The following is a 57,671-nucleotide window of genomic DNA, read 5'->3' on the forward strand; positions in this document are numbered from 1 at the left end:
CACATAGGGGGAAAGTCCGGTAAATTTTAAAATACTTTGTCCGGCCGGCACCTGCCCTTCGCCGGAGCGGAATATCTGGGCTCCGGACCGAAAGATGGTCACGGACCGGATCTCTGAATCCAGTTCCGCCAGGGGCATATTGGCCCAAAGCGTACCGGAGAGCAGTAGGACCATGAGGCTCAAAAGAATGTTTTTCATATTGGTTTTTTTACCGAATAGATGCAGAAACGGCAAAGAATGCATACCAAAAAGCTAATTTTTTATGCAGGCACATTGGTCTCCACGGGCGAAAGCCACAACAGCTACTAAGCTAACTCACTTAAAGTCAACTCATTATTCAAATCTTCTACTTATTAAGAAAATAGGCAAGTTTGTAGAGGTCCAGCATCCAGAGCGGAGGTCGGGAGAAGGCCAGAATACCCGCTCGCAGTACCGGTCGGAACAAGCCCCCCAGTAAACGGACCGGCAACAACAGTCCCCTGGACCTCAACTGATCGATAAATCGCAATAAGCGGGTATCGATATCGGGATTGCGGGGCAGGATTTCCTTCAGATTGTCCAGGGCATCCTCCACCTTGTGTAAAAAGACGGGGCGTTCTTCCAGTCCGATATGCTCCAGCGGATTGTCGATATGGATGATCTTCTGTCCCTTTTTTTGCAGCTCCATGGCGTACAAAGTGTCTTCGTAACCGTAGCGGCGAATGGTTTCGTCGAAACGAACGGCCAAAGCAATGGTACGCGGAATCAGGAAATTGTTGGTCATAAAGGTGCGATAGGGATACAGTCTGCGGGTTGCTGCCGGCAGGGCTTCCCGCTGTTTCCCGTAGTACCAGTGCAGGAAATGTGCCGGATCGGATGGTGTTTTTTGTTGATAACAACGCCCTCCGTAAATGACCTTGGAAGGTTCGAGTACCTGGATGTAGGTGCGGAGATAATCGGAGCGGACGATCTTGGAATCACCGTCCATGAATAAAAGATAAGGCTGGACCGCCAAGGAGATCAGCTGGTTGCGGATACGGGAACGCCCGATGTTTTCTTCCAGCTCCCGGTAAGTTACCCCTTCCAGGGTACTCAGGGAACGGTTTTGATCGCGAAAAGCAGGCTCAGAGCAATCATCCAGGCAAATGATCTCAAACGGATGTTGCAAGTCCAGACACTGACGCTGCAGGGATCCTACCAGCTCAACGACAGTGGTATTATAGACAGGGATGAGAATGCTGATCATTCATAGAATTATATGGGCGGCAAGATAAACATTATTGCCAAAGTCTGGCATTCTCGGTGGAAGACTTATTTTTGTGCAACTTTTTGGGCTCGCAATAAATTTGTGAACAACTTACTTTCAATTAAAACTGAAAGTTCTATAATTTGTTACTTATTAAAACACGGAACCAGATCCCCCCTGAAAAGCGGGGACATTTCGTGCTAAAAATGATAAATAAACATGGAAACAGCCAGAACCATCCAGTCCATACTGCAGGATAAATCGCTGGATCAGGACCTGCAGATGATCGCCGGGAAAGTATTTGCGGGACAACGGATCAGTGAAGCGGAAGGGATAACCCTTTTCGAAAAAGGATCGCTGTCCTACCTGGGGGCTTTGGCCAATTTCATTCGCGAAAAGCGCCACGGAGACCGGACCTACTTCAACCGGAATTTCCACATCGAGCCCACTAATGTCTGTCTCTATACCTGCACCTTCTGTTCGTACTCCCGGCTGATCAAGCAGAGGTCGGACGGATGGGAATACAGTCTGGAAGAGATCATGGATATTGTGCGGGCTTACGACGGGAAACCCGTGACGGAAGTGCACATAGTTGGCGGCGTATTGCCGCAATACGATGTGCCCTTTTACGAAGAATTGTTCCAAACGATCAAAGCCCACCGTCCGGATCTGCACGTAAAGGCGCTGACGCCGGTGGAGTTCCATTACATTTTCAAAAAGGCGAAGATCAGCTACGAGGAAGGAATGGCACGCATGCAGGCGGCCGGTCTGGATTCCATGCCCGGTGGCGGTGCGGAGATCTTTCACCCCGAAATTCGCGACCAGATCGCCGGTGGTAAATGTACCGGAGAACAATGGTTGCGCATCCATGAGATCTGGCACGAACTGGGCGGACGCTCCAACGCCACCATGCTTTACGGTCATATCGAATCCTTCGCCCATCGGGTAGATCACCTGGAACAATTGCGGAAACTCCAGGACAAAACCGGCGGTTTCCAAACCTTCATTCCACTGAAATTCCGGAATAAGGACAATCAGATGTCCCATATCGAAGAGAGCACCGTCATCGAAGACCTGCGGAATTACGCCATCAGTCGCATCTATCTCGACAACTTTGACCACATCAAAGCCTACTGGCCGATGATCGGACGAAGTACGGCCCAGTTGTCCCTCGCATTTGGGGTAAACGACATTGACGGTACGATCGACGATACCACCAAGATCTATTCCATGGCCGGTTCGGAAGAGCAAACCCCGGCCCTGAGCACCGAAGAACTCGTTAATCTGATCCGCAGGGTCGGCCGTCAGCCGATCGAAAGAGATACCCTGTACGGTGTGATCCAGGACTACACCGATCACCAGTTTGCCGCAGACACCCAATTTAAAGGATACGTTTCCCTGCCGGTGGTGAATAAGTAGTTCCCCGCCCGGCATGACCACTAAATCGAGCATATTGAGCACCAAAACAATCTACATAGTCCGACACGGAGAAACCGAATTCAACCGTAAAGGGATCATTCAGGGCAGTGGCGTGAACTCCGAACTCAACGAAACCGGTCGCCAACAGGCCCGGGCCTTTTACGAGCACTACCGCCATATTCCCTTCGAAGCGGTACTGACCTCCAGACTCCAGCGTACGCACCAGACCGTCCGGCATTTTATCGATGCCGGTTTACCCTGGGAGCAGTTTGAGGAGATCAACGAAATGAACTGGGGTATCCACGAAGGCAAAGAGAGTACCCCGGAAATGGTGGAAGAATACCGGTCTATCAAGGAAAGGTGGAGTGCGGGAGAATACGACGCAAGGATCCGCGAAGGGGAGAGTGCAGCCGAACTGGCCGCGCGCCTACAGCGGTTTAAGGAACACCTGCGGCAGCGACCGGAATCCTGTCTGCTGGTCTGTTCCCACGGCCGGGCCATGAGCGCGCTGATGTCCGTACTCCGCGAGGAAGAACTGAAATTAATGAATCGCTACATTCACGCCAATACCGGTCTTTGGAAAACCGAATACCAGCAGGGAGTATTTCAATTCCTGGTAGAGAACGATACGGCGCATCTGGAAGTGACCACGATATGAAAAAAATGACCATCACGGCTGTCAGTTACCTGAATACCAAGCCATTGCTCTATGGCTTGTTACAGAGTCCGATTGCCAATAGTATAGATCTGAGCCTGGATATTCCCTCCATGTGTGCGCAGAAACTCCTGACCGGAGAAGCGGACCTGGGACTGGTGCCGGTTGCGGTGATCCCCGATATTCCCAACGCCCGGATCATTTCCGACTACTGTATCGGCACCAACCGCTACGTAAAGACGGTGGGCATCTACGCCGACCAGCCGATCGAGACCCTGACGGACCTTTACCTCGATCATCACTCCCGCACCTCCGTTGCCCTCAGTAAAGTATTGCTGCGGGATCACTGGAAACTGAGCCCCCGGCTTTTGCCGGCCTCCGACGGCTACATTGATAAGATCGGCGGTAGCGTTGGTGGGGTGGTCATTGGCGATCGCACGATCGGCCTCGAAGAACGGTTTGCCTATTTTTACGATCTCGGTAACGCCTGGTACGAATTTAAGCAGCTGCCCTTCGTCTTTGCCGCCTGGGTCAGTAACCGGAAAATTCCCGATGCTTTTCTGCAGCCTTTCAATGAAGCCCTGAAAACCGGCGTGGAAGCCATTCCCCAACTGATGTATCTGCTCAATACCCCCAATGATCATTTCGACCTGGAGCAGTACTTTACCAAAAATATCAATTACGAGCTGGATGCCCCCAAAAAACAGGCGCTGGAAGTATTTCTGGGGATGCTGACCGGCAAACCGGTCCGGCATCAGGAACTGGTGGGCCTTTAAAGAACATGGATCATTTCCATCTGTAGGAAGTGATCCATGTAACCAAAACATTTGCTAAGTAATAAGGCAAAGTTAAGGCCTAAGTGTAATACAGGTTTCACGAGAATATCACAAAAGTATCACAATGAGGATGGAGTTTTCCCCAAGTGAAATATCTTTGTGTGAAAAACATGCGTCGTCCCCTCCACCTGATCGCCGCGTTGCAGTTTTTACCTTGTTTGCTGCTCGCCCAGCTTACCGTACTCGTTAATTCCGTTTCTCCCAATACGCCTTACGATGCGGCCGTCTATCTGGCCGGCAACTTCAATGACTGGAACGCCGGCCATCCCGACTACCGTTTGGAAAGCAATGAGTTAGGGATACTCGAACTTCATTTCCGGCCGGACCCCGGCACCCTGGCCTTCAAATTCACCCGGGGCAGCTGGGAAACGGCAGAAGGTACCGCCGAGGGTACTTTTCGCCCCAATCGCACCTACGAATATACCGGCGGACCGGATACCCTCGAAATCAATATCGAGGGTTGGGAAGGCCAGAACCAGGGCGGCAACAACGGTACCGCTGCGGTAAATGTCTCCGTGATCAGTGAGGAATTCTATATGCCGCAACTGGATCGCCACCGCCGGATCTGGATCTACCTTCCTCCCGATTATGCCATTTCCACCCGGCGGTATCCCGTCCTCTATATGCACGACGGCCAGAATCTTTTCGATCGAAGTACCAGTTTCAGCGGTGAGTGGGAAATTGACGAACACCTCAACCGGCTGTTTAACGATGGGGATCCGGGCGTCATCGTCGTCGGCATCGATAACGGCGGTGAGCACCGGATCGAAGAATATACGCCCTGGCCCAACCCGGAATACGGTGGCGGCCGCGGTGCGCTTTACGCCAAATTCATCGTGGAAACCCTCAAACCCTATATCGACAATCAGTACCGGACCCGGCCCGACCAGGAGACGACGGCCATCATGGGATCATCGCTCGGGGGACTGATCTCGCTTTATACCGCCATCGAACACCAGGATGTATTCGGCCGGGTGGGCGTGTTTTCGCCTTCCCTCTGGTTTTCGCCGGAAGCCTATACCCACATCAGCGAAAAAGAAAAACAGTACGATATTCGTTTCTACCTCCTGGGAAGCAAACCGGAAAGCACCAGCATGGCTCCCGACCTGATCGCCCTCTACAACAACTTGCTTAACGCCGGATTTCAGCCGGACGAGTTCTCCCTCCACATAACGGAGGACGGAGAACATAGCGAGTGGTACTGGGCGCGGGAGTTTACCCGGGCCTATCAGTGGCTATTCGCCGAAGAAACTCCCAGTTCAACGGATGAGGCAAAAATACCGCGGGTGACCCTCAGCCCCAATCCCGCAAACCGGGAAATCCGACTTTCGGGTACCCAGTTGCTGGCAGCGCCCAATATCCAGATCTTTTCCGTAGATGGTAAACCCGTACTGCCGCCAACTATTCTGCAGGGAGAGGCTTTTAACAGCTCTTTTTTGAAACCAGGCACCTATCTATTCATCATCCGGGACGGTCAACAGATCGTGAATACCCAGAAAATGGTGATCAGTAAGTAATTTCATTGTCTAGCAATACCGCATTATGTATCGATACCTGACGACGATTATTTTCCTTATATTTTTTTCCGGCGGACTTCGTGCCCAGGTCAACGAAGCGCGGAATTCCGGTTCGGCACTGTTGCTCAACTTCAGTTACGGCCTGCACCTTCCCGGAGCAGACTTACAGGAACGGTTCGGCCTGAATTTTAGTCCGGGCGTGGAAGTCTCCTACATCACCGATCAAAAGAACTGGATCCTGAGTTTGCAAAGTAGTTTCCAGTTTGGCTCGGAAGTCAAGAACGATGTCCTGGCCGGCCTGCGGACCGCTGAAGGGTTCATCATCGCCAACGATCGGGCGGTAGCGGATATCCAGCTGCGGGAAAGGGGATTTTATCTGGGACTGGGCATTGGGAAACTAATCGGCCTGTCGCCCAAAAATTACCGCTCCGGTATCCGGCTGGATCTCGGTGTCGGTCTGCTGCAACATCAGATCCGGATCCAGGATGACCCCGTTCGCACCGTAGCCGCACTGACCGGCGATTACCGCAAGGGGTACGACCGCCTGAGCAACGGCCCGGCACTCCGGCAGTTCATCGGCTACCAGGTACTTAGTCTGGACAAACGGGCTAATTTTTTTGCGGGTGTAGAACTGATCCAGGGTTTTACCCGGAGTCGCCGGGATTACGACTTCGCCTCCCAGCAACAGGATCTCAGCCAAAGATTGGATCTGCTGTATGGATTTCGCCTGGGGCTAACGCTGCCGTTTTACGTGGGGCAGAGCCCGGATGGGATTTATTATTGATGGTCGACGGTGGATGGTTGACGGTCGATAGTCGACGGTGGACGGTCGATGGTTGACGGTTGATGGTGGACGGCAAAAAAATCAAGAATCAAACGAACACCCATCTTTTAAAAGGTGCAGCGCACCGCCCTATCTCCAGACCTGTCGTTAACCGAATGTAGATGGTCAACGGTGACGGTGAATGGTCAACGGTCGGTGGTGGACGGTCGACGGTGGACGGTGGACGGTCGGTGGTTGACGGTTGATGGTGGATGGTGGATGATGGAAATAGAAGGAAACAAACGTACGTCCAAAATTCAACAGGTGCAGCGCACCGTCCTATCACCATCCCATATTTGTTAACGGAAAACCATTCAAACAAGAACGGTAAGGGAATCAAGGACAAGGTGGTAACCAGAAGAAGTTGGGAAATAATCCATTCTCCCAACTTCATCTGGTTGCATCTAATTCGATTTTACCACCCGCAATACATACCGTTGGTTAGTATCGTGCAGCAGCAGTACTGCCGAGTAGATACCGGCCGGCAGGCCATGCGCATCCACCAGCAGTTCGTGGGGGCCGCTGCTGCGGTTCTGGCGCGGCATAGGGGAAGCCACTACCTTACCCAAAGCATCGAAGAGCTGCAGGCTGACGGCTTCTTCTTCCGGTAGATTAAACTGGAAGGTAAAAGACTCGCGGAATGGGTTCGGGAACCCTTTGAGGGTCACGCTTTCCCGGACTGCGGCCGGAGCCACTTCTTCCGTTTCAAAAGCGTCGGGCAGAGTGCCTGCGTTGGGCGCTTTTGCGGGCGTCTCCTCTTCGTTTTTCGCCAATTGGGCTTCCACCACTTCCGGAGCACAAAAGGCATCCGTACCGATGGTGACCGTCGCACCGGCGGGTATATGCACTCCGGGCATCAGTTTCACGCCATTACAGGAGTGGATCTCCGCCACCGCATCATTGGCAAAATTGAAGGTAGAAGCGACAACGATGGTATCCGGATAAATGAAATTCTCCGAAGGGAGATGTGCATTCTGGACGGTGTAATCGTGCAATTCCATATATTCCATATCGGGATTGGCGTAGAAGATGCCCATCTGAGTCACCGTGTTCCGGATATCATCGGGATCTACATAGTCAAAATTGCCGACCGTACCGTCGAAGGTAGGCATCTTGTTCTCATTAAAGGTAACGGAATGCCCGCCTTCGGTCCACAATTGCCACAGATAATCTACCATGGCGTGGTGCAGGAAAAAAGCCGGATCGTGGGGCGAGAAGAACATATCCTGCATCTCCCCTCCTACCCAACCGTGGGGCGGATCGTGTAGATTCGTTTCCAGTTCAAAGCGGAAATTGCCGTAGTTGAGAAAGGAAGATGAAGTAAGGAGGTTGTTTTTCTGATTCAGGGTAGGTAATACTCCACCCAGTCCCCTTCCGAGACCCTCGGTAGCATTGTATTTCCCGATCAGACTGCCGGTCCAGCCCAGTGCGGCTAATTGGTCGCTGTTCCACATGGGACTGAGTGCACTGCGGCTATTGACGCCCGATGGATCAAATTCCCCGGTCCAGTCCCAGTAGGGCATGGATAATTTGGGATTAATGGCTTGCAGCTCTTTTTCGAATTCAGCAGTAAACTGGCGGTGCCAGGGAAGGAAAAGTGCTACCCGGTGAATGGGGGAATCTGCGTCCGGGCCGTTGAAGTTGTTCCCGTTGATCCCGTCCTGGTCCGGATCGGCGTGAACATCTGCATAATAATCCACAACACCCATTGAATAAAGCACATCCAGGGCTTCGATAAATGCTAACCTTTCGTATTCGGTTAACTGGGTATAATGTTTTCTAATACTTTGGCCTTCTACACTACTTATTTCGAAAAATGCGAAGAACAATAATAACAGGATGCCAAGCCTGTTACCAGAGTTAGGTCGTTTCATAATTCAGCATAACTATTACATGAGACTATATACAATGCCAAATGTACAAAACGACAACAACTGATAATAGTTAAAATTCAAAATCTGATGAACTTTTCATATAAAAAAAGTCCAACATTTAAAATTTGGGGCAAAGAATGGTATCATCTTCGTATTCACCCAGATAGGCAATGGAAAGTTCGAAGGCTCCCTGGTTGCGCCCGCCGGCGTTCAGGGATTTGAGATTGGCGTCGTAACTCAGGCCGACCAGGAAGTTATTGATCTCGATGCCGGTCATGAGGATTACCGCATCCATAAACGGAGAATTGGTCTCATCCTGCGTTCCCCGCACCCAGGAGCCCAAATGCAGGGCCGTACCGTTGGACTGATTGATGAGGAAGCGCAAATTGGCGCCGGCATTAGCGGCCATGTGCGGTCCCTGACTGTAATACAAAGCTCGCGGAGAGAACTGTACATTTTCACCCAGCGGAATAACCACGTTCAGGTGGGCCGCATATTTACGGAACAGTTTATTGTCATCGACCCGGTCCGGGTCCTCTTCATCGTAAAAGAAACTCACGGAAGGTTCCATGATATGGTGCATGGCCACACCGGCATAAAAGCCGACACTGCGTGCCGGAGCGTAGGTATAGTTCAGGCCGACGCTGTAGTCACCGTAGGCAAAATTATTCTCGGGCAGTACCTCTCCGGTAGGATTGGAATAGCCATTGGAACCGTTGAACTGATCCTGAAAGTCAACTCCGGCGTAATTGATGTTGCGCTGACTGATCCCGGCCTGTAATCCCAGACTCAGGAACTGATCATTGCTTTTACTCAAACTCTTGTGGAACGCGCCGGAGATAATGATCTGGTTGTTGGAGAAACCCGTCACACTTACCTTATCGTTGTAAAACAATACGCCGCCACCCACGGCATCCTTATAGCGGTTGCCCCGTTTTTTCATATTGAAACGAAAGTCGGCCGCAGCGGAATAAGTGACAAAAGGATTATCCAGAATACCCTTCCACTGATCCCGGTAGATCAGCGAAAAGCGGTAGGTCCCTTCAAAACTACCCGTGAGGGCCGGATTGAGGGTCATGGGAGAAGCATAGAACTGTGTAAAATGCTGATCCTGAGCCTGTAAGGCAAAAGCAGACAACAAAAGCGCACAAATGCAGGTAATCGTATATCTCATGGGCGTTACTTCAAAGAAGTGCAAAGGTAGTGTAAGTTGAGTAAAAAGCGAATGAATAACTTTACTCCAATCAACGGACTGTTTAGGATTATTATTATATTGGACCATCAAAACGGCTGGATAGATGCAATTCGGAATTTGTCCTTTGAGTACAGTCGCCATTCGCAACAGTGCCTCCCACAAAAGCGAGATGATCTCTCAGCTCCTTTTCGGTGAAATGGTGGAAGTTCTGGAACAGAAAGGCCGGCAGTGGACCCGGGTCCGATGCCAGGAGGACAATTTTGTGGGCTGGGTCGCTACTCAGCAGCTGGAAGAGATCACTCCCAGCGAATTTGAATCCTACCAAAAGCAATATGCCTTTGTTCTGGACCTGGTTCATCCTGCACAAAAAGATGATGCCTTTATCCCGTTGAGCCTGGGCGCGCGTCTGCCCAATTTTGACGGCATGCGCTTTAATATTGGCTCCCACTCCTACTCCTTTACCGGACAGGCCGTATTTCCGGAAGACATTACCGCTCAACCGCAATTGATCCTGAAGATAGCCCGCCGTTACCTGCACGCACCTTTGCTGTGGGGAGGCAGATCACCCTTCGGACTGGATAGTGCCGGTCTGGTACAGGTGGTTTACCGGCTGGCGGGTAAACAACTGCCGCGGGAAGCCTTCCAACAGGTCCTGCAGGGAGAATCCGTGGATTTCGTAGAACAGGCCCAGGCCGGAGACCTGGCATTTTTTGAAAATCAGGCGGGTCGTATTTCCCATACCGGCATTCTTTTTCCCGAGAATCAGATCCTCCACGTTTACGGTAAGGCCCGCATGGACCGGGTGGATCACTACGGGATCTACAATCAGGATCTGAAACGCTATACGCACCGGCTGCGCATTGTCAAGCGCGTGCTGCCGTTAATCTCTTCTTCCACTCCGGCCGCTAATCTAAGGATGGAGTCTATCGAACAACAGATGGAGTTATTCTAAGGTAAATCTATTTTTCGGATCTGATCGTCAGTACTTCCTGCTGCTTTTTTTTCAACCAGTTGAGGGCCTGGATGTATTCCTGATCGCTTAATAGTTGCGCTACTATTTCCCGCTGGAAATCTACAGCTCCGTAAGCAGTTGCCAGGGTTCGGCACTTTTGCACAAAGCGGAGGAAGGAGATCTTGTTCGTCTGGGACAACATCTTTTCGCGCTGCAGCCATTTCTCAAACGTATCCAGAAAATTGAAAAGTAAGAACTGGTAGGAATCATCCATCAGGTACAGATCAAAAAGCACCTGCGCCTGCAGCGACCGGGTGATCAATTGGAAATAAAGGATTTTAAACGTATAGCCTTGCAAAATAGTCAGGCACTCCTCCAGATCTTTTCGCCAGTAGGCCGTATGCGCGCGCGCCCAGTGCTGACTGTCCTCCCTTCCTTTTTCACTCAGTTTTCCCGAATAATCATCGATAAATCGCTCCGTATACGCAAAGTCCCCTTTGGTATTGCTGATCATCACGATCTGGGTGTAGGTGGATCGCGATAGTTTTCCCCGATTCAGTAACACACCGGTCGCTAAGCCCAATTGGTAGAGCGGCAGCAGGTCTACGATATCTAGATGGCCGGATTTGACCAGTCGGATACTGTCATTGAGCAGAGACAGCAAATGGATCTTTTGCTCTTTTGCGTTCAATTGAGGCAGTTGTTGCACTACCTGCGGATGCAGTTCCTGATAGACCGTCCAGAGGTCCTTGCCTAAATAAGTAAACCGAAGCCGATACAAAGCTATGGACGGATGGCATATTCCCTGCACCAGAGCTTCCCAGTTACTGATGGCTGATGTTATCTCGTAGGATTCATCTCTTAATACCTGCTGCCGGGACATCTTCTCGTTGAGAATAGCCGCTTTTTCCAGGGCGTAGAGCAAATCCAATTCTCCCTCCATCGCATGGATCGTCGGATTCCCCGCCTGCATACGCGTCTGGGAATCGGAGGAGTGATAGATCTGTCGGTACCAGTTGTACAGGCTCAGGTGATCTTTCCATTCCTTTGTTGGGTGTTCCTCCAGATCCGTGATCTCACGTTTTGCAATTTTAGTAAACCAATCGTCCAGGCCACGTTCCTGAAATTCGTCGGCCAGCAGGTTTTGGGCCGCTTCCGAGTCCATATCAAACCTTTGGGCCACGAGGAAGCGCTCGGCGGCCCGGTAGCCCTCCGACAGTAAGTTGTTGAGCCGGCGATCGCTGAATTTTCCTTCCGGCAGGATCTGCCGAAACAGTTGCGCTTTGGTCAGTTTACGGTCAGGCAAAAAATCGGGGTAATACTTTTTGAACTGTTGGAATAGCCGGATCAGATTTTTATTGGAGTTGCACCACGGCGAATGCAGCCATTGCTCAAAGGCCCGGATCTCTTCCGGAGGGAAGGTTTTGATTAGCCGAACGAATTTGCTGGCAAATAGCCGGGACATGGGATCGCTCTGTTTAAAAGATTAAAGGTAACGGTTAACCAAAAAACATTGGAACTAGGAGCTAAATTCGGGTAATTCGAGCTCGATTGCTCAATTGTTATATTGCTAAATACTATTAATTTTTGACCTACCTACCTTCAATTTCGCTTCGCCGGGACAAGTTCTCCGAGGTCAGGTCAAAATTCGGCATAGTCATTTTTGCGAAATATAGTTACTATAAATCTGCCGAAATTTAGCACTATTCAGCAGTATAGCCATTCAACAATATAGTCATTTCCCCCGTACACGGAATAATGCTAGCGCCTCCTTTGTTGGCTGTAATAATGAAACGATTCTCGCTCAATAGAATCTTTTCGAACCAAAAAGCATCCGGGCTTACCTTCACCAATTGGTTCTGTAGGGCAAATACCACCAGGCCGGCTACATTACGGCAACCCTGCTTTTGCAATAAATTATTGCGGTGCCCTTCGACCGTACGGGGACTAATGTTAAGCTTTTTTGCAATTTCGGGTGAAGTGTATTCTTCGCAGATCAGTTGGACTATTTCCTGTTCCCGGGTGGTGATGTCCAGGCCGGGTTCCAGATGGGCTTTAGGCTTGGTTTTTTGGATCATATTATCCCGGATCACCTCCATCACGTGGTGGTCGTAACTGAATCCTTTCCCTTTTACTTCCCGAATCGTCCGGACGACGTCTTCGGGTACGGCGTTTTTCGGCAGGTAGGCACCGGCACCCAGCTCTATCATATTGATAATGAAAGCCCGGCTGAAATAGGTGGATAAAACGATGACCCTCAACTCCGGATATTGATCACGCAGTACCCTAGCCACTTCGATGCCGTTTAAGCGCGGCATTTTTTGATATGTACAGATCAATACATTAATAGCCAGCAATAAATAGCTACAATTGGATACTCAATTATAAAAAACAAGTATGTCTAGGTTAAGTATCAATTTAAAATTATTTTTTGCTGACTGGTATCACAAAGGGTTGGGCATGGTCTCGTGAAATCATAATAATTATCCCCTCCATCTTTTTCAATACCTCCAATTCCCCTAATTACAATTTTAGGAGTCCAATTATTACTTTCTAGTTCTTCCAAACCAAGATAAAAAACCACTTTTTCTGATGACTCTCTCCAAGCACCATCTAATGAGACCACCGGAATTGAAAAACTAAAAAGAAGATTGTTTTGCAGCCAATTTTGCCCTAGTTTTCTCCATCTATGTATCCATTGAAGTGCGTCCGAAGGGGAAAGTGCGTTTTTAGGTAGAATTGAGTTTTTTTTGTTTTTTCGATTTTCTGGTGCACTAACGGTAGAAGGATGGGCAACAACTAAAGCTGCAAATTCTTTTTCCGATATTTCTCCGTCATTGTCATATACCGGATAGATATATGCCTTTGGGCGATTTTGATCTAAAGCTAATTCGAATTGAATGCTTGTGGCTTTCTTTTTCAGTAAAATCGATACTTCTTCTACTGTTAATTCAAAAGCGTCAATACGATTACCTATACTATAACGATGACTGTTTTCTCGCCAAAATTGAGTTTCGCGAAGTACCTGATCCTTTACTAAGGAATTTTCCTCAAAGGCCATTTCATTAATTTCAGTTGTACAAGCTACTATTAGTAAAATGGGAAATCCAGTCAGCAAAAGGACTTTTCTAAGCATTTTTTTGAATTTAGTTAAAAGATATTCTTATTGATAATTGTCGTAGTACTTGCAAATTTGCTTAAATAAATAGTGGAACCTATCCGTAGAGCAATAGAATGTAAAGTAAAAGAACCCAAATAATCTAGAAAAGACAATTTTAGAGTATTACCACAAAAAAAAGTTCAATTTACTTCCAAACTCGAAATTAATTTACTGACTTTCAGTTTTTTATCACTTATAGTCTACCACAAAATTTTAAGCAGTAATGTGCGGAGATGTTACATTCTAAATACCAAAATCGTTTTATAATACAATTCAATTGAATCATATTTCGAGTAGCAAATCACCTGTAAGTGGAGTTTACGATTAATAAACAGTAATTTTTTACAAACCCATCGCAGCTTTGCCGTGAATATAGAATAACTCAGCAAGTGGGATAAACAATACGTTTACATCAAGGATCAGGCGGTCCCGGTAAGCCGCGGTCGGCGGAAGCAGGTGATGGCGGTACTGGGAAAAATAGTCGATCGGGCGTAAACAAATTACCATTGAGAATATATTCGTTACCATTCAGAACATTTCAAACAAAAAATTCGCTGCCCACTTGATTATTGGGGATAATTTAGGACGGAGGGGAACGGGATAACGAAATGGTCACTAACGATGATAAATGCAGCAATTAGTCATAATTGGCAGGAAGAGAAAATGTATAGGGACTGTTAATAAAGTTGTCTAAAGTTTCCTTACTGGGCTCCAAAACGCGGCTTTTGCCACCACTCTGCGCCTATTTTTAACTCCGTAGCTCTGCTATGCAGTGAAAAATAGCCTTCAATTGGCGGCAAAATCCAGGTTTTTCACCGGCATCAGAAAATTTTAGACAATTTCAATAATTGAGTAGAGGGTAGTTGCATACCCTCTGCTTTTTTCTACCTCGTTTGCGGTTACCTCCCTCTACAAAAGCCAAACCACGAAGCAGTATAGCGTGAGGAATCCAGGGGTAATATCGGTAATGACCGGTCCCTCTGTCCTCACTTTTCCACCTTGGAGTAAAACTAAACTTCAGAAACGGAGCATGCCGAAAATCCATAAAAGAGTAGGCTCACCGAAGCGTTTGGGGATTTCCCCAAACCGCATCGGTCAGTATAGACGGACGTTGCGAGCTAGGACGGAATAGTCCCAAGGATCTGATTGATGAAATTTTGGACAACCGGTTTTCGCAGTTTTGCAGTCAATATCGATCAGCTTAGCGATTGGAATCAACATTATGTTTACGTAGAAGACCAGGCAATTCCGGTGAGCCGCAATCGACGAAAACAGGTGATGACTGTTCTGGAGCGTTAGCCGGTCAACCAGGATATTTTAGTGACTGATCTTCATTACTATTAAGTCTCCTCCCGAGTAATGGAATGCGGCCTCAAAAGTTAGCTTTTGAGGCCGCATTTTTTATATGATATCCTCCAAGCATCTGCATGTTCTTGCTTTAAAATCAGACCAACGGGTAATTCTACATGTTTTAATCAAGCCGTATTTCCACGCTTACCTGGCGACCTTTCCTGCCCTAAATTTGCATTAAATAATTAATTAATAATGAGCAGCTTACAACCTTAATCAGTTTATCATCGGCTTCTAATTACCTCACTGTGATCGATCCAAAGCTTTGCAAGTACAGTGGGTGATTTTAGCGCATGATCAAGCAAATGGTCAGGTTATCCCTGCTGCTATTTTCTTAACTTTCTTAAACTATATTTGCAATGGCAAATTACTATTCTTTCAGTCAGGACGCGGTAGAAGCGGCCATCAATGCGGCAAAAAGTACCCACGAAGGAACCGAACTCGATGCAACGAAAAATGGATTCGACATTAAAAAAGGCGGACATCTTGCCGCCCTCGCAGAATGTATTTCCGTCAAGGTCGAAGATCATAAGATCTGTATTGAATTGCCCTTAGGCCTGGGATCTCACTGCATTTCTATCCCGCTCACCGTTCCGAATGGTACCGCAGCCCAGGCTTGTCTGACTATCTGTACGACCTGGGGAATTCCCACCGGAGTAAAAGTTGAAGTCAAAGTTGCCGGCGTCACAGTAATTAGTCAATCCTTCGGGAAATGCTAAGTTGAACCGCTCTGGTTCAACCATAGAGTGCAATATCCGAAGACTGGAACCAGCCTTTAAAATGGGACCAAAGATCAGAATTCATGGGTAACACCTATTCCCTCGAATAGTTAGCCTATCTGTCCTCCCATTCAAAAAATTGCATTCGTTAAGGCAAGCGTAGATCTACGTTTGCCTTTTTGTTTTCAAATACCTGGCTAGATAATATCTCCCTAAACGTGCGCCACACCCGCCTCACTCAGATCCGTCACCAGACCGGTGGAAAAATCGTATACCCAGGGATGCAGACGGATCTTACGGCCGGCTTTAACGGCCTTCCGGTACACGGAACTCAATTTGAGATTTTCGACCTGGGCGAGGACGTTCAGTTCCACCAGGCGGTTCAGGCGGTCGTGCTCATCGGTGATCGCGTCCAACTCGGCCCGGTGGCGGTGGATCACATCCTTAATGTTGGCCAGCCAGTTGTCGATCAGTCCGATCGCCTGGTCTTCCAGAGCGGCCTGAATCCCCCCACAACCGTAGTGGCCGTAAACGATAATGTCATCCACCTTCAATACTTCGACGGCATATTGGAGAACGGACAAAAAATTAAGATCGGAATGGGCGACTAAATTCGCGATATTCCGGTGTACGAAGATCTCTCCCAGATCACCTCCCAGCACCACGGCGGGAGATACGCGGCTATCCGAACAGCCCAATAATAAGGCGGCGGGCTTCTGGCCCGCCGTCAGCTTATCGAAATAGCGTGGATGTTTATGTTGCTTTTCTGCGGCCCATTCCCGATTGTGCTGCAGGAACTGGGCGATCACTTTTTCCATGCTTTCAGATTACAATTGATGGTCAATGGCTTGTTTGATCACGTAAGACAGGGCATTGGCGGACTGCATACCCGATTTACGCCACTTGGCTTCTCCTTCCTGGAACAAAATGAAGGTAGGTACGCCCCGGATCCCCATTTTGCCGGCAATGGCCGGATTTTTATCCACGTCGATCTTTACGATCGAGGCCCCTTCGCCAATCTCCGAAGCCACCTGCTTCAGAATGGGACTCATGGCCTTACAGGGCCCACACCATTCGGCGGAGAAATCTACCAGCACCGGTTTTTCCCCATTGATCAGGTCGCTGAATGATACTTTCTTTTCCATTTGTTATTCTCTTTAGGTGATAATGATCTAATTCGGTCCGAATGTGGAAATGGCTAAACATTCGAAGCATCCGGCAACAGGAAATATTCTACCGCCGTCACGCTACCGCCATTGTACACTTCCTGGAAACCGTGGGACTGGAGAAACTTGGTCGCCATTCCGCTCCGGTTGCCACTACGGCAGTACAGTACGATCGGCCCTTTCAGTTCCCGCAGTTCGTCCATTTTTTTGGGGATCGTCTGTAATGGGATATTGACCGCTCCCTGCACGTGGTGGGTAGCGAATTCAAAAGGCTCTCTAACGTCGATCAAAGTCGTATTGGGTTGTTTTACTATACTTTGTAAATCCATTGGTTTTTAAGTTTATCGGCAGAGATCCTGTTTTCCATTTCGACCGGATGACTGCCGTACAGTTTAATTATATTGACAGTACAAAAGTATAGCGGATCTAGCTCGCAGTCTGTAATTTGGATCACAGAGCGGGATTTATTACCAGAAGCGGGTGGAAAACCGGACGAGGCACTTACTGGGAGTGGGATTTTTTAAAAGCACCCGGGGTCATACCGAACCGCTTTTTAAACAGGCTGAAAAAGGTAGAGCGGGAAGAGAAGCCCGCCTCCTCGGCAATAGCCAAATTGGTCAGGTGTTGCTTTTCCGGGTCCAGGAGCAGGTTTCGGACCTCTTCCAGGCGGTAGGTATTGATATAGGCATAAAAGCTGGTCTCCAGTCCGGTATTCAGTAATTCGGAAAGATCTTTTTCTTTCATCCCCAGCAGATCGGCCAGTCCCTGCAGATTGAGATCAGGATTGAGGTAGGGCTTTTCCTCTTCCATTAACCGGTGTAGACGATCTTTGAGTACATCCATTTCGGATTGGTCCAGCCGCAGCTCTTTGGTAACTGCCGGCGGAAAAAGAATCTCCTTGTGGGAGATGATCATAAAGGTACCGGCGAGCGAAAAGATAGCGGTATACAGCCAGATCCAGTGGTATTCCAGACTGGTTGACATCCCGTTGTACAAAAAGAAATTGGCCAGCAACAGGATCGCCCACAGTACGATGAAGATGAAATGGGCGCCCAGCAAACCGTACAACCACTTGCGCTGCGGACCGGGCCCTTCCGTTTTTCGCGGCACCAGTATCCCCGTGTTCCAGCCGTAATAAGTGCCGGAAAATAAAAACACCAGCTGCTCAGACCAGGCCGGATAGTGATCAAAACCATTATAGAGGGCACTGTATCTCCAGGAAGGTTCCCCGATGAACAGCACAAGATTGACCAATATCACCAGGGCCGCCGGCAGGAAATGCAATGCCTCCCGCCGGCCAAAGGAACCTTTGCGCTCCCCGTACTGCCGGCCGTACAGCCAGAGCGCCGGACCGGCCGCCAGTAAAAAGGTGCCGGGAAAGAAAAACCAGCGGGGAGGAAATCGCATGGAATGCCCCGTACCGGCCAACTGGCTCTTGAAAGCGTACAGAATATAGACCAGAAAAAAAGTCATGAAAAGCAATACCTGCGGATCCTGCCGGTAGCGCCATCCGGTAAAGAGGCACAGAAAGATCGCCAGAAAATAGGCCGGATAGAACAGTTTGTGGTAGTAGAGGATAAAAAACCCTTCGCTGCGCAGGCTCCATTCGATCACCGGGACTTTCGGATAGTCGTCGGCAATGAGCGGCATATCACAGTAGGAGCATTGCCCCGGATGGTCGAACACTTCACCGTGCCCACTACACGCACAGGGCGGGCAAACGTAGGTGGAAGCCGTCGATTGCGTCTGCTGATTTTTCCAGCGGATAACGGACGGACTGATGCTCAGGACCAGCAGCCAGAACAGCGTAAAAATGATTCCCGGGTGATTCATGATGCGAAGTACAGCGATTAGGCTTTGATTTGCCAATAAAATTACTGAAAAAGGTCCATCTGGAAGCATCTGTACTTTTCCGTAGCCCGTATTTCGGGCCCTTCCGGCAATTAAGCGCAGCTTTGAATGATCATTACTATCGATAACCTTTTAATCACCTGACTGTAATTTTAACAAATATGAGATCATTTAAAATCGCTTTGTGGGCACTACTGCTGCCCTGCTTACTACCGGCCCAGCAAACGCCGGAGATCAAGGATATTGCCCTGTTCCTACACGACCGGGTTGAGATCCTGGATTTCGCCGGCCCCATGGAAGTTTTTATCGCCGCCGGCTTCAATGTGTATACCGTATCCGAGACCAAAGCCCCCATCAAAGCCATGGGCGAACTGACCATACTCCCGGATTACGATCTGAATGACTGCCCCGTTCCGGATATCGTGGCTTTCTTCGGAGGTGGAGGCGCTTCGCGGGTTGCCCAGAGAGCAGCAGTACAGGCCTGGATGGCCAAAGTCTTCCCCCAGACCGATCTGCAGTTCTCCGTCTGCACCGGCGCATTTTTCCTCGGAGAAATGGGGCTCCTGGACGGCCAGACGGCTACTACCTTTCACAGTGCCATCCCTTCCCTGCGGGAAAAATTCCCGAAAGCTGAAGTCCGCGATGATGTACGCTTTGTGGACAACGGCCGGGTGATCACTACGGCCGGTATTTCGGCCGGTATTGATGGTGCCCTGCATCTGGTGGCCAAACTGAAGGGGATGGAAACCGCTGTCTCTGTAGCCGAGAATATGGAATACACCGGCTGGGAACCGGAAAAAGGACTCGTTCTCCCCTCCCCCGCCATTCAGGCGATCCGGGAAAAAGGACTGAAAGCAGGCCTGAAAAAAGCCGGTCCGGACGCATTGTTGTTTTCCGGCGAACTGATGGATCTCGGCCGGGAGTACGCCAACGCCCAACAGCTCGATAAAGCCTTGGAGATCTTCGGTTTTGCGCTGGAAAATATGTCCCTGCCGTACGAGGACTGCGAAACGATCCGGGAAGCGATGCTCGCCGCCGGACAGGAAGCGCCTCCCTCCCGGAAAGTGCTTTTGGAAAAATTTGACCAGGGAGCGTATGCGGACGTGGCGGAGACCATTCAGGAAACCAAAAAACAGTATCCCAACTGGTCCTTCTTCTCCGAGCGGTGGACCAACGGCTATGGCTACCACCTGATGGCCGAAGGACAGCTCGAAAAGGCCATCGAATTATTTAAGCTCAACGTCCTGGCCTATCCGCAATCCTTCAATACCTATGATAGTCTAGGAGAAGCTTATATGAAGGCCGAACAGTGGGATCTGGCGGTGAAGCACTACAAACGATCACTGGAACTCAATCCCGATAACGGAAACGGGCGGGAGATGCTGGAAAAAATAGAACTGCAAAGACCCCGGAAACAGATTGAAGAATAACAGACTGGTTGATCATTCGGAAGTACGGCTTTTTTAGGCCGCTCTTCCGGATGATCAGGGTTTCCGGATAAAATAACGATTGAATATACTGACCGAGCGCCGCAAGGTATATACCAGTCCCAGACAAAGCAGGATGGGAATACTGAACGCAACCGCCTGGATCTCCAGTACATCCAGGGTTCGGCTAACGTCATCCTGCCAGTAGAGGCGACCTACGATCTTAACCAGTACGAAAGATAGGCTGAGGGCGATGATGAAGGCCAGACCGGTCAGTGGATGGACCTTGGCCCGGATCCGGTTGACGGAAACGGTTTGTTTTCGCTGGCAGTGAGGACAAACACCCGAATATTCCGGCCCGATCTTCCGTTCCAGCATTGAACGGTCGGTTTCCCGGTAAGGAACCAGGTTGACCTTCTGACAGGTAGGGCAAAAGAAAAATAACTGGATCATTTCGGTGACTTTTCGTTTTGAAGGTCCCGATCTTAGGTTGTTTTCTATCTGTTGTAGATGGCTCTCCGACTGGAAGTCGAAGTCACGTTAACGGCCGGCGGCCAAAAGGTACAATACGGCCATCCGTACCGCTACACCGTTTTCCACCTGTTGTAAAATGATGGAATGTTCGGAATCCGCCACATCGCTGGTGATCTCCACCCCGCGATTGATCGGGCCCGGGTGCATGATCACGATCTGTTTGTCCAGTTCATCGAGTAATTTGCGGTTGATCCCGAAATATTGGGAATACTCCCGGAGTGAAGGAAAGTATTTCAGATCCTGTCGCTCCAGCTGGATCCGCAGGATATTAGCCACATCGCACCATTTCAGGGCCTCGCGAACATTGTGCTCTACGATCACCCCTAAGGATTGAATGTGTTTGGGGATCAGGGTGGGCGGTCCGCAGACCATCACCTCCGCACCGAGTTTCTGCAGGCAGAAAATATTGCTCAGCGCTACCCGGGAATGCAGAATATCTCCGAAAATAGCGATCTTCTTTCCGGCCAGATCACCCAGCTTTTCCCGCATAGAGAATGCATCGAGCAAAGCCTGGGTAGGGTGTTCGTGGGTACCGTCACCGGCATTGATGATATTGGCATCGATGTGCTGGGAAAGAAAATGATGAGCACCGGGGGCCGGGTGTCGCATCACCACCATATCCACTTTCATGGACAGGATGTTATTGACGGTATCCAGCAAAGTCTCCCCTTTTTTCACCGAAGAACTGGAAGCCGAAAAATTGACCACATCGGCGGAAAGCCGTTTTTCGGCCAGTTCAAAGGAAATACGGGTCCGGGTAGAATTCTCGAAGAAAAGATTGGCCACCGTGATATCCCGCAGGGAAGGGACTTTTTTCACCGGCCGGTTGATCACTTCCTTGAAGTCGTCGGCAGTGGTAAAGATCAATTGGATATCTTCCGGAGTCAGGTACTTGATCCCCAGGAGATGCTTGGTACTCAATTGCTGGATGGTAGCCATTAATTTATTGCTGTCATGTTAGAAACTACTCAAAATTCTCACTGGCGGGCAATAAAGAATTAATCTTATTCTTTATCCGCCAGTATCAGTATCCGGTCTTCTCCGTCCACTTCGGCCCATTCTACCCGCACGTAAGCATCATCCAGCGAATCTACCGTGACGCCGATATAATCCGACTGAATGGGCAGATGCCGGTTGAAGCGGCGGTCCACCAGGGCCACCAGTTCTACCTGTTCCGGTCGGCCGTAGTGATTGAGGGCCGTCAGGGCAGCCTGCACCGTCCGGCCGGTATACAGCACATCATCGAGCAGGATAACGTTTTTTCCGTCGACGATGAAGTTCATTTCCGTACGGTTGGCCCGCAGCGGTTTGTCGCGAGTGCGGAAATCATCCCGGTAAAAGGTGATGTCCATTTTCCCGTACAGGAGTTTCTTCCCCCCCAGTATTTCCGACAGACGCGTTACCAGGCGATCACCCAGTGCCACACCGCCCTCCTGGATACCGACAAAACAGGTATTATCAAACTCATCGTGCGCCTCGATCAACTGGTGACAAAGGCGCTCGATGGTCAGGGCGAATGGCTCCGCCGCGAGAATGGTCCTGCTTGCGTCCATCTGAATTAATTTTTTTTCATCTTGGACCAGGTATCCCGCAGGTTAACCGTGGAATTGAAAACCAGGTGGTCCTCCGTTGAATCCGGGTCCAGACAAAAATAACCTTTTCGCAAAAACTGATAGGTTGTTCCGGGCTCCGCGTGGGGCAAAGCCGGTTCTACCTTCGCGGTAATTTTCTTCAGAGAATCTTCATTGAAGAACTCCAGGAAATCCTTATCCTCGTGGGACGTCGGCGTAGGATCGGTGAACAGGCGGTCGTACATTCTTACTTCCACCTCTTTGGCGTGTTCGGCCGAAACCCAGTGGATGGTACCTTTTACTTTCAGGCCCGAAGTATCGCTTCCGCTCCGGCTTTCCGGAAAGTAGGTACAGTGCAGTTCGGTGATCTTGCCGCTCTCATCTTTCACCACATCGTTGCATTCGATGATATAGGCTCCCTTCAGGCGCACCATCCGGTCCGGTCCCAAACGGTAGAACTTCTTCGGCGGCGGCGGGTTTTCCATGAAATCATCGCGCTCGATATAGATCTCCCGGGAGAAGGGTACCATGCGGTTGCCGGCGCTCTCGTCTTCCGGATTGTTCTCTACTTCCATTTCCTCTACCTGTCCTTCCGGGTAGTTGGTGATCACTACCTTGACCGGATCCAGCACCGCCATCACGCGGTCTGCGGTTTTATTCAGTTCCTGCCGTACGCAGTATTCCAGCAGACCGATCTCGATCAGGTTCTCGCGCTTGGCAATACCCGCCCGGCGACAAAACTCCCGAATGGCCGCAGCCGGATAGCCCCGGCGACGCATGCCCGCAATGGTCGGCATCCGCGGATCATCCCAGCCGGTTACGAAACCTTCCTCTACCAGTCGTTTCAGCTTGCGCTTACTGGTGATCATGTATTCCACGTTCATGCGCGCAAACTCGATCTGACGCGAAGGAAAGATCTCCAGTTTCTCGATGAACCAGTCGTACAACGGCCGGTGGTGGCGGAATTCCAGTGAACACAGCGAATGGGTAATGCCTTCGATGGAATCACTCTGCCCGTGGGCAAAGTCGTACATCGGATAAATACACCACTCCCCGCCGGTGCGGTGATGGTCTTCGTGTTTGATCCGGTACAGGATGGGATCGCGCATGTGCATATTCGGTGAAGCCATGTCGATCTTCGCCCGCAGTACGCGGCTGCCGTCGGGATAATCCCCGTTTTTCATACCTTCCAGCAGTTCGAGGTTTTCCTCAATACTGCGGTTGCGGTACGGGCTTTCCGTACCCGGCACGGAAATATCGCCCTTCATTTCAGCAATCTCTTCCGGAGTGGAATCATCCACGTAGGCCAGTCCTTTTTTTACCAGATCTACGGCGTACTCGTAGAGTTTCCCGAAATAGTCCGAGGCGTACAGTTCACCGTTCTCCCATTGGAATCCCAGCCATTGAATATCCTGCTTGATATTTTCAACGAAATGGGTGTCCTCGGTAGTTGGGTTGGTATCATCGAGACGAAGGTTGGTCTTGCCACCGTATTTCTGGGCAATCTCGAAGTTCAACACGATCGCCTTGGCGTGGCCAATATGCAGATAGCCATTGGGTTCCGGTGGGAACCGCGTATACACCAGGCCTCCGTGTTTACCGTTCTTAATATCTTCCTCGATGATCTCCTCGATAAAATTAAGGGATTCTCTTTCTGTACTCATATGCTTGTTTTAAGGAGTGGGGAATGGTATGCGTTAATAATGCCTAGCTATACCAAACGTGATTCTTCCCCAAACGTTCCTTTATACTTAAATTCGTAATGTTTATTCGGTTGAGACCTGGCAAATTTTTCAAATCTACCAGGTCCTGTATTTTTGACCACTGACCGCTGAAACGATCACATCCGCTCCGGCATCTCGATACCCAGCAGGTCCATTCCCGTACGCAGCGTATTGCTGACCGCCATGCTCAACTTGAGCCGGAAAGCCCGCGCCGCTTCCGATTCGGCACTCAGGATGGAGTGCTCGTGGTAGAACTTATGGTAGGCCTTGGCCATATCGTAGCAAAAAGCGGCAATATGGGAAGGGTCCATTTCATTCGCAGCGGTCTGGATCAGTTGCGGAAATCCGAACAACAACTGGGTCAGCTCCCGCTCTTCATCGTTCAGCCCGGTGTAGGACGAGGCCGCAACCAGATCAAACTGCCCGGCATTCCGGATCACCGACTGGATACGCACGTAGGCATTCTGGATGTAGGGTCCGGTTTGCCCCCGCAGATCAACGGATTCTTTCGGATCGAATACCATCCGTTTTTTCGGATGCACCTTGATGATGAAGAATTTCAGCGCCGCCAGAGCGATCTTCCGGATAATGTCCTGCCGCTGGTCTTCACTCAGATCGGCCGTAGTATCCCGCTCGGCGGAATTAAGCCGGGCTTCCTCGATCACTTCTGCCACCAGATCATCCGCATCTACTACCGTACCTTCCCGGGATTTCATCCGCCCACTGGGCAGGTCGACCATACCGTAGGACAGGTGATAGAGTCCGTCGGCATAGGGCTCTTCCAGCCGTTTGAGGATCTCAAACAGTACCTGGAAGTGGTAGTTCTGCTCATCGGCCACTACGTAGATCATTTTTTCTACGCCGAAATCCTCGTACCGCTGGTGGGCAGTACCCAGATCCTGGGTAACGTAGAGCGAAGTACCGTCACTCCGCAGGATCGTTTTGTGGTCCAGTTTGGCGTCTTCCAGATCGGCCCAGACCGAACCGTCCTCCTTCTTGTAGAAGGTACCGGAATCCATGCCTTTATCGACCAACTGCTTACCCAGCAGATAGGTCTGCGACTCGTAATACAGCCGGTCAAAGGTGACACCCAGTTTTTCGTAGGTCTCGTTAAAACCATCGTATACCCACTGGTTCATACGCTCCCAGAGGGTCCGGGTTGCAGGATCGTTGGCCTCCCATTTCCGGAGCATTTCTTTGGCCGCACCGCCCAGTTCGCTGTACTGGTTGAAATATTTATCCTTATAAGCTTTAAAGAAAGCGGCTTTGGACAGCTCTTCCTTCTTTTCGGCCTCGTATACTTTTTCGGCCGCCGCCGTTTCCTGCCAGGCTTCGTATTCGGCGCGGAATTCCTTTTCGAACCGCACGTAGTAATCCCCTACGAAATGATCGGATTTGGTGTCCGTGGATCCGGGAGTGGCTCCGTCGGCAAACCGTTGCCAGGCCAGCATGCTTTTGCAGATGGCGATACCCCGGTCGTTGACGATCTGTACCCGCACCACATCATATCCCACCGCATCGAGGATCTTGTAGGCGGACCATCCCAGCAGGATGTTCCGGATGTGCCCGAGGTGCAGCGGTTTATTGGTATTCGGGGAAGAGAATTCCACCATAACCTTCCGGCCGTTCCGGGGCTGCAAACCGTAATTGGTCTGCTCGTAAATATCGTCCACCAGCTGTGCCCAGTAAGTGTCCGCTACCACCAGGTTCAGAAAACCTTTGATGACGTTGAAGGACTCCAGCTCGGGTACTTCCTGTACCAGATACGCGCCGAGTTCCTCTCCGATCATTTCCGGTTTTTTCTTCGCTGCGCGGGTGAACGGGAAGACCACTACCGTGTAATTGCCCTCAAATTCCTTACGTGTAGGACTCACTACTGCCTGTTCCGGCGCTACGTCGGCGCCATAAAGCGTTTTTACTCCTTTGATTACCTGGTCCTGAATGACCTCAACAATATTCATACAACGAGTCCTTTGTCTGGATTTAAAGTTTTACAATAACAATATCTACACTATTGCCGTAAAATTAGTTCGCCAAAGGTAGGGTTTTCGTGGGAAAAGACCAGCGATGTCCCAAACATTTGCCGCTTTTGGGGAATTCCGCAAACGCCATCCGCGGAACACACTTTTCCTCCGGGGCTTTCTCAAACGAAAAGGGCAGACAATGGCATATCTCCCCTTTGGCTATCAATTTTGTACGAGTACCCGGACTAAAAATTAAAATCCAGCAGAACTTTCCACTGATCGCCCTGCTTTTCCCAAATGATCACGTAGTGACCGATACCGCCGCTGTTGTATTCTCCCAGCTCAAAGACGAGTTCCTTTTGCACTTTCATGACGGACTTGGCGGTCAACTGGATCTGCCAGTTGGGTTGCGACATATAACTGTATCTCTCACTGATGGCCTCCGTTCCCCGGTAATGCTGTCCCTGATTGACATAAAAGCCATCAGCGGCGTAGGAGCGGCTCACCAATCTTTCGTGATCGTGGGCATTGGAACGTTCCATCCAAAGCTCCCGCGCCCGGTCGATCTCCCGGATCTGAACTTCCTGCTGCTCAAATAGCGGTTGCGCTACTTCCAGTTCGCGGAGCCATTTGCCTTCCGTTAGTTTCCAGGCTATGACGTAAGCGTAAATGGTCGGGTCCTTCTCGGAAAACTTGTAGTATCCCATCTCAAAGTAGTGACTGTCATCGTGCCGAACCACCGCCTGGGTGCGTTGTTCCACCAGTTTACCCAGACCGGGTTGCCAGTTGTCCCACTGGGTTGCCACTTTATCCGCATCCTGGAAAAAGTTGCGCCCCCACAGGAGACCGGCTGATTCCCAGTAATAGGCAGCTAATGCTTCGGCGTCTCCGTCGTTCAGACTGCTGCGCCAGGCTGCTTTTTGCTGTTCGATCGCCTCCGGCAACGGCGGGCCTTCCGGCTTATTGGCCGCGGATGGAAAACTCTGGGTAGTGGTACAGGCATACAAGCAAGACAAGCCCAAGAGGGCCATAAACATTGTAATTTTCATCATAATCGGGTTTAGGGATGCAGTATTGGCATCTCTGGTTTATAATAGTGGGTTGAGATCCCGGCATTGCCCAAAATCTCTTAGAGACTGTTTTAAACCTCTGCTGCCGGTGAAAAACCCGGATTTTGCCGTCAATCGAAGGCTATTTTTCACTGCATAGCCTATGCTACGGAGTTAAAAATAGATACAGAGTGGTGGCAAAAGCCGCGTTTTGTAGCCCAGTGAGGGGTTTTAAACCAGTCTCTTAACGCTTAAACACAACTTCCCCCGCTGCTTGTTGCATTCGGAATGGTTTTCAGTCTATTTATGGGAAAAAACGGTTCAGCGTGGATAGCTGGCCAGCAATAAACATCGGTCAGGGTGTGGACAAGACCTCCTCATCGGTTACTGGTGGTTCTTCGATCCCCAGCTTTTTCGCCAGCCAGCCGATGGAACCTCCCTGAATGATCACGGAGAGGATCACGATCACAAAGGCACTGTTGAAAATAAAGGAAGCACTTTCCAACCCGGCCGCTAGCGGGATAAGTCCAAAAACGATCGGTGTGGCCCCGCGCAGCCCAACCCAGGAAATGAACACGCGTTTTTCCAGCGAAGACCGAAAGAAAAGATAAATGAGAAATACGCTGACCGGCCGGGCCAGCAGGATCAGAAAAACCGTAATGATCAGGGCATCGCCAAGGTGGGGTACGAGCTGATCCGGGAATACCTGTAGCCCCAGAATGATGAAGAGACTGATCTCCATGAGCCAGGAAATACTCCGGTAAAAATCAAAAGTATACTGGCGATTGGTGAATACCCGGTTTCCGATCGTCAGGCCCGTAACGTACATGGTCAGCAGCAGGTTGCCCTTGATGATCGGCATCAGGCCGATCAGGAAGAGGATCACCGCCAGGATCAGCAAGGGATACAAACCGGGAATATCCAGTCGCAAACGGTTAATGATCCAGACCGTAAACCGGCCGATGCCGTAGCCCACCAAAAGCGCCAGAAGGACGCCCAGCAAAAATTCGAAGCCCAGCCAACCGCCGCTCACCGGTTCGCCCAACAGAATGCTGGTAATACTGATGGTCAGGAAATAAGCAACCGGATCATTCGTACCGGATTCAAATTCCAGGGTTTCCGAGATGCGTTCCCGGAGCCGGAGTTTTTTGGATTCCAGAATAGAGAAAACAGCCGCCGCGTCGGTAGCCGAAAGGACCGATCCGAGCAAAAGCCCTTCCCACCAGCTGAGTCCGAGCAGATAGGTACCCAACAGGGCGATCAGCATAGACGTGATCAGTACCCCCACCGTCGACAGGGCAAACCCTTCCCGCAGGATGGGTTTTATCCGCTGGAAGTCGGTTTCCAGCCCGCCAATAAATATGATGAGACTGATAGCAACCGTACTGTAGACCGAGGCCTGAGCCGGATAATTGAAGATGAAATCGTAATCTCCCCCATTTCCTACAAATAGCCCGATGGACAGATAAAGCAAGAGGCCGGGGATACCGTAACGCGTTGATGGCTTATTGACCAGTACCCCCACGAACAGCAGCAGGCCAGCGAGTAGAAAAATGAGATTGATATTCATATCAGGCAGGTAAATTAAACCCGGGGAACTACTTTTTTCAGGATGATCTCTCCCGGTATGCAATTGCCGCCATTGGAGACACCCTGCCAGCGGCCGCGCAGTTCCCAACCGCTACCGGTGCGTTTCAGCTCGAGGGCAGCGCCCTTGAGGCACCATTCCAATTGGGGTAATTTCCGGGAGCGGACCACTTTTGATTCGGTAAAATGAAAGATCTGATCGTTCAGGGTAAATCCGGAAAGGGCCATTTCCGCATAGATCTCATCCACGTACACGTAGGACCGGCCGGTGATCAGCTTATCCTCTTTTTTCAGGTAGAGTTCGAATTCGTATTCCGATCGATACCCGCCATCATCCTGGGTGATCACTCCCTTCCAGTTTCCCAGAATGGAATCCTGGGCAATTACCGAAAAATGAGCGCAAATACAACAGCAAAATACTAGTAAATATTTAATCATGGTCATTGGGTTCTACAAATCAGCCTATCCCATAAACGCAGTAATGTACGCTTGCGTTTTACGGACCGGTAAAGAATTGACAACCGGGATTGGGAAAGCAGGGTCTTGAAGGCTAAATTTTATTTCGGTTCATTTAGTTGGCACCAGCAAACTCCCAGGCACGGGTCTCCATCCAGTTGTAGTTCTGTCCGCTTACGGAAAAACCTACGTGCCCGCCCTTGCTCGGCGTTTCCAGAAATATACTGGAATGCTGTTCGCACAGACGCACCGGCGTACAGGCCGGCGGCAGGATGGGATCGTTCCAGGCGTTCACCAATAGTACCGGAACCCGGATTTGCGACATAAAGTTTTCTGCGGAGGCCTGATAATAAAAATCTTCGGCCGAATCAAAGCCATTCAGAGGTGCGGAGAAAAATTCATCGAAATCCCGCCATACCCGGACCCGTTCGAAATTGCTGACGTCCAGCAGGCCGGGAAACTGTTGTTCCTTGGCCCGCAGTTTCGTTTCGAGGGCCCGCATGAACCGGCGGCGGTAAAATCCATTGCCAGGTGCTTCGAGGGAAGCGGCGCTGGCGGCCAGATTGCAAGGAGAGGAAAAAGCGATGCCCCGACGCACCGGATCAGCCAGCTCACCGGCGTTGACGCCCAGGTATTTGAGGAGGATGCTACCCCCCATACTGAAACCGATCAGCGTGATGTCCGAATAATCGCGGGTACGCAGCGCATGCCGGATCACCTGGTGAATGTCGTCGATCTCTCCGTGGTGGTAGAGTTGTGGATTGCGGTTCATCTCTTCGCTACAGGAGCGACAGTTCCAGGCCAGCACGTCCCAGCCGTCATCGGAGAAACGGCGGGCCATGCCCTTGATGTACGGACGGCTGCTATTGCCCTCCAGGCCGTGGGATAATATAACGAGCTGGCGGCTGCCGTTATCCAGCCAGTCCAGGTCGAGAAAATCACCGTCTTCCAGGTCGATGCGTTCGCGCTCGTAGGGAATATCGATCCGGCGGAATGCCGGGATAATGGTTTGTAAATGTCCGTTGAATTGAAAAAATGGCGGTCCGGGGTAAGTGGTTGATTGGAGGTATGGCATTTCTTACAGCATGATGCGGGGGTCCGGAGCAGGAGGAAATGCCCTGCTCCTGCTCCGGGCTCCCACTTATTCTACAACATAAAATTCGAAAGCGGCGCGTTCCGGAGAAAGGCTTAGTGCTTTATCTCCCTCGGCCGCCAGGTAATATTCCAGCACGTCTCCCTTATCCAGGGTGATGGCCCAGATATTTTCACTAACCGTTTCGGAATAACCGCTGGAATTACTCATTTCTATTCTTTGGAACGGGCCTTTGGCCACGGTTCGGTAATACAACCAAACCTGTTCGGATTGGTTCACTGTGGCCGAGATCGTGACGGAGTTGTCGCTAAGTTCGTGCTTAACATCGGAGATCACCGGCTCTTCCTTGACGATCAGCGGATGTTCCTGCAGGTATTTGGTCCGCCCCTCCATCAGTTCGGCCAGGCCGATGATGTTGGTCTCGTCCACCCGGGTTGTTTCCAGGATGTTTTTCTGGAAATCCTCGTAAGTATACAGCTTATTGGTATCCTCCTGCACGTGGGTGTCGATGAGGGTCGCGATCTCCCGGGCGCGATCCAGATAAGTAGAATCCGCCAGATAATCCTTGTAAATGGTCTTGATGTGGGCCACATAGACTTTGCGATAAAAATCGTCCGCCAGCAGGGTCGTGATCAGGGGACGTTTATCGTTCTTCTCCTTATAATGAATGAACATACTCATTTCCTGCATCGCCTCATTGGAGAGCGGGCGGCCCAGTCCCGCGTACCGGAACCCACCAAAACACAGGTTCATATCCCAGAGGATCGGCTGAAAGATGCCGAATGAATCCCGGTAGAGGTAATAGTTGTGACAAAGCCGGCCGGTATAGCTGTCCAGATTAACCGTCACATTATTGAACGCCAGCATCCACAGCGCCTGGTCCACATTCAGGACCTTTTCCAGGTTCTGCGGTTCCTTGTTCAACACCCGGGTCAGTTCGATCAGATCGTCCCATCCTGCATCGGATTTCATTTCGTAGAGGTACTTATAACAAATGGAATCCGTACCGAGGTACATCAGGGACGCCTTATCCCCGTCGGGACAGGAAGAGATCGACCGGCCGTGCCAGTCCGGATCACACTTGACCAACGTACCTTCCTCCTCTTCCGGCTGCTGATAGAACTTTTCCAGGAAATCCTTATCTACCGATTCGGTGCAGTTGTAGAGTCCGAGATAAACGTCATTTACGAATACCTTGGCGAAATTCGCCCGGGGCGAAGGCATGTACTTACCAGCCATTTCGTACCCCAGTACCTCCCGCAGAAAGCTGGGATCCCGAAATACGTTGGACAGTTTCAGCGTCTCGTAACCGCCCGGTAATCGCTGATCTTTGTCTACGTGGTTGAACTCAATGTTGAACGGCAGTTTGGAAGAGCCGTCTTTTCTCACATTGAAGTAAGAACTGTTCCCCTTGTAGCGTACACCAACTCCCTTGTACAATTTTCCGTCCACCGATACTTCCGCATCCAGCCGATGGTCGTTACCCATCTGCTTCAGGGAATCCAGAATCTGCTCCCAGTTATCTTCCTGGAAACTTACCTTGACCTCAATGATATGATCCATATCGTAGAGGTCCTTCGCATCATCCTGGGCGGAGAGCGGCAATGCCAGTACCAGGCCCATCCAGAACATGCTTAGCCGGACGGCCCCGAGGCAACTTTTTAGTGTACAGTTATTTTTCATAATCGTCTTTGGGGTGGTGAACAGTAGAATTCGTATGAAAATAAAGATTTTAATTAAAATGATGGTAACCAGTGTTTTATTTTCACAACGACCCATAAATTATTGGTTCAGTTCAGCCAGGCTGACCTTGTGTTTGGTCACCGTATAATCGATCGGGTCGTAGCTGATCGCCTTGGCGTTTTCCGCCTGGATATAGTATTCTAACTGATCTTTCCCACCCGAGGGTTCAATAATTGCTCCGTAAATATTATCCCCGGCGCCTTCGTCGAAGTGCCCGCCGTCATCCATCATACGCAGGGCCGTGAAGGTCTCTTCCGGACTGAAACGGTAGTATACCACTACCTTGTTGGTATACTGATCCACTTTGGCCCGGATCCGGAAATCCGAGATCTTTTCGTTGGAGAAACGCTCTCTCTGCCGTACTTCCACTTCTTCAATGGCCGGCGGCAGGATCCGGAAAGCCGGGTGGTTTTCCAGGTAAGAGATCCGCTTGTTCATAAACGCCACCAGACCGGGGATCTTACTTTTCCGGCCAATGGTGGTGGTCAGACTTTTTTCGATCTCCGCCAGTGTATAGTATTTGTTCTCATCTTCGGCCAGGTCCGGCAATACCATCAGTTGCAGCGCCTCTACCCTTTTGTTGAAGGTATCGTCCTTGAAGTGATTATTGATCAGGGTCCGCATGTGGGCCAGGTACTGCTTTTGATATTTTTCATTGCCCAGTAATACGCTGATCAGGGGTTTGCTGGGATCATCGGCGTGTAACATCGGATCGAGCTGCAACATTTCCACCGTACCCAGATCGGAACCCGTTCCGGTGTTCTTATAGCTACCGAAAGCAAAGTTGAAACCCGTAATGATGGGCACAAAACGCCCGCTCTCGTCCCGGTACAGCAGATAGTTGGGGCTGTACTGCCCGGAGTAGCTGCTCAGATTGGCCAGCACGTTGTTGAAGGCCAGCATCCACAGGGTCTTATCGATATTCAGTACCTTTTCGATCTCGCCCGGTTTGTCCTGCAGGGTTTTAGCCAGTCCGAACAAAGCGGTCCAATCGGCATTTTGCAGAGCCGTGAAATTGTGCTGGTAGCAAGCGGCGGAATTGTCCACCTGCAGGCTGGCGTAGAGCTTGGACCGGCATTCTTCCGGAGCGGGTACGATGTAGTCCGGGGTAGCCGCAAATAAAGTGCCGTCGGTCTCCGCAAAATTGCGGGTGAGGAATTGTTTACCGATGACTTCGATATTGGAGAACAGCCCGTAGAGTTCTTCGTTGATGAATACTTTGGCAAAATTTGCGCGCGGTGCCGGCAGGTAAGGCTGGGCAATTTCGTGCGCCAGTACTTCCCGCAGCATACTTGGGTCGCGGACCCCGTCCGAAAGATCGATGGAAGTGTAGCCCTGGTAGGCCTGGCCGTCTTTTTTCAGATCCAGTTGCAGGAACAGGCCGTTCCTTTTGGCGGCGGGCGTAAACGCCCGGCCTTCGCGGTAACGAACTCCGACGCCTTCCAGTTCTTCATCGTTGATGCGAACGGTAGCCGGCAGCAGTTCTTCGCCGTTGTAGCGCAGAGAATCCAGGAGATAACGCCAGTCTTCCTGCTCAAATGTGATGTGAATTTGTTGGACTTGATCAACTTTGAAAAAGTCATCCTGGGCGAAAAGCCCAATGCTTCCGGTCAGGAAGCAAAATGTGATCGCTAGTTTCAGGGATTGCATTATTTTCATTTTGTGATGTTCATCTCGCAGGATGAAGTAATGGGTAAATTGCTTCTTTATGCAATATTAATAAAAATGCAGCAGGGGGTATTCAACTTAAAAGGACCGATACGAATCATTTAAGAAACGGTATCATCCGGCCGTTAACTGGCTGATATGGATAAAAATATTGATCACCATGATCGCCGTCAGCGCCAGGGCGGCCAGTCGCAGCCAGGTACCGTTCTGGGCCCGGAACTGTTCGGCCTTTTGCCGGGTAGCTTCGTCTTTGAACTTCAGTCGACCGATGGCAAACAGGTAGAGGTATACTCCGGCCAGGAGTAACAACAATTCCACAAACAATCCTAAATATTCCATATCGATTAGCATATGGGTGCACACCGGACGGCGGCCAGGAATTTCAGGCCATACCTCCCGCGTTTACCCTACAACAAGGATAATAGTTGACTGAGGTTCTGGATCTCATAAGTAGGTTGAATATCGTGGGGTTTGTCCTGCTGCCCCGGGTTGAACCAGCAGGCATCGATCCCATAATCGAGCCCGCCTTTGATATCGGCATTGATGTTATCGCCGACGATCATCACCCTTTCTTTTTCCGGACGGCCGATCTGCTCGAAAGTGTATTCGAAGAACGGCGCGTGGGGTTTGGCGTATCCGATCTCATCCGAAACGATGATCACGTCAAAAAATCCATTCAATGCGCCGGCCTCCAATCGGGGGCGTTGCACTTCTTTGAGCCCATTGGTCACCAGGGCCAATTGGTGGTTGGCCTGAAGTTTTCCCAATGTTTCGAGGGCTCCGTCCAGTAAAAAGGCAGCGGTAGACAAATGTACTAAATAATTACGGCCAAATTGATCCGGATCCAGGGAAACTCCGATAGAATTAAAGAACAATTCAAATCTGCGAAGCCTCAATTCCTCCTTGGTGATCTTTTTTTCTTCGTAATCACGCCAGCACTGCCGGTTGATCACATTATAGGTCGGATGATGATCATCCGCAAAAGGTACACCGTGTTCCGCCAGCGCCAGCTGCAGCGCCTGCCCTTCACAACGGTCGAAATCAAATAAGGTATTATCGGCATCCAGCAGGAGCCAGTCGTAGGATTTCATGCTCAGCAAATGATTAATTTAGTGAATCCGCCACCTGGAAGCAGGCACTAATCTTCACCCCTACTCCAAGTCTCCCCATCACCCAGTCTCCAAGTCTCCCCCTCACCCAATCCCATGCCCATTAATCACAATCTCCGCCGGCAGGAACGGGCTGGCATCTCCCCCACCCTTAATGATCTCCCGGACGATGGTGGAGCTGATATGGGAAAAAGCCGGGCGACTGATCAAAAAGATCGTTTCGAGATTATCGCCGATGATATTATTGAGCTGTGAAATGGTTTTTTCGTAATCGAAATCCGAAGCGTTCCGCAAGCCCCGCAGCAGGTAATCGGCCCCGATGCGGCGACAATATTCGGCGGTCAGGTTTTCAAAGTAATCCACTTTTACCTTCTCCTCTTTTTCAAAAACGGCTTCCAGCCATTCGATCCGCTGATCCAGATCGAAGAGGTATTTTTTGGTGGTATTCACCCCGATGGCTACTATGATTTGATCGAAAAGGGGCAGGGCACGTTTCACCAGATCCACGTGGCCACTGGTAATGGGATCGAACGATCCCGGAAAAACAGCAATTCTTGACATGATCGGTAGCAGTTGGCAGTTTATTGCGTAGAGGGCCGGCGATCCGGGATAGAGGGAATGCAAGGGAAAACGCAAAAGGACCATCATCCGGCGTGCGGAGCGGTATGTCCTGCTGCTGATCATAGCCTGTTTCCCTCTACCTGTTACTGGCTGTACTCTACATCTTTAGGCTACCGTAAAAGTAGGGTTAATTACCAGAAGCGTCCCCGTCCAGCAGGTAAAAAGAATCGAAAAACTTTTGGGTAGAAGGGTTCAGACTGTTGTCCCGGAGCATAATGGTCTGGATCGTATAGTAGCGGTTTTCCACCAGAAAAGCCCTGGTTTTAATGATCGCCTGACCTTTGAGATAGTCTACCCGCCAGACCTGCCCCGGATAGCCGTTCCAGTCCCGTGGGTTGCTGTAAACCAGATCACCGGTGATGCTGAAGGCCGCCTCTTCCGCACTCGCTTCAAAGAACTCTCCCAGCAGGTCGACCGAGTCCATGTGCATGGTCCCTTCCGGATAATCTACGTAGCTGACCATATAGAACAGGTTATCCGATTTTTTATCGGGCGACTGGTAAAAGAAGGTATGATTGACCTGTTGACCCAGTTTGGTCTCCAGCGTATCCGTTTTCTCCACCATATACCCCGGCGCGCTCACCTGAAAGCGACCGGCATAAGAAACGGTCTCTTCCCAGACTTCCTGTTTTTTGGCAGCTTCCACGGCGGCATCATCCTGGGCGTTCAACTGCAAGGCCGTCAGGCCTAAAACCAAACAAATAATTATTCTGATCTGCATTTAAATGAATTACTCTTCTAACAATGATTCTTTGGAAAGAGTATTTAGGTGGGAAAAGGGTTGTATCGGTGGGTCGGGAACCACTGTAAATAGTTGGCGGAATGGCCTTTCGTTGTGGTCAGCCCTTTTGTAGGATCGGTGCATTCCCCATTGAAGATCGGGAATAGAACGGGGCTCATCCCGGCTCCACTGCGATTCCCGCACGGAGTTGGGATGAGCACCCTGTTGATGGTTATTTTACTCCTCCTCGTCGGAAGCAGTAGCTTTTTTCACTTTAGCTTTGATCTCATCGACTTCCTCTTCGATATCCTCCCGGACATCATCCATTTTTTCCTTGAGATCTTCTAGTGCCTCTCCGATCTGGCCACCCACCACTTTGGCGATGGCTTTGAACGTATCGACGGCATCCTCCACTACTTCGCCCATGGTGCTGCCGACGGCGTCGATCAGCGAATCATCCGCTTCGTCATCAGTCGTTTCGGATGCAGCCTCGGATGTATCGGCTTCCGGAGTTTCAGGAGTTTCCGGAACAGCCTTCTTAGCGGCGAGCGCTTCGGCGGCTTTTTCCAGCTTTTCATCATCCTCGCTTCTGGCCTCGGCGGCCTCCTTGATCTCCTCGGCAATCTTCTCCTGGGCTTTGCGTTTGGCCTCTTCGATCTTCTCCTGTTCTTTGCGTTTTTCCTCTTTGGCCTGGGCTGCTTCCATGCGCTTCTCCAGTTCAGCCTTGGTGCGTTCCATTTCCATGAACTTATCCTGCTTGGAGCGGATCCGTTCTTCGATCATGACGATCTTCGCCTGGCGGATCTGTGCTTCCAGCTGCCCGTCCGTAGTGGCGATCCGGCGGTTTTGGAACTGCAGTTCCTCTTCGTCCCGGCTGATGGACCGCTTCATTTTGCTCATGGCGGCCAGCAGCCCGTCGTAACGTCTTTTGATGCGGTCTACGGGAGATTTATCGTCCCCGCCGGAAGAACCGAAGCGGTTTTCCTTCACCGTTTTGAAAGCTGCATCGATCCGGTCCCAGACTTTCGACCGGTGTTCGCGCGTAAAGTCGGCCTTTTTGAATTTGCGTTGCAGGTCTTTCAGTTCGTCAAAGATATTCTGAAAGCGTAAGCCGTCACTGATCTTTTGTTCGATCTCGCCGAGGCGATCCATGAAACGATCCAGATTGGCTTTGGATTTTTCTTTATACTGTTCGTCCAGTTTGGCCCGCAGTTCTTTCATCCGGCCAAACAGTTCATTGGTCTTATTGCGAAGATTGTTGGCGTGATCCCGGAAGAGGTTCCGTTCTCTGACCTGTGCCTGTACTTTATCCCAGAAGTCTTTTAAATTGTTCCAGATCTCATCGTCAAAGGTATCCAGACGTTCGATCCGGTCTTTGATCTCGGCCAGTTCCGAATGGTAAGCGTCACTGAGCTTGGCAGAAAGCACTACAAAATGCCATTCGGCCTGAGCGCGTTGTACCAGATCGCCGCGTTCTACTTTCAGGTCATCCGGCAGGATACTGTCTGTGATCGTTAATTCGCTCTCGGTTTTGGTATAATTCCCTTCCGGAAATTCTACCGGTTGCCCCACGCGCCATTCATTCATCATTTGCTGGTAGAAGGCTTCGGTGCCCACCGATTCCGGGAATTCGTAAATATTCACCTTATTCTCTCTCGGTAGTAGTTCCAAGGCTACCAATACACGTTCCTCCTGTGCGTTAGTTCCCCAAAGTACAAGCTTGGTCTTCATAAATCTTCGTTACTAAAAGTTCTTATTAATTGATCTTCCAAGTCCAGAGTAGCTCTGCATTTTGGCCATGCAGCCTCCAAAAATAAAAAATTGAGGGTAATACCGGCAACTTTTCCCTCCAATTTCCTGATTTAGCTGGAATTAGCGGAAAAATTTACCCGATCCGGGCGGGCGGGGTTCGGGTACCGGTACCGGCATCCGAATCCTGCCTCGCAGTAAACAGACAGCAAAAAGCTGTCTTTATTTCAGGACCGCTTCTCCCACCAGCTTGTTAGCCATGAGGTATTCAGCGATCTGTACGGCGTTTGTAGCAGCTCCTTTACGGAGGTTATCGGCTACGATCCACAGGTTCAGACCGTTTTCGATAGATTCATCCCGACGGATGCGACCTACAAAAACTTCGTCCTTATCCTTGGCGTAGCGCGGCATGGGATATTTGTTGTTAGCCGGATCGTCGGTAACGACCATTCCTTCGGCTTCTTCCAGAATTTCCCGTACTTCTTCGATGGTGAAGGGTTTGTGAAATTCCACGTTTACCGATTCGGAATGACCACCGTGCACCGGTACCCGTACGGCCGTAGCGGTGATCGCCAGGCTCTGATCCTCCAGGATCTTCCGGGTTTCGTGAACCAGTTTCATTTCCTCTTTGGTATAATCGTTATCCAGGAAGACGTCGCAGTGAGGCAGGCAGTTCTCAAAAATGGGATAGTGATACGCCATTTCTTCCTGCTTGGTCTCAAAGCCCTTGCTTTCCAGATTATATTGTTTAACCGCCTGCATGCCCGTTCCGGTAAAGGACTGGTAAGTGGAAATAACCAGTCGTTTGATCCCAAAGGCGCGATGCAACGGAGCCAGTGCCACGACCATCTGGATGGTGGAGCAGTTGGGGTTGGCGATGATCTTGTCCTCTGCGGTCAGACTGTCGGCGTTCACTTCGGGAACGATCAGTTTTTTATTCGGGTCCATTCTCCAGGCCGAAGAATTGTCGATAACGGTCGTACCGACAGCCGCGAATTTGGGCGCCCATTCCAGGGAAGTGCTGCCACCGGCAGAAAAGATAGCAATATCGGGTTGAGCGGCTACCGCCTCTTCCATCCCGATTATGGAATAGCTTTCACCTCTGAAGGTAACTTTCTTGCCAACGGAGCGCGCGGATGCTACAGGTAAAAATTCGTCAATGGGAAACTGGCGTTCCTCCAAAACACGGCACATTACCGTACCTACCAGACCAGTTACCCCTACAACGGCAACTTTCATAATTTTTTTTTTAGCAGCGGGTAGCCCCGCCGGGTATTAAGTTTTGATTAACTCGGATTTATTCCGGGGGGCAAAGATACGGTCATAAAGCCTTTATTGCTATTTTTGGACGTATGAAAGCCTTACTTTTTTTAATAATTCTCGGGCTAAGTACCCCTATTTGCGCTCAATTTCTCCGAAAAGATTTCTCGGACCCGGATCTCAGCGGGTGGCAGGGCGACCTGGAAAAGTTTGCGGTGATCGACGGGCAATTGCAATTATCCGACCCCGATCCCGGAAGCAGCAACCGGGCCTATCTAAGTATTCCGGCCATGACCGGCACCGAAGAAACGACCATTTGGGAAACCTGGATCAGACTGGACTTTGCGCCTTCCGGCAGCAATTACGCCCTCGTCTATCTCAGTGCTTCCGGGGCTGATCTCACGAGCAACGTTTCGGGTTATTACCTCAGGATCGGCGGTATCTCCGGCAGTGAAGACGCCATCGAGTTGTACCGGCAGGACGGCAATGCCTCTGAATTACTGCTCAGCGCTACCGCCGGTGCGGTGGGAAGCGAGCCCGTACTGGCCCGCATTCAGGTGACCCGGTCCGAGACCGGTCTCTGGCAACTGGCGGTGGATTACGACGGAAACGAGAATTACCAGATCGAAGGGGAAGTCACGGACAATACCTACCCGGTTGGCCATTTTTTCGGCTACGTCTGTGTGTATTCGGCTACCCGCTCGGAGGCTTTTCATTTTGATGATCTTTTGGTTGATCCGCTGGTCGAAGATCTATTACCTCCCGAACTGATCGGGGCTTTCCCGCTCGACCGGCAGACGGTGGAAGTCCGGTTCAGCGAAATAGTCAGCGACGATACCGCCCTGAATACCGCTAATTTTTCCCTATCCGGCGGTTTGGGAAATCCGGCGTCGGTAGAAAGATCGGCGGAAGATCCGACCATTCTCTTGCTTAGCTGGATTCAAAATTTTGCCAATCAAACCAACTACACCCTGACGGTAATGGGAGTGGCCGATACCAACGGAAATATAGCCGGGGAACAGACTTCCGAATTTTTCTACCTGGAATTATCTCCCCCGGAACCCGGTGATCTGATCATCACCGAATTCATGGCCGATCCCTCCCCTCCCCGCGCATTGCCCAACGCGGAATACATTGAGCTGTTTAACGCCAGCGATAAAGTTTTGCAGCTGGAAGGGGTGGGTATCTCTACCGGCAGTACGCCGCGCCGTCTCCCCGATTATCCCCTTTACCCCAACACCTACGTCGCCATCTGTGATCACGATGATTCGGCGGAACTGGCGGCATTTGGCCCCACGCTCAGCATTGAGAGTTTTCCGGCCCTCACCAACGGCGGAGATCAGGTAAGCCTCACGGATCAGGACAACGGAATTCTGCAGGAGCTGAGTTATGATCTCAGCTGGTACCGGGATAGTGAAAAAGCGGACGGAGGCTGGTCTCTGGAATTGATCGAAACCACGCAGCCGGCGGATTGTCCGGGCAACTGGATCGCTTCCGAAGCGCCGGCCGGAGGTACCCCGGGTCTGGAAAATAGTGTAAATGGCCGGCCACTGGAAACCGACGGGCCGGTTCTGCTTTCTGCCTATGCGGAAAGTGACACGGAAATCCTGCTGCGTTTTGATGAAGCACTGGATCCGGTCACCGCGAACGATCCGATGACCTACGCCATCAACGGAGGCGTAGGTATCAGCGATGCCTTTCTCCAACCCGGCCGACGGGAAATACTGCTCATGCTGGATGCCCCGCTACAAACCGGAAGCATTTACGAGATCAGCGCCGGGGCTGGCCTCACCGATTGCCTGGGCAATTCCAGCACCTCTCCCGTAGTCCGCCGGGTTGGTCTTGCGCAATCGGCAGCACCGGGAGATGTCGTGATCAATGAACTCCTCTTTTTCCCGGAAGTGGGCGGCGAGGATTTTATCGAACTGTACAACCGCTCGGATAAGACGATCAATCTCCGGGACTGGTTCATCAATAACCGGCAGGCCGACGGCAGCGACCGCAATGAAAGCATCGACGGTGACTTGCTCATCTTTCCCGGCGAATATGTTGTCATCACGGAATCCGCGCAAGATATTCTGGATCGGTATACAGTCAATTTTCCCGAACGCCTCCTGGAAAATGACCTGCCCACCATGAGCGACGAAGGACAACTCACCATCCGGAACGAAGCTTTTATAGTGATCGATTCTTTTGCCTACACCGCTGACCTGCATTCTCCTTTGCTCGCAGAAGAACGCGGCGTGAGCCTGGAACGGGTCGATACGGAGGCGCCGACCAACAGCCCGGGTAACTGGCATTCTGCGGCCGGTTCCGCCGGTTTTGCTACCCCGACTTACGAAAACTCCCAGTACCTGCCGGTCCGACCCAGTACCGGTAATATAATTAGTCTGGCCAATAAACGCTTTTCACCAGATGGCGACGGATTTGAGGATCTGCTGTTACTGCAGGTAGCTGCTGACCGCCCGGGTTACCTGGCCACTATCCAGGTCTTCGATGCCAACGGTCGGCTCGTGCGGCGTTTGCTGCGCAATGAGCTCCTCCCGGTAGAGGCCGTCTACAAATGGGACGGCACGCATGCGGACGGACACAAGGCCCGTATCGGAATCTATGTGATTTGGGTGGAACTGGTAAATCCGGACGGCACGGTGGAACGCTGGCAGGAGAGTTGTGTACTGGCGGGGATGTTGGGGAATTGAGCGGGCTGAGAGCCCCTAATTTAGCTTTGCAAAATTTTCGAAATTTTGTAAAGCTGTACTGACCAATCGGGAACTTTAGGATATAGAAAAACGTTGATTTTACTGTGCCTCTCTAGACCTGAAAGCCAATGAACGATCTCTCTGCCATCATCCAATTTTACGAAGAAGAAATAGCCCAGCTGGAAGCCATGATCGCCCAACGGGTCGCCAATGGCGAATTCGATCTGGCCCACCATCATCACCAGGCCCTGCTTACCGCTAAAGATAAACTGGCAAATTTCCGGCAACTCCAGGATCCAAATTACCGACGGAACCAGTTGCTAAGTGAACTGAATAAGTACCACGAAAGGAGCCGGGAAAAACGCAAGCAGGAAATTGACCGGGAATGGCCGGAAAGTGGAGCGGAATTCCTCGACGATCCCCTCTTCGGAGATCTGCTCGCTGATCTATTCGAACAACGTATTCCCGGTTTTACCATTCTGCTATCCGAATACCAGGACAGTCCGCAACTACGATTTGAGAGCCCGGATACAACCGTAAAGATCCGGGTGTACGCGCCCGACGACGAGCGCTATCAAGGCAAACCCACCTGGTACCAGGAGAAATGCTCCGGACTGAAACGCTTTAACTTTATTCAGGATGGTGTGTATTACCTCTTCGAAAAGCGCATTGAGCACCCGGGGCAGGACCTGCTCGAACTGTCCCGGATGCTATCAGCAATTTTTTTCGAATGTTTCGATTTTCTGTTGGTGGAAAAAAGCGCCAAAGTGATCGTTGAATGAGATCCCCCTACTGCTTGACCAACGGCCGTACCAGCTTAGCCGCTCCGGCTTCGATCTGTACCCAATAATTGCCGACACTCTGATCACGAGAGATCCAGAGGAATTGCTGGGTTCCGGCTTCCAGTTTTTTGTTCACCAGTTCGGCAATCTGCGTTCCTTCCGGGCTGATGATACTGACCTTGGTCTCCAGGGTTTCCGGTAAGTCAAAAACGATCTTCACTTCATCCTCAAATGGTGTCGGATAGATCTTCAGGCTGTTGAGGATCTCTTTTTGCAGGAGCAAGAATGCCATATTTTTGGTCGGCAATTCCTTCAGTTTTTCCGGACTGATCTCCGCACATTTCAACTCATTTTCCCGCCAGGAAATTTCCTCCCGCAGGCGGTTGCGTTCTCCGATGACCTCCTTATTGGTCAGGGCCGAAAGTGCGGCTACCATCGGGATGGTGTTGCGACAGGTCTCCAGGTATTCTACCACTACCAGTCCCGGCCGCAGTTCGTAGGCGATCCCCTCCTGCCCAACCGTACGGCGAATTGCCTGCAGATCAGCCGGCGTCCCGTCCAGACCGTGGATCGCGGCAACCTTTGGGTGAGAGATCGTCCCGTACGGAAAACTGTAGACGTTGTACAGATTAAAATCCACACTTCGGACTGCTTGCCCGTCGATGAAATAGTATTGCGTACCGGCAAAATTCACGATCTCTTCCGTTTCCTCACCCTTCCCCAGCAGCTTGTGCAGAGGAGCGTAGGGCTTTCCGCCCGCCCATTCCCCGCCACCAGCTTTACTGCTCAGAACCACAACACCGTTCCTGCCCTTCTGGCCGTAGTGAGCGATCGCCTCCGCGGGTTGCATAAACGATTCGGTTTTCAGTTGATCATTACTGATCTCCCGGTAGGGCTCTGCCGGATCAATGAACTTACCGTCGATGACGAATAAAGGTTCGGGCACCACCGGCCGGTGGGCATTTTGCCCGGTAGCGCGGTCCTCCTGCAGCATGCAGTGTTCCTGCATCATCTCCATGCTGATCCCCTGCATGCCGGCATCGGTTTGAGTCCAGATATCACCCCGTGCTTTCAGGCCGTCCAGGGTAAAGACAAACGTAAGAAAGAACTGGGCATCACAGGGATATTTTGAGAGGACTGCGGTATAGCCGTCCTGCAGTTTCAGTTCGTAACTTTCCAATTCCTTTTCTGCGGGGGTAGCGGAGCCCAATACCAATTGTTTTTCCCGATCGTAGAGTCCAATGACACTCACGCTCTGCATGCTGACTATTTCGTAGTTATTGACCGTTTCTACCTCAAAATTTTTCAGATAACGGCCGTTGAGGGACATGTAGATCGCTTGTCCGGACTTATTGATTCTCCAGCCCCGGACCTCATAGGGCCAGTACGGACGACCACCCGACCAATTACCGGACTTAGTTCGAATGCGGATCAAACCCGATTCCGTCACCATCGAGGCCGGTTTCAGATCCGGCGTTAAAAATGCCTTCGAGGTCACCTCCTTTGGATCGAGCTGAACGACCGCCTCCTCGCGGGAGATCTCCCGACCGTCAATGATAAAGGGGGCACCGTCGGCCGGTTCGATTTCTACCCGCCCGGTTACCGGATCCAGCTGATCACAATTTTCAAAGATATCGCGTACCTGGGCCTCCTTTACCCCTTCCATCAACTGGTAGTTCAAGTTATTTGGCAGCCCCACTTCCTGGAGCGTGTAATAAGCCCGGATGTAGACCTTATTATCGCAGGGATATTTACCGACGACCGCCGAATATCCATCCTTAAAGTTGAGTTGGTAGGTTCGATCGGCAACCTCGCGCGGCGTCGGTTCACCGTAGATCAGTCGCTGGTTCCCGTTATAGAGTCCAATGATGGGAATGCCTGAACCGCCGAACAGGGCGTGTTGATTGGTCTCCACTACTTCACCGTCGCGCAGTACGTGGCCGTTGAAGATCGAATAGGTTTGCTGACCATCGTAATTAACTTTTCTCCAGGCTATACCGTTCAGTAAGGAAAGTCCTTTTCGTTTGCCGAGTTCGTCCCAGCCGGAGGCCCGGCCCATGGGTAGCAAAGTCTCCAGATGATCCCCGTGGTTAACTTCGTACTGGCGGATCTCTGCGGGCCAGTAGGGTCGTCCGCCGGGCCAGTTGCCGGCTTTGGTTTTAATGGTGATCTTGCCCCTTCGATCCTGGGGTACTTTTTGATCGGGTTTCAGCATCGGTGGCGGGCTAAAAGTCAGGCGTTCTATGTCTTCCCGGGCAATTTGGCGGTAGGGAGCATCCAGGGATATTTCCTGGCCGTCCACTACGAAAAGTACCGATCGCTCCACCAGGTTTGGCTGAACGAAAGCCGTTCCCGAATTCATTTCCCGGTAGCGGTTTCCAACCGGAAGGAAGGGAATGGTGGGTGTGATCCCAATGTCCTCCCCTTGCGAGCGGGCTAACCCGTTCAGCTGTAGCAGTTCGTAAAAGGGAGCATCCGCAGGTTCGATCTCCACTTCTGATCCATCCACCAGATAGAGATCATCCATTCCGTCCGGAACATTTGGATAAGTTTCCGGCGGTAAGGTAATGGAGGCTGTTTCGGCGGATGCTGCCGACTCCCCGCCCAGCAACACCGGCAGGGCGGAAAGCCGGTCCAGATCATTATCCGAACCGAAGCGTTCCGGCTGGATCAACCACAAAAAAGGTAAAAGCATACAACCAAGTGCCAGAGAGAGCACGGGTTTTCTCCAATCCAGTACGGCCTGATCCTGGCCGTACAGCCGGAAAACCCTTTGCGAGAAAGCGTCTTTAATTCCTTTGATTGACATCACGAGTTTTGGTTTTGGTTTAAAAGAAAGCGCAGCTAATTGCGTGAGCGTTTGAGCGTATAATTTTCGGGAAGTTTTCCCACGGCGAAGCACCAGATCATCACAGCAGTGTTCGCGGGCTTTGCGGACTTCTCCGGACAGCCACCATACGGCCGGGTGAAAAAAGAAGAGCAGTTCGAGGATCGATTGCAGCCAGTTGACCAGATAGTCCCAGCGCCGGATATGGGCCAGTTCATGGAGGAGGATCGCCTCTACCTGTTCGACGGAAAGCTGGTTGACCAGAGCAAGCGGGAAGAGAATGAGCGGCCGGAGGTGGCCGAAGGTAAGGGGTTCTTCCACCAGCCTGGAAAAATAGATCCGCACCGGTCGTCGAATCCCCATTCGCTGCAACATGTGGTTGAACCGCTGCCCCCAGAATGCGTCCAGAGGTACCAGTCCCCGACGACTGACCCGGTGCATATACCACCAGCTCCCCGCCAGACGCAACCCCATAAAAATGGCTCCCATCCCCCAAAGCAGGACCAGATAAGGCAGATAGTGATCCAAAGAAAAAGCGGATTCCGATAGATCTCCGGTGGAAATGTCCGGGCTTAAGACCGTTTCCGTGAGAGCGGGTTCCGGCAGGGGTAGCTTGTTTGTAACCGCTTCCGGTGAACTTATCGAAATAGTATGCGGCGGCGGAGCCACATGTTCCATCGGGGCGTAACGGTCCGTATAGTAACTGAAAGTGGACACCGCGGCGAGCAGGATCAACAGCATGCCGGCCAGTGCGAGACCGTATCGCCAGTTTGCAGATCTTCTTGAAACAAACAGCCATAACCCTCTGACTACCAGTGCAATTAATGCCGCCTGCCACAAGGCATGAACGAGCATCCAGCCCAGGGCCAGTACGAGCGGGTTATTCTGGAGCGCTTCCATCATTATTCTTCCTCTTTTTGTTGGGCAATCCACTCCTGTAGCTGCTCCAGGTCCGCTTCGTTGATCCGGGATTGTCCCAGAGCGTGCATAAACATTTTCATGGCCGATCCCCGAAAGGCCGTATCAACCAGTCGGTCAAACATGGACCGCTGCACCTCCTGCTCCCGGGCAACGGCTGTGTACAAATGGGTTTTTCCCTCTTTGGTGCGCTGCAGCATGCCTTTGTCAAACATGCGCTGCATCTGCTTGAGGATCGTCGTGTAGCCCACCTCCCGGGTATCGCGCAGTTCTTCGTGTACTTCTTTCACGGTAGCGGGTTGTTTCTCCCAGAGTACCTGCAGAATCTCCAGTTCGGCTTCGGTGTGTTCGTGTATTTGGCCTGGTGGCATTGGTTGATGATTTGATTATTTGATGATGCGGTGGTTGCTGATTACAAATATATACGACGGTCGTCGTAAAATCAAGTTTTTCTACGACTTTCGTCGTAAAAAGATTTATTTGGTTGATTTTGTGCAAAATCTACTTTCCCTGCATCTAACAGTATGAGTGTTTCGTCTGGTCTCAAAAATCCATTTGTCATGAGAAATCTTTGCTTACTGTTTACCCTCTTATCTATTCTGGCCTGCCAGGTTCACCGGCCATTAACTAGCGCGGACACTCCTACCCTGTTGTATCCCGTGATGCAGGACCATGTCTGGGGCTATATCAATACGGCCGGAGCACCGGTGATCAGCCCCCGGTTTCACGCAGCCGGTTATTTCTCCGAAGGATTAGCGCCCGTTCGTTCCGGTGGTTATTACGGTTTCATCGACGCATCCGGCAAGTTCGTGATCCCGCCGGCCTACGATATGGCCTACCCATTTGAGCACGGAAAAGCCCAGGTGTACATCGACGGGCAGGCCCTGATGATCGATACCCGGGGCGAGATCCAGTTCCGGCACGATTTCCGGGATTTTGCCGCCTTTCCGGAATACGACCTTTACGTGGTGCGCAGCGAAAGCGGTAAATACGGGGTACTGGATCAGGAAGGGAAGCTGGTCATTGACACGGCTTATTCCTCGATCAGTCCGTTCGTGGATGGGTTGGCCGTCGTGAATGGTCTCAGGCATCGCCGGGAAGATGAGGATGACAATACCCGGTACGAAGCCGGGGTCATAGATACAAAGGGGAGCATGGTGATCCCTTACGGGAAATTCAGCGAGATCGCCCCTTTTCGGGACGGATTGGCGTCGGTAAGTTTTCTGCGGGAAGGGCCGGACGGACCGGAATATGCAGAGGGACTGATCAATACCCGGGGGCAGCTGGTGATCGAAGAGAACTACAGCGACTGGTCCTTTCTGCACGGAAATCAGCCTTTTTCCGATGGCCTGGCCGTGGTCCGGATCAAAAAGCACGAGCTGGTGCCCGATCATCCACCGCTAACGGAGGATCGGGAATATTACCTGGGCGTTATGGACCAGCGGGGAAAGATCATCTTCAGTGAACCTGAGTGGATTTACATGACCCATTTCCAATACGATCGCGCTTTTGTTCGGGACAGTTCCGATCACTGGTACCTCATGGATCGGTCCGGGCGGGTGCTCAATGCCCTTCCCTATCGCTCCGTACTCGGCCCCGACAGCTACGAACTGGAAGACCACAGTTACTTTTTTACGAACGGTACCGCACTCGTCCAAACGGAGGACTCCCAACTTCTGATCGATACCAACGCCCAGGTGCTCCACCGGGCTGATCAACTGTACGATGGATACCCCCTTAGCAAAACAGGATCCCAGAATATTTTTTGGGACGTAGCGCCCGATATTTATCCGGAGGAATTCTTCTACTATTTCGCTTTCTGGACGGACGGTCACGGTGTTTTGCTCGAATCGGAGATCCAGGATCTCCCCTTTGACCACTTTTCGGAAGGATTGCTAAAGATCCACCAGAACAGTCAGGACTTTTATTATATAGACCGGCGGGGAAACACCGTATGGCGCGCATCGGAATCCGTCCCCCAGCCCGGGCCCTTAAACATCGATTTTATGACACGGGGGCAGTTCTACGCTTCGTCTCCGGCGGATAATAGATTCGACGGCTTCGGTGGCTGGGGCGGTAGAGGGATCAACGATTTTCGGCCGGTTTCCGATTCCATTAAGTTTACCGATCAGGCGCTGAGTATACAGATCAATTCCCGGGACACCCTCCGGGAACGGCCCTACTGGGAACAGGCACTCTATATGGCCAATACTACCCGGGATACCTTCCTGTTCAGTGTGCAGGACAGCCGGCTCTATATGAAAGTCCAGGCAAAAGACCGAAATGGAAAATGGCGCGACCTCGATTACCTGCCCAACAGCTGGTGCGGGAATAGCTACCATACCCTTTTTCTACCCCCCGCCCATTTTTGGGAATTCCGGCTCCCCGTCTACGAAGGAGCCATTAAAACTAAACTCCGGGTCCTGCTCTACAATTACCACCGGAAAACCGACAGCCGCGAAAAGCTGGAATTGCTGAGCCCGGAGATCGAGGCCTATGTCAATCCGGCGCAGTTCTGGCGGAAACAAAGTTACACGCCTACCTCCATTATGGATCCCTATCTGGAGTAGGACGCTGCCGGATCATTCCCGTACTTTTGGAGTGCATTCGCTACTGCCGGACGGAGCGGATGTACTCCTCCCTTTTTAACCGACATCTGGGAAAAATCGGTGAGAAGTAAGCCATTCCGAAATCCGGTTTGGGGCCGCCAAATACCCGCCGACCGCTTGATTTAATTAAATGGAATCTTATCTTGCAGATGCGAAGAAGCAGTGCAAATTGCTTCACCTTTTATATCATCTTCAAGAAGATTCTACATCATGAGGTATCTACTCTTACTTTGTTTCTTACCACTCGGGCTGATGGCCCAGCAATACAATGAGAAAAAACTCAATAACCTGAAGGAAAAAAGTCAGGCCCAGATCGAGCAGGATTTTTCCGGCTACGGCGAAATGGCCCAGCAGATCTGGGATTATGCGGAAGTGGGTTATCAGGAATACAAAAGTTCGGAACTACTCCAGGATAAATTAAAAGCCGCCGGCTTCAGCGTAGAGGCCGGAGTGGCGGACATCCCGACGGCCTTTGTGGCTACCTACGGTAGCGGGAAACCGGTACTCGGTATTCTGGCGGAGTTTGATGCGCTGCCCGGACTTTCCCAGCAGGCCACTCCGGAACCCCTGCAGGATGAAAGCCGCACTTCCGGTCACGGCTGCGGCCACAACCTCTTCGGCGTAGGCTCCGTAGCGGCGGCCGTAGCGGTTAAGGAGCAACTGGCGGCCGGGAATTTCAAAGGGACGGTCAAAGTATATGGCACGCCCGCGGAAGAAGGCGGATCGGGAAAAGTGTACATGGTGCGCGCCGGCCTTTTCGATGACGTGGACGTGGTGCTGCACTGGCACCCCGGCAATGGCAACTCCGCCAATGCCAGCAGCTCGCTGGCCAATACTACGGCTAAGTTCCGCTTCCACGGTATTTCCGCCCACGCTGCCGGTTCGCCCGAGGCGGGCCGCTCGGCCCTGGACGGTGTGGAAGCCATGAACGATATGGCCAATATGATGCGTGAGCACGTACCGATGGAAACCCGCATCCACTATATCATTACCGCCGGCGGTGATGCGCCGAACGTAGTGCCCAATTTCGCCGAGGTCTATTACTACGTTCGTCATCCGGAACCGTCGGAAGTAAAACGCATTTTCGAGCGCCTGGTCAAAACGGCCGAAGGTGCCGCAATGGGCACGGAGACCGAAATGAAATACGAGGTGATGAGTGGGGTCTACAACCTGCTGCCCGTAGAAGTACTGGCCAAAAAAATGTACGATAACCTGAAAATGGTGGGTGGTGTCACCTATACGGAGGAAGAACTGGCTTTCGCCAAAACCCTGCAAACGTCTTTTAACTCCGCCAAGATCCCCGATCCGAAAGATGCGGAAAAGATCCAGGAATTCAATGTAGAGCGCTACCGGCGTGGTGGTGGTTCCACGGATGTGGGAGATGTAAGCTGGGCTGTACCCACGGTGGGCCTGCGTACGGCTACCTACGTACCGGGTACGCCGTCCCACTCCTGGCAGGCGGTGGCCTGTGCGGGCAACAGCATCGGTAAAAAGGGTATGCTGGTAGCCGCCAAAACCCTCACCGGGATGGCGCTGGATCTGCTCAACGACGGACAGCTGATCAAAGACGCCCGGGCGGAATGGCTGAAATTCCGCGGCGAAGATTTCAAATACGAGCCGCTCCTGGGCGACCGGGCTCCGGCTTTGGATTACCGCAACTAAGCTACCTAAGCTCACTGGGCCGTAAAGACCGAAGAATTAGTATATATGGACTTTACGGCCCGGTGAGATACCGGTTTTGCTTTTACTATTGGGTACCACAAACGACCTTTCCCCCGGCCTTTGGTCCTGGAAAATTATTTTCGCTAAATTCCTATTCTCACCCAACCTATTCCCGATCTCCCTGCGTCTTAGCTTTCTGATAATCAATTTTTGGATCATCAAAAAGCCAATACGATGAAGCTCTCCAAATCACTGCTCCAGGCTATTGCCCTGGGCGTTACGATCAGCGCTACTACTACCTCCTGTAGTCTATTCGAGAACTCCGATGTAAAGCCCAACTTACACGATAAAACCTGTGCGGAAGACTGCCAGCTGGATCACCGCAATTCCGAAGGCAGCACCGATTGGTCTAACTGCCCGGGCTGCGGCATGGGATAAGCACGGATATGCCAAAGATCTATTCCTCCATCGCCTGCAATCTGGATAACCATCTGCTGTCGGCCGCCCTGCCGCTTTTTGCGGAGGAATCGGTCGAAGCTATCGAATGGTCGTTCGATACCCTGTACAAGCAACGGAATATTCCCGATTGGTTCATCGAACTGCTCACTGCTTTCGGACAGGAAAATCGGCTCGTGGGGCACGGGGTCTATTTCTCCCTTTTTTCGGGGAAATGGACTCCCGAGCAGGAGGCGTGGTTGCAACAGCTCGAAAAGGTTTCCGGTCATTTCCAGTTTGATCACATCAGCGAGCATTTTGGTTTTATGACCGGTGCGAATTTCCACGCCGGAGCGCCCATCGGCATTCCCTTTACCCGTCGAACGCTGCAGTTGGGACAAGATCGACTACAACGCATTTTCCAGGCCTGCCGCTGTCCGGTGGGTCTGGAAAATCTGGCTTTTGCCTATTCCCTGGATGAGGTAAAGGCACACGGGCAATTTCTCGACGAACTGCTCGAACCGGTCAACGGATTCATCATCCTGGATTTACACAATCTCTACTGCCAACTCCAGAATTTCACCATTCCTTTCGAAGCGCTGCTGGAGCTTTATCCGCTGCACCGGGTACGGGAGATCCATATTTCCGGCGGTAGCTGGGAGGATTCTGCGCTGCATCCCCGGCAAAAGATCCGCCGGGATACCCACGACGATGCCGTACCGGATGAGGTGTTCCAAATGCTGTCCGCGGTAGTGCCCCGCTGTCCGCACCTGAAATTCGTTGTCCTGGAACAATTGGGTATCGGCCTGCATACGCCGGCAAGTCAGGAAGCCTTTCGGGAGGATTTTCGCAAATTGAAACGGACCGTTCAATCACTCTCAACTCCGCCGCCGGAAACCGTTGCCAATGACTTCTTACCGAAAGAGCTGTGCCCACTGGGGCCGGCACCGGAGGATCTTAGCCTCCACCGGCAACAACAACAGCTGTCCCGGATCCTGGAAACGGCCCCCGATCTGTCGGCTGCCCGGGAGGAACTGCAAAGTTCTGATCTCGCCGGTTCGGCCTGGAAAGTAGAAGAATGGGAACCGGCCATGCTGGAAACCGCCATGCAGATCGCCCAGAAGTGGAAGAACGGATTTGCTTAGGCGTTGGCGGATCGTAACGCATATCTGTTCTGATCACCTAGTACTTTCGAGTGATTTTACGCTGAAAAGTGATCCGGCCATCGATATTGTTAGAAGGATGCGCTAATTTGGGAGAAAAAATCTACTGACGCGTATGCCAACTCTTCTTCATACTCCAACTCCCGACCTGGCCCAAAGCCTCGATTTTTACCAGCGATTACAATTCCAGCGGATCCCACATCCCGAAAAGCACTACGTTTCGGACGGTAAATGTCTGATCTACATCAATCCCGACCGCTTCGCCCGGGCGGGACTCCAGCTCCACGGGGACCACTGGCAGGATCTGATCCCCGCTCTGGAAAAACTGACCGCCGTACCCACTACCGATTCCGGTTATTTACTCGGCACCCCGAGTGGTACCCGCGTTTACCTGAACAAAGGAGAACTGGACCTGGAAATGGATCTGGCCGCTATTCCGCCATCCCACCTGGGCAATTTTGCCGGCCTCAGTCTGGAAACCACAGATATGGAACGTTCGGCCAGGCTCTGGGAAGCACTGGGCTTTAAGCTCTTCATGGGATCCGTAGAACAGGGATGGGTCGGTTTTCAGAACGAAGATGAATTTACCGTCAGCCTGATGCAGCCTAATTCCTGCCCTCACCTCTTTTTCAATCCATCGCTTACTTATTTCAACGGTAAGAATAACCCGGCCGTCATCGAAAAGGTGAGGGCCGCGGGTATTACGATCACCGAAGAGATCACCCACTTCAATAAAAACGGCGAGGTGGATAACATCATCATCCGGGATCCCGGTGGCTACGGTTTTTTCCTGTTTAATGATTGATCATTCCGCATCAACAAGAACGGATTCCAATTATGGCTCCTAACAAATGTAGTTTTACCACCTGAGGGTGCGGTAGAAGAATTTAAGGTATTATCGCGATACCGGTCGCCGGTCGCTTAACGCCCGTATGCTTCCGGTACAGATACATAACGATACATGATGGGAAAAGAAGACCGGTCCGTTAATTTAGGGGTAAAATGCGGGAAACAGCTGTTGATCGTGTGGATCGGCAATTTAGGTTTTTCGCAAGCGGAAAGATAGCCGGCACGATAAAGGATGTTTCCGGAAAAACAATTTTTCCTCGTTAATTTCCTACATTGGTCCTAATAATTATCAACTAATTGAAACAAGACATGAAAAACCTTCTACCACTCCTGGCCCTTGCCGTAGGTATGGTCTTCACCTCCTGCGCTTCCAGTAAGATGGGCAAACCGGGAGAACCGATCTTCGTAGCGCCCGTCGGCGTACAGGCCTACTCCTTCCGCAATTATTTCCCTAAAGATATTCCCGGCACTCTGGATCGCATTCAGGCCATGGGGATCACCGAAATAGAAGGCGGCGCCGGCCGCATTCCACCGGAGGAATACAAAAAAATGTGCGACGAACGCGGCATCAGCATTCCTTCCACGGGTTCCAGCTTTAATGAACTGGCGGAAGACCCCATGAAGGTGGTCGAAACGGCAAAAAAACTCGGCTCCAAGTTTGTGATGTGTGCCTGGGTTCCCCACGACCGCGGCAATTTCTCGCTGGCGGATGCCCAGAAAGCGGTAGCCGTGTTCAATACTGCCGGCAAAGTGCTGGCGGATAACGGGCTGACCTTTTGCTACCACGCCCACGGCTACGAATTTCAGCCCTACGGCGACGGTACGCTGCTGGACTACATCATCGAAAATACCGATCCCAAATACGTCTCGTTCGAAATGGATATTTTCTGGATCCAGTTTGGGGGCGGTGATCCCGTGGCCCTGCTGAAAAAGTACGGCAAACGCTGGAAACTGATGCACCTGAAAGATATGGAGAAAGGCATCGAAAAGAACCTGACCGGTGGCACAAATGTGGAATACAATGTACCCCTGGGTACCGGGCAGCTCGACATGCGCAATATCCTGATCGAAGGCCGTAAGATCGGCATTGCCCATTACTTCATTGAAGATGAAAGTAGTAGTGTGGTGGAGCAGGTTCCCGAAAGTATCGCTTTCCTGCGTAGCCTGACTTATTAAGATCCGACGTAAACCGTAACATGAGTCATGCAAATCAGGAATTAAACTTGGAATCAATGTGCCTTTAGGCACAAAATGTAGGTAGCAAAATGACCATTTCCCGGCTTAGCGTGCCGTAGGTACGCCATGTAAAAATCATATTGCGTACCTACGGCACGCTGAACCTCCCGAATTATTGGACGGGCTACCGATATCTCGTCCCTACGGGACTTTCAACTCCTGATGCGCATGATTCATGTTATCGTCCTGCCGGATGCCCCGGGATCAGGACTTTACCTTCTCGTAGGTGGAGACATTGTCCAGCAAAATGATATCTTCTTTCGTCAATTCCAGCTCTGCTGCTTCTTTAAAGGCCTCCAGGTGGCTGATCTTGGTGGCACTCGAGATCGGCGCACTTACGATTGGACTGGCCATCTGCCAGGCCAGGGCCACAGCCGCCTGGGACACGCCGTGTTTCTCGGAGATCTGATCCAGGCCCTGGAGAATATGGTGACCGCGCTCGTCCAGGTACTGTTCGGCCTTTCCTCCCCGCACACTTTTATCCAGATCCTGTTTGCCGCGATATTTTCCCGTCAGGAAACCGCTGGCCAGGGCGTAGTAGGTGATCACGCCCAGTTCGTGCTGTGTGCACACCTTGGCCAGTTGATCTTCGTAGCCCTCCCGGTCGTAGAGGTTGTATTCGGGTTGAAACACTTCATAACGGGGCAGGTTATTGGCCTCACTGAACTTGATGGAAGCATCCAGCCGATCAGGAGATAGATTGGATGCACCGATCCAGCGTACTTTCCCAGCCTTAATGATGGTCTCGTAAGCCGCGAGGGTTTCTTCGATCGGCGTGTTGGGATCGTCAAAGTGAGTGAGGTAGAGATCGATGTGGTCCGTTTGGAGACGAAGGAGGGAGTCGTCCACGGATTTCAGGATATGGTCACGGCTCAGGTCCGGCTGACCTTTCCCCATATCGCCGCCCACTTTCGTGATCAGGGTGATGTCTTTCCGGTTGCCCCGCTCCTTCATCCATTTGCCGATGATCGTTTCGGATTCCCCGCCGCTGTTGCCGTCCGCCCAGCGGGAATAAATATCCGCCGTATCAATGGCATCGAAACCAAGTTCCAGAAACTTATCCAGTATGGTGTACGATTGTTTTTCATCTATGGTCCAGCCAAAAACATTGCCGCCAAACACCAGCGGTGCAATGCTGAGGTCAGTTCTACCTAAGGGTGTACTCTTCATAATGCTCTACGTTTGTATTTTAGGGTAATAACAGGGAACTAATTGCCATTGTTCTGCTTTGAAAGGTTCGCAAGGCGACCAAACGAACAGAAAAAAGGAGCGTTTGCCACCAAGCGGGTGCGACGGCCCACCGACCGTCTTCTGTATCCCGGTGAGCCTAGCTACCGAAAGGTCGGGATAAGGAAAATGTGGCGCCGAAATTATCACAGGATGAGGGACCGGTTAATGCCTATCCCAGCGGCATCCGTTCGAAAAACCGTATAATAATTCAATATGAAGATCATCAGCACCACGGCCCTCCAGCCTGAACAGAAAGCGGACATCCTTCAATTGTGGAATGCGGAGTACCCCGTCCAGTTAGCCTATTCCGGCCAGCAGGAACTGGAAAATTATTTGCAAAAACTGGCGGATCTTCACCATTTCCTTCTGGTGGACGAGGAAGAGCGAGTCCGGGGCTGGCTGGCTACCTTCGAGCGGGATCAGGATCGCTGGTTTGTCATGATCGTAGGATACCAACACCAGGGAAAGGGTTTTGGTACCCAGTTGCTGCAGCAGGCGAAGGAGCGGGAAGATGTATTGAACGGCTGGGTGACCGACCACGAGCGCGACGTCAAAAAAGATGGAACGCCCTACCCTTCTCCCATTTTATTCTATCAGAAGAACGGCTTTACCGTGCTCCCCCACATTCGACTGGAGAACGAAAAGTTATCGACGGTAAAAATATGTTGGAAAAGGTAGCGCAGATTTTTAAATTGCAGCATAGAAATCAACATCTATACGTAATGGAAGAAAAACAAGCATTAGCGAAAGCCCGCTATTACGCCATGGAATACGTTGAGGAAAATCGTCCGCCCCTGCATTTGCGGGACAAAGTGGACCTGGGCTTTTCCCTGGATAATCGCGAATTGAGGATCTTTGAGATCCGCCCCGTTTACAACGATCCGGAAATAAAGATCGAATCCGATGTAGCTCGCGCCAAATACATTAAATCCCGCGATATCTGGAAGGTCTACTGGAAACGCGCCAACGGCAATTGGGAACCCTACCGCCCGGGCGGTGATTCCGAAGTAGACGATATTACCGAATTCTTCAGCCTGCTGGACGAGGATAAATACGGCGCTTTTTGGGGATAAACGATCGCCGAACCGCAGCGGGTCTGCGGGTCACCTGCCTTACAACCAATCATGAAGGAACACCATTATAAAATCAGGATGGAGTGGACGGGCAATCAGGGCCAGGGTACCAGCAGCTACCGATCCTACAGTCGCGATCACCTCATCTCCGCTGATGGAAAGCCGGTACAGATCCCGGCTTCTTCCGATCCTTCCTTTCGGGGCGACCCTGCCCGCTACAATCCGGAAGAACTGTTCCTTTCGTCGCTTTCAGCCTGCCATATGCTGTGGTTTCTGCACCTCTGTTCCGTTAATAAAATCGTAGTGACGGAATATATCGATCAGGCTACCGGTATTATGGAAGAAGCTAAAGATGGGAGCGGAAAATTCCGGGAAGTCACCCTGCATCCGCGGATCAGAGTGGAAACGGAAGCGATGATCGCACCTTCCCTCGAACTGCATCACCAGGCCAATGCGATGTGCTTTATCGCCAATTCCTGTAATTTCCCGGTACAGCACGAGCCGGAAACCACAATCTGATCTCCAACTTTCCCTGCTACTGATCTATTTTGAGCGTGTACCGTAGTTCACCCCCGGTACCGTCGTACCAGAATATCACTCGTCTACCAGATGATCCAGGATATCCACTTCCTGATGATGATGGCGGTACATTTTTTCCTCAAAACTGCTCGTCTCCTTGATCATTTTTATGGTGATCAGGATGGCCCCGATCTGGACAACGGCCTGCAGCATATCTACGAAAGTAACCGTGATCAGGGAATCTATCGTTTCGGCATCCCGTTCCAGACGACTGCTGATGCGGGAGATGAAATTATTGCCCAAAAACAGGGCCCACCAAAAGCCGAGGATCTGCACACCCTGAATCTGCGGCCTATCCAGATACTCCAGTTGGGTCTTTTCCCAGATCTCTTCCATGATCTGGTACGGGCGGTACAAATTGAGAATGGGTACAAACCAGCTGCCGGCCGCCCACCCTTCGGTATGTTGCAGACGGCTGGCCGGTAAAACCTGGTGCAGGTTGTAATACGCCCGCCGGAACCAGCGGATGAAATAGACAATGGACAGGATATAAATAGCTAAAAATAGAAAAGCGAGTACCATTTGCCGGTTATCGTTACTATCGGCCTGGTCGGCATCGAAATCGTAACTACTCAGCAAACGGTATTGCAG

General features: G+C 51.2%; 52 protein-coding genes (2 of these 52 only partly in view). 19 read left to right on the forward strand and 33 right to left on the reverse strand.

The genetic code is table 11. The features are described from left to right. Both CRP01_RS05745 and CRP01_RS05750 read right to left on the reverse strand, forming a co-directional pair. Positions 1 to 198, reverse strand: partial view of a DUF4139 domain-containing protein gene (locus CRP01_RS05745; RefSeq protein ID WP_170110246.1) — the 5' end (the start) only. It extends 1,446 nt beyond the left edge of the window; 198 of the gene's 1,644 nt are visible here — the first part of the coding sequence; its start codon is at positions 196 to 198; its stop codon lies off the left edge, out of view. 148 nt (positions 199 to 346) lie between these two features. After that, positions 347 to 1,225, reverse strand: a complete 879-nt coding sequence (locus CRP01_RS05750; RefSeq protein WP_099149054.1) for a glycosyltransferase family 2 protein — start codon at positions 1,223 to 1,225, stop codon at positions 347 to 349. A 219-nt stretch (positions 1,226 to 1,444) separates the two neighbouring features. On the opposite strand from CRP01_RS05750, the gene mqnE reads away from it, so the two are divergent. The 5 genes from mqnE to CRP01_RS05775 all read left to right on the forward strand — a co-directional run bounded on the left by mqnE (position 1,445) and on the right by CRP01_RS05775 (position 6,436). Continuing rightward, on the forward strand, positions 1,445 to 2,644 hold the full coding sequence (gene mqnE, locus CRP01_RS05755) for an aminofutalosine synthase MqnE (protein WP_099149055.1): 1,200 nt from the start codon (positions 1,445 to 1,447) through the stop codon (positions 2,642 to 2,644). 34 nt (positions 2,645 to 2,678) lie between these two features. Continuing rightward, on the forward strand, positions 2,679 to 3,302 hold the full coding sequence (locus tag CRP01_RS05760) for a histidine phosphatase family protein (protein WP_233752634.1): 624 nt from the start codon (positions 2,679 to 2,681) through the stop codon (positions 3,300 to 3,302). Between the two features lie 5 nt (positions 3,303 to 3,307). Beyond that, the gene (locus tag CRP01_RS05765) at positions 3,308 to 4,075 is read left to right on the forward strand and encodes a menaquinone biosynthetic enzyme MqnA/MqnD family protein (RefSeq protein ID WP_233752635.1); all 768 of its coding nucleotides are present in this window, start codon (positions 3,308 to 3,310) and stop codon (positions 4,073 to 4,075) included. 170 nt (positions 4,076 to 4,245) lie between these two features. Next, positions 4,246 to 5,652: an alpha/beta hydrolase-fold protein gene (locus tag CRP01_RS05770; RefSeq protein ID WP_099149058.1), complete on the forward strand. Its 1,407-nt coding sequence runs from the start codon at positions 4,246 to 4,248 to the stop codon at positions 5,650 to 5,652. A gap of 25 nt (positions 5,653 to 5,677) precedes the next feature. Beyond that, complete coding sequence (locus CRP01_RS05775; protein ID WP_099149059.1) at positions 5,678 to 6,436, forward strand: hypothetical protein; 759 nt, start codon at positions 5,678 to 5,680, stop codon at positions 6,434 to 6,436. A 443-nt stretch (positions 6,437 to 6,879) separates the two neighbouring features. On the opposite strand, the gene CRP01_RS05780 is transcribed toward CRP01_RS05775, so the two are convergent. Then, positions 6,880 to 8,349, reverse strand: coding sequence for a tyrosinase family protein (locus CRP01_RS05780; RefSeq protein WP_099149060.1), 1,470 nt, complete (start codon positions 8,347 to 8,349; stop codon positions 6,880 to 6,882). Between the two features lie 118 nt (positions 8,350 to 8,467). Further along, a complete protein-coding gene (locus CRP01_RS05785; protein WP_099149061.1) occupies positions 8,468 to 9,523 on the reverse strand; it encodes a PorP/SprF family type IX secretion system membrane protein in 1,056 nt (351 codons plus the stop codon). Between the two features lie 124 nt (positions 9,524 to 9,647). Between CRP01_RS05785 and CRP01_RS05790 the strand changes: the two genes are divergently transcribed. Beyond that, entirely contained in the window at positions 9,648 to 10,496 is an 849-nt protein-coding gene (locus CRP01_RS05790; protein ID WP_099149062.1) for a C40 family peptidase, read from the forward strand. A 7-nt stretch (positions 10,497 to 10,503) separates the two neighbouring features. Here the strand turns inward: CRP01_RS05790 and CRP01_RS05795 are convergent, their stop codons facing one another. The 4 genes from CRP01_RS05795 to CRP01_RS42150 all read right to left on the reverse strand — a co-directional run bounded on the left by CRP01_RS05795 (position 10,504) and on the right by CRP01_RS42150 (position 14,163). Beyond that, on the reverse strand, positions 10,504 to 11,961 hold the full coding sequence (locus CRP01_RS05795) for a hypothetical protein (RefSeq protein ID WP_099149063.1): 1,458 nt from the start codon (positions 11,959 to 11,961) through the stop codon (positions 10,504 to 10,506). Between the two features lie 238 nt (positions 11,962 to 12,199). Further along, on the reverse strand, positions 12,200 to 12,814 hold the full coding sequence (locus tag CRP01_RS05800) for a response regulator transcription factor (RefSeq protein WP_099149064.1): 615 nt from the start codon (positions 12,812 to 12,814) through the stop codon (positions 12,200 to 12,202). A 95-nt stretch (positions 12,815 to 12,909) separates the two neighbouring features. Then, the gene (locus CRP01_RS05805; protein WP_099149065.1) at positions 12,910 to 13,632 is read right to left on the reverse strand and encodes a hypothetical protein; all 723 of its coding nucleotides are present in this window, start codon (positions 13,630 to 13,632) and stop codon (positions 12,910 to 12,912) included. A 366-nt stretch (positions 13,633 to 13,998) separates the two neighbouring features. Continuing rightward, positions 13,999 to 14,163, reverse strand: a complete 165-nt coding sequence (locus CRP01_RS42150; protein WP_170110247.1) for a hypothetical protein — start codon at positions 14,161 to 14,163, stop codon at positions 13,999 to 14,001. A gap of 1,202 nt (positions 14,164 to 15,365) precedes the next feature. Here CRP01_RS42150 and CRP01_RS05810 point away from each other — a divergent pair. After that, positions 15,366 to 15,725, forward strand: coding sequence for a hypothetical protein (locus tag CRP01_RS05810; protein ID WP_099149066.1), 360 nt, complete (start codon positions 15,366 to 15,368; stop codon positions 15,723 to 15,725). Positions 15,726 to 15,937: 212 nt separating this feature from the next. Here the strand turns inward: CRP01_RS05810 and CRP01_RS05815 are convergent, their stop codons facing one another. The 4 genes from CRP01_RS05815 to CRP01_RS05830 all read right to left on the reverse strand — a co-directional run bounded on the left by CRP01_RS05815 (position 15,938) and on the right by CRP01_RS05830 (position 18,724). Beyond that, a complete protein-coding gene (locus tag CRP01_RS05815) occupies positions 15,938 to 16,543 on the reverse strand; it encodes a carbonic anhydrase (RefSeq protein WP_099149067.1) in 606 nt (201 codons plus the stop codon). Between the two features lie 9 nt (positions 16,544 to 16,552). Then, positions 16,553 to 16,870, reverse strand: coding sequence for a thioredoxin (gene trxA / locus CRP01_RS05820; RefSeq protein ID WP_099149068.1), 318 nt, complete (start codon positions 16,868 to 16,870; stop codon positions 16,553 to 16,555). A 53-nt stretch (positions 16,871 to 16,923) separates the two neighbouring features. Continuing rightward, positions 16,924 to 17,220, reverse strand: a complete 297-nt coding sequence (locus CRP01_RS05825) for a rhodanese-like domain-containing protein (RefSeq protein ID WP_099149069.1) — start codon at positions 17,218 to 17,220, stop codon at positions 16,924 to 16,926. Positions 17,221 to 17,392: 172 nt separating this feature from the next. Continuing rightward, positions 17,393 to 18,724, reverse strand: a complete 1,332-nt coding sequence (locus CRP01_RS05830) for a helix-turn-helix domain-containing protein (RefSeq protein ID WP_170110248.1) — start codon at positions 18,722 to 18,724, stop codon at positions 17,393 to 17,395. Positions 18,725 to 18,903: 179 nt separating this feature from the next. On the opposite strand from CRP01_RS05830, the gene CRP01_RS42155 reads away from it, so the two are divergent. Continuing rightward, positions 18,904 to 20,172, forward strand: a complete 1,269-nt coding sequence (locus CRP01_RS42155) for a DJ-1/PfpI family protein (protein ID WP_170110249.1) — start codon at positions 18,904 to 18,906, stop codon at positions 20,170 to 20,172. Between the two features lie 54 nt (positions 20,173 to 20,226). Here the strand turns inward: CRP01_RS42155 and CRP01_RS05840 are convergent, their stop codons facing one another. The 17 genes from CRP01_RS05840 to CRP01_RS05920 form a co-directional block, all read right to left on the reverse strand. After that, the gene (locus CRP01_RS05840; protein WP_099149071.1) at positions 20,227 to 20,622 is read right to left on the reverse strand and encodes a hypothetical protein; all 396 of its coding nucleotides are present in this window, start codon (positions 20,620 to 20,622) and stop codon (positions 20,227 to 20,229) included. A gap of 87 nt (positions 20,623 to 20,709) precedes the next feature. Continuing rightward, a complete protein-coding gene (locus tag CRP01_RS05845) occupies positions 20,710 to 21,633 on the reverse strand; it encodes an aspartate carbamoyltransferase catalytic subunit (RefSeq protein ID WP_099149168.1) in 924 nt (307 codons plus the stop codon). A 74-nt stretch (positions 21,634 to 21,707) separates the two neighbouring features. Next, positions 21,708 to 22,256 carry a bifunctional pyr operon transcriptional regulator/uracil phosphoribosyltransferase PyrR gene (pyrR, locus tag CRP01_RS05850; RefSeq protein WP_099149072.1) on the reverse strand — a complete coding sequence of 183 codons (549 nt, stop codon included), beginning with the start codon at positions 22,254 to 22,256 and terminating at the stop codon, positions 21,708 to 21,710. Positions 22,257 to 22,261: 5 nt separating this feature from the next. After that, positions 22,262 to 23,938, reverse strand: a complete 1,677-nt coding sequence (locus CRP01_RS05855) for a glutamine--tRNA ligase/YqeY domain fusion protein (RefSeq protein WP_099149073.1) — start codon at positions 23,936 to 23,938, stop codon at positions 22,262 to 22,264. 176 nt (positions 23,939 to 24,114) lie between these two features. Continuing rightward, a complete protein-coding gene (gene argS / locus CRP01_RS05860; RefSeq protein ID WP_099149074.1) occupies positions 24,115 to 25,959 on the reverse strand; it encodes an arginine--tRNA ligase in 1,845 nt (614 codons plus the stop codon). Positions 25,960 to 26,207: 248 nt separating this feature from the next. After that, the gene (locus tag CRP01_RS05865; RefSeq protein ID WP_143473283.1) at positions 26,208 to 27,014 is read right to left on the reverse strand and encodes a hypothetical protein; all 807 of its coding nucleotides are present in this window, start codon (positions 27,012 to 27,014) and stop codon (positions 26,208 to 26,210) included. Between the two features lie 352 nt (positions 27,015 to 27,366). Further along, on the reverse strand, positions 27,367 to 28,581 hold the full coding sequence (locus tag CRP01_RS05870; RefSeq protein WP_099149076.1) for a potassium/proton antiporter: 1,215 nt from the start codon (positions 28,579 to 28,581) through the stop codon (positions 27,367 to 27,369). A gap of 14 nt (positions 28,582 to 28,595) precedes the next feature. Continuing rightward, a complete protein-coding gene (locus tag CRP01_RS05875) occupies positions 28,596 to 29,036 on the reverse strand; it encodes a hypothetical protein (protein ID WP_099149077.1) in 441 nt (146 codons plus the stop codon). Between the two features lie 133 nt (positions 29,037 to 29,169). Continuing rightward, positions 29,170 to 30,129, reverse strand: coding sequence for a YheT family hydrolase (locus CRP01_RS05880; protein WP_099149078.1), 960 nt, complete (start codon positions 30,127 to 30,129; stop codon positions 29,170 to 29,172). A 66-nt stretch (positions 30,130 to 30,195) separates the two neighbouring features. Continuing rightward, a complete protein-coding gene (locus tag CRP01_RS05885) occupies positions 30,196 to 31,830 on the reverse strand; it encodes a CotH kinase family protein (RefSeq protein ID WP_170110250.1) in 1,635 nt (544 codons plus the stop codon). Positions 31,831 to 31,929: 99 nt separating this feature from the next. Continuing rightward, positions 31,930 to 33,540, reverse strand: coding sequence for a CotH kinase family protein (locus tag CRP01_RS05890; RefSeq protein ID WP_170110251.1), 1,611 nt, complete (start codon positions 33,538 to 33,540; stop codon positions 31,930 to 31,932). 132 nt (positions 33,541 to 33,672) lie between these two features. Next, the gene (locus CRP01_RS05895; protein ID WP_099149169.1) at positions 33,673 to 33,897 is read right to left on the reverse strand and encodes a hypothetical protein; all 225 of its coding nucleotides are present in this window, start codon (positions 33,895 to 33,897) and stop codon (positions 33,673 to 33,675) included. A gap of 68 nt (positions 33,898 to 33,965) precedes the next feature. Further along, positions 33,966 to 34,649 (reverse strand): YjjG family noncanonical pyrimidine nucleotidase, encoded by a 684-nt coding sequence (locus tag CRP01_RS05900; RefSeq protein ID WP_099149081.1) that lies wholly within the window; start codon positions 34,647 to 34,649, stop codon positions 33,966 to 33,968. Positions 34,650 to 34,751: 102 nt separating this feature from the next. Beyond that, complete coding sequence (gene coaD / locus CRP01_RS05905) at positions 34,752 to 35,228, reverse strand: pantetheine-phosphate adenylyltransferase (RefSeq protein WP_099149170.1); 477 nt, start codon at positions 35,226 to 35,228, stop codon at positions 34,752 to 34,754. Positions 35,229 to 35,415: 187 nt separating this feature from the next. Then, positions 35,416 to 36,009: a hypothetical protein gene (locus CRP01_RS05910; protein WP_143473284.1), complete on the reverse strand. Its 594-nt coding sequence runs from the start codon at positions 36,007 to 36,009 to the stop codon at positions 35,416 to 35,418. Positions 36,010 to 36,246: 237 nt separating this feature from the next. Next, positions 36,247 to 37,740 carry a hypothetical protein gene (locus tag CRP01_RS05915; RefSeq protein ID WP_099149083.1) on the reverse strand — a complete coding sequence of 498 codons (1,494 nt, stop codon included), beginning with the start codon at positions 37,738 to 37,740 and terminating at the stop codon, positions 36,247 to 36,249. Between the two features lie 240 nt (positions 37,741 to 37,980). After that, positions 37,981 to 38,997 (reverse strand): aspartate-semialdehyde dehydrogenase, encoded by a 1,017-nt coding sequence (locus CRP01_RS05920; protein WP_099149084.1) that lies wholly within the window; start codon positions 38,995 to 38,997, stop codon positions 37,981 to 37,983. Positions 38,998 to 39,110: 113 nt separating this feature from the next. On the opposite strand from CRP01_RS05920, the gene CRP01_RS05925 reads away from it, so the two are divergent. Both CRP01_RS05925 and CRP01_RS05930 read left to right on the forward strand, forming a co-directional pair. Beyond that, positions 39,111 to 41,717, forward strand: a complete 2,607-nt coding sequence (locus CRP01_RS05925; RefSeq protein ID WP_099149085.1) for a lamin tail domain-containing protein — start codon at positions 39,111 to 39,113, stop codon at positions 41,715 to 41,717. A gap of 128 nt (positions 41,718 to 41,845) precedes the next feature. Then, a complete protein-coding gene (locus CRP01_RS05930) occupies positions 41,846 to 42,499 on the forward strand; it encodes a hypothetical protein (protein ID WP_099149086.1) in 654 nt (217 codons plus the stop codon). Between the two features lie 7 nt (positions 42,500 to 42,506). Here CRP01_RS05930 and CRP01_RS05935 read toward each other — a convergent pair whose 3' ends face one another. Together CRP01_RS05935 and CRP01_RS05940 are read right to left on the reverse strand one after the other, a co-directional pair. Next, positions 42,507 to 46,229: a M56 family metallopeptidase gene (locus CRP01_RS05935; RefSeq protein WP_099149087.1), complete on the reverse strand. Its 3,723-nt coding sequence runs from the start codon at positions 46,227 to 46,229 to the stop codon at positions 42,507 to 42,509. Further along, positions 46,229 to 46,615: a BlaI/MecI/CopY family transcriptional regulator gene (locus CRP01_RS05940; RefSeq protein ID WP_099149088.1), complete on the reverse strand. Its 387-nt coding sequence runs from the start codon at positions 46,613 to 46,615 to the stop codon at positions 46,229 to 46,231. Before CRP01_RS05940 ends, CRP01_RS05935 begins: the two co-directional genes overlap by 1 nt. A 189-nt stretch (positions 46,616 to 46,804) precedes the next feature. On the opposite strand from CRP01_RS05940, the gene CRP01_RS05945 reads away from it, so the two are divergent. From CRP01_RS05945 to CRP01_RS05970, 6 genes are all read left to right on the forward strand, one after another. Further along, a complete protein-coding gene (locus tag CRP01_RS05945) occupies positions 46,805 to 48,814 on the forward strand; it encodes a WG repeat-containing protein (RefSeq protein ID WP_170110252.1) in 2,010 nt (669 codons plus the stop codon). 249 nt (positions 48,815 to 49,063) lie between these two features. After that, complete coding sequence (locus tag CRP01_RS05950; RefSeq protein WP_099149090.1) at positions 49,064 to 50,515, forward strand: amidohydrolase; 1,452 nt, start codon at positions 49,064 to 49,066, stop codon at positions 50,513 to 50,515. 234 nt (positions 50,516 to 50,749) lie between these two features. Next, positions 50,750 to 50,953 carry a chryseobasin-related MNIO class RiPP peptide gene (locus tag CRP01_RS05955; protein ID WP_099149091.1) on the forward strand — a complete coding sequence of 68 codons (204 nt, stop codon included), beginning with the start codon at positions 50,750 to 50,752 and terminating at the stop codon, positions 50,951 to 50,953. A gap of 8 nt (positions 50,954 to 50,961) precedes the next feature. After that, a complete protein-coding gene (locus CRP01_RS05960) occupies positions 50,962 to 52,095 on the forward strand; it encodes a multinuclear nonheme iron-dependent oxidase (RefSeq protein ID WP_099149092.1) in 1,134 nt (377 codons plus the stop codon). A 133-nt stretch (positions 52,096 to 52,228) separates the two neighbouring features. Beyond that, on the forward strand, positions 52,229 to 52,918 hold the full coding sequence (locus tag CRP01_RS05965) for a VOC family protein (protein ID WP_099149093.1): 690 nt from the start codon (positions 52,229 to 52,231) through the stop codon (positions 52,916 to 52,918). Between the two features lie 353 nt (positions 52,919 to 53,271). Beyond that, entirely contained in the window at positions 53,272 to 54,138 is an 867-nt protein-coding gene (locus tag CRP01_RS05970) for a sugar phosphate isomerase/epimerase family protein (protein WP_099149094.1), read from the forward strand. A 264-nt stretch (positions 54,139 to 54,402) separates the two neighbouring features. On the opposite strand, the gene CRP01_RS05975 is transcribed toward CRP01_RS05970, so the two are convergent. After that, positions 54,403 to 55,368 (reverse strand): aldo/keto reductase, encoded by a 966-nt coding sequence (locus tag CRP01_RS05975; RefSeq protein ID WP_099149095.1) that lies wholly within the window; start codon positions 55,366 to 55,368, stop codon positions 54,403 to 54,405. 273 nt (positions 55,369 to 55,641) lie between these two features. Here CRP01_RS05975 and CRP01_RS05980 point away from each other — a divergent pair, with 273 nt between their 5' ends. Genes CRP01_RS05980 through CRP01_RS05990 form a run of 3 tightly spaced genes read left to right on the forward strand, consistent with a single transcriptional unit; the run spans position 55,642 to position 57,020 of the window. Then, on the forward strand, positions 55,642 to 56,106 hold the full coding sequence (locus tag CRP01_RS05980; RefSeq protein ID WP_099149096.1) for a GNAT family N-acetyltransferase: 465 nt from the start codon (positions 55,642 to 55,644) through the stop codon (positions 56,104 to 56,106). 44 nt (positions 56,107 to 56,150) lie between these two features. Beyond that, the gene (locus CRP01_RS05985; protein ID WP_170110253.1) at positions 56,151 to 56,501 is read left to right on the forward strand and encodes a DUF3024 domain-containing protein; all 351 of its coding nucleotides are present in this window, start codon (positions 56,151 to 56,153) and stop codon (positions 56,499 to 56,501) included. Positions 56,502 to 56,552: 51 nt separating this feature from the next. Continuing rightward, on the forward strand, positions 56,553 to 57,020 hold the full coding sequence (locus CRP01_RS05990; RefSeq protein ID WP_099149098.1) for an OsmC family protein: 468 nt from the start codon (positions 56,553 to 56,555) through the stop codon (positions 57,018 to 57,020). Between the two features lie 75 nt (positions 57,021 to 57,095). Here CRP01_RS05990 and CRP01_RS05995 read toward each other — a convergent pair whose 3' ends face one another. Further along, a protein-coding gene (locus tag CRP01_RS05995; protein ID WP_099149099.1) for a DUF4328 domain-containing protein crosses the window boundary here: on the reverse strand, positions 57,096 to 57,671 show its 3' portion. It continues 102 nt past the right edge of the window; only the last 576 of its 678 coding nucleotides appear in the window; its start codon lies off the right edge, out of view — the gene reads right to left on this strand; it ends in the stop codon at positions 57,096 to 57,098.

This window comes from Flavilitoribacter nigricans DSM 23189 = NBRC 102662, from assembly GCF_002646595.1.
Lineage (GTDB): Bacteria > Bacteroidota > Bacteroidia > Chitinophagales > Saprospiraceae > Flavilitoribacter > Flavilitoribacter nigricans.

Coding starts and splice junctions, on each gene's coding strand:
- CRP01_RS05985 (WP_170110253.1), top strand. CDS start 56,151: ATGGAAGAAAAACAAGCATTAGCGAAAGCCCGCTATTACGCCATGGAA.
- trxA (WP_099149068.1), bottom strand. CDS start 16,870: ATGGAAAAGAAAGTATCATTCAGCGACCTGATCAATGGGGAAAAACCG.
- CRP01_RS05885 (WP_170110250.1), bottom strand. CDS start 31,830: ATGAAAAATAACTGTACACTAAAAAGTTGCCTCGGGGCCGTCCGGCTA.
- CRP01_RS05865 (WP_143473283.1), bottom strand. CDS start 27,014: ATGATGAAAATTACAATGTTTATGGCCCTCTTGGGCTTGTCTTGCTTG.
- CRP01_RS05915 (WP_099149083.1), bottom strand. CDS start 37,740: ATGAAGACCAAGCTTGTACTTTGGGGAACTAACGCACAGGAGGAACGT.
- CRP01_RS05920 (WP_099149084.1), bottom strand. CDS start 38,997: ATGAAAGTTGCCGTTGTAGGGGTAACTGGTCTGGTAGGTACGGTAATG.
- argS (WP_099149074.1), bottom strand. CDS start 25,959: ATGAATATTGTTGAGGTCATTCAGGACCAGGTAATCAAAGGAGTAAAA.
- CRP01_RS05770 (WP_099149058.1), top strand. CDS start 4,246: ATGCGTCGTCCCCTCCACCTGATCGCCGCGTTGCAGTTTTTACCTTGT.
- CRP01_RS05750 (WP_099149054.1), bottom strand. CDS start 1,225: ATGATCAGCATTCTCATCCCTGTCTATAATACCACTGTCGTTGAGCTG.
- CRP01_RS05910 (WP_143473284.1), bottom strand. CDS start 36,009: ATGCAGATCAGAATAATTATTTGTTTGGTTTTAGGCCTGACGGCCTTG.
- mqnE (WP_099149055.1), top strand. CDS start 1,445: ATGGAAACAGCCAGAACCATCCAGTCCATACTGCAGGATAAATCGCTG.
- CRP01_RS05790 (WP_099149062.1), top strand. CDS start 9,648: ATGCAATTCGGAATTTGTCCTTTGAGTACAGTCGCCATTCGCAACAGT.
- CRP01_RS05825 (WP_099149069.1), bottom strand. CDS start 17,220: ATGGATTTACAAAGTATAGTAAAACAACCCAATACGACTTTGATCGAC.
- CRP01_RS05930 (WP_099149086.1), top strand. CDS start 41,846: ATGAACGATCTCTCTGCCATCATCCAATTTTACGAAGAAGAAATAGCC.
- CRP01_RS05895 (WP_099149169.1), bottom strand. CDS start 33,897: ATGGAATATTTAGGATTGTTTGTGGAATTGTTGTTACTCCTGGCCGGA.
- CRP01_RS05875 (WP_099149077.1), bottom strand. CDS start 29,036: ATGATTAAATATTTACTAGTATTTTGCTGTTGTATTTGCGCTCATTTT.
- CRP01_RS05780 (WP_099149060.1), bottom strand. CDS start 8,349: ATGAAACGACCTAACTCTGGTAACAGGCTTGGCATCCTGTTATTATTG.
- CRP01_RS05830 (WP_170110248.1), bottom strand. CDS start 18,724: ATGAATCACCCGGGAATCATTTTTACGCTGTTCTGGCTGCTGGTCCTG.
- CRP01_RS05805 (WP_099149065.1), bottom strand. CDS start 13,632: ATGCTTAGAAAAGTCCTTTTGCTGACTGGATTTCCCATTTTACTAATA.
- CRP01_RS05795 (WP_099149063.1), bottom strand. CDS start 11,961: ATGTCCCGGCTATTTGCCAGCAAATTCGTTCGGCTAATCAAAACCTTC.
- CRP01_RS05890 (WP_170110251.1), bottom strand. CDS start 33,540: ATGCAATCCCTGAAACTAGCGATCACATTTTGCTTCCTGACCGGAAGC.
- CRP01_RS05810 (WP_099149066.1), top strand. CDS start 15,366: ATGGCAAATTACTATTCTTTCAGTCAGGACGCGGTAGAAGCGGCCATC.
- CRP01_RS05785 (WP_099149061.1), bottom strand. CDS start 9,523: ATGAGATATACGATTACCTGCATTTGTGCGCTTTTGTTGTCTGCTTTT.
- CRP01_RS05880 (WP_099149078.1), bottom strand. CDS start 30,129: ATGCCATACCTCCAATCAACCACTTACCCCGGACCGCCATTTTTTCAA.
- CRP01_RS05815 (WP_099149067.1), bottom strand. CDS start 16,543: ATGGAAAAAGTGATCGCCCAGTTCCTGCAGCACAATCGGGAATGGGCC.
- CRP01_RS05935 (WP_099149087.1), bottom strand. CDS start 46,229: ATGATGGAAGCGCTCCAGAATAACCCGCTCGTACTGGCCCTGGGCTGG.
- CRP01_RS05975 (WP_099149095.1), bottom strand. CDS start 55,368: ATGAAGAGTACACCCTTAGGTAGAACTGACCTCAGCATTGCACCGCTG.
- CRP01_RS42155 (WP_170110249.1), top strand. CDS start 18,904: ATGAGATCATTTAAAATCGCTTTGTGGGCACTACTGCTGCCCTGCTTA.
- CRP01_RS05970 (WP_099149094.1), top strand. CDS start 53,272: ATGAAAAACCTTCTACCACTCCTGGCCCTTGCCGTAGGTATGGTCTTC.
- CRP01_RS05900 (WP_099149081.1), bottom strand. CDS start 34,649: ATGAAATCCTACGACTGGCTCCTGCTGGATGCCGATAATACCTTATTT.
- CRP01_RS05945 (WP_170110252.1), top strand. CDS start 46,805: ATGAGAAATCTTTGCTTACTGTTTACCCTCTTATCTATTCTGGCCTGC.
- coaD (WP_099149170.1), bottom strand. CDS start 35,228: ATGTCAAGAATTGCTGTTTTTCCGGGATCGTTCGATCCCATTACCAGT.
- CRP01_RS05855 (WP_099149073.1), bottom strand. CDS start 23,938: ATGAGTACAGAAAGAGAATCCCTTAATTTTATCGAGGAGATCATCGAG.
- CRP01_RS05840 (WP_099149071.1), bottom strand. CDS start 20,622: ATGATCCAGTTATTTTTCTTTTGCCCTACCTGTCAGAAGGTCAACCTG.
- CRP01_RS05950 (WP_099149090.1), top strand. CDS start 49,064: ATGAGGTATCTACTCTTACTTTGTTTCTTACCACTCGGGCTGATGGCC.
- CRP01_RS05775 (WP_099149059.1), top strand. CDS start 5,678: ATGTATCGATACCTGACGACGATTATTTTCCTTATATTTTTTTCCGGC.
- CRP01_RS05765 (WP_233752635.1), top strand. CDS start 3,308: ATGACCATCACGGCTGTCAGTTACCTGAATACCAAGCCATTGCTCTAT.
- CRP01_RS05940 (WP_099149088.1), bottom strand. CDS start 46,615: ATGCCACCAGGCCAAATACACGAACACACCGAAGCCGAACTGGAGATT.
- CRP01_RS05960 (WP_099149092.1), top strand. CDS start 50,962: ATGCCAAAGATCTATTCCTCCATCGCCTGCAATCTGGATAACCATCTG.
- CRP01_RS05965 (WP_099149093.1), top strand. CDS start 52,229: ATGCCAACTCTTCTTCATACTCCAACTCCCGACCTGGCCCAAAGCCTC.
- CRP01_RS05800 (WP_099149064.1), bottom strand. CDS start 12,814: ATGCCGCGCTTAAACGGCATCGAAGTGGCTAGGGTACTGCGTGATCAA.
- pyrR (WP_099149072.1), bottom strand. CDS start 22,256: ATGGACGCAAGCAGGACCATTCTCGCGGCGGAGCCATTCGCCCTGACC.
- CRP01_RS05990 (WP_099149098.1), top strand. CDS start 56,553: ATGAAGGAACACCATTATAAAATCAGGATGGAGTGGACGGGCAATCAG.
- CRP01_RS05870 (WP_099149076.1), bottom strand. CDS start 28,581: ATGAATATCAATCTCATTTTTCTACTCGCTGGCCTGCTGCTGTTCGTG.
- CRP01_RS05980 (WP_099149096.1), top strand. CDS start 55,642: ATGAAGATCATCAGCACCACGGCCCTCCAGCCTGAACAGAAAGCGGAC.
- CRP01_RS05955 (WP_099149091.1), top strand. CDS start 50,750: ATGAAGCTCTCCAAATCACTGCTCCAGGCTATTGCCCTGGGCGTTACG.
- CRP01_RS42150 (WP_170110247.1), bottom strand. CDS start 14,163: ATGGTAATTTGTTTACGCCCGATCGACTATTTTTCCCAGTACCGCCAT.
- CRP01_RS05925 (WP_099149085.1), top strand. CDS start 39,111: ATGAAAGCCTTACTTTTTTTAATAATTCTCGGGCTAAGTACCCCTATT.